Annotated in this window: 43 protein-coding genes (1 of these 43 only partly in view); 27 read left to right on the forward strand and 16 right to left on the reverse strand. The window is 72.5% G+C overall.

Annotated features, from left to right (window positions below; all coding sequences use genetic code 11):
• The 3 genes from NFX44_RS09540 to NFX44_RS09550 all read left to right on the forward strand — a co-directional run.
• On the forward strand, positions 1-450 hold the 3' portion of the coding sequence (locus tag NFX44_RS09540) for a GuaB3 family IMP dehydrogenase-related protein (protein ID WP_262283115.1). 669 nt of this gene lie to the left of the window's left edge; 450 of the gene's 1,119 nt are visible here — the last part of the coding sequence; the start codon falls outside the window, past its left edge; the stop codon is at positions 448-450.
• Positions 451-522: 72 nt separating this feature from the next.
• The gene (locus NFX44_RS09545) at positions 523-1,917 is read left to right on the forward strand and encodes a M1 family metallopeptidase (protein WP_262283116.1); all 1,395 of its coding nucleotides are present in this window, start codon (positions 523-525) and stop codon (positions 1,915-1,917) included.
• An 89-nt stretch (positions 1,918-2,006) separates the two neighbouring features.
• The gene (locus NFX44_RS09550; RefSeq protein WP_262283117.1) at positions 2,007-3,464 is read left to right on the forward strand and encodes a M1 family metallopeptidase; all 1,458 of its coding nucleotides are present in this window, start codon (positions 2,007-2,009) and stop codon (positions 3,462-3,464) included.
• Position 3,465: 1 nt separating this feature from the next.
• Here the strand turns inward: NFX44_RS09550 and NFX44_RS09555 are convergent, their stop codons facing one another.
• Positions 3,466-4,578: an LCP family protein gene (locus NFX44_RS09555; RefSeq protein WP_262283118.1), complete on the reverse strand. Its 1,113-nt coding sequence runs from the start codon at positions 4,576-4,578 to the stop codon at positions 3,466-3,468.
• Between the two features lie 145 nt (positions 4,579-4,723).
• On the opposite strand from NFX44_RS09555, the gene NFX44_RS09560 reads away from it, so the two are divergent.
• Together NFX44_RS09560 and guaA are read left to right on the forward strand one after the other, a co-directional pair.
• Entirely contained in the window at positions 4,724-6,421 is a 1,698-nt protein-coding gene (locus NFX44_RS09560) for an FAD-dependent oxidoreductase (protein WP_262283119.1), read from the forward strand.
• Between the two features lie 69 nt (positions 6,422-6,490).
• On the forward strand, positions 6,491-8,044 hold the full coding sequence (guaA, locus tag NFX44_RS09565) for a glutamine-hydrolyzing GMP synthase (protein ID WP_262283120.1): 1,554 nt from the start codon (positions 6,491-6,493) through the stop codon (positions 8,042-8,044).
• A 7-nt stretch (positions 8,045-8,051) separates the two neighbouring features.
• On the opposite strand, the gene NFX44_RS09570 is transcribed toward guaA, so the two are convergent.
• Positions 8,052-8,450: a PspC domain-containing protein gene (locus NFX44_RS09570; protein ID WP_262283121.1), complete on the reverse strand. Its 399-nt coding sequence runs from the start codon at positions 8,448-8,450 to the stop codon at positions 8,052-8,054.
• Positions 8,451-8,594: 144 nt separating this feature from the next.
• On the opposite strand from NFX44_RS09570, the gene NFX44_RS09575 reads away from it, so the two are divergent.
• The 3 genes from NFX44_RS09575 to NFX44_RS09585 all read left to right on the forward strand — a co-directional run bounded on the left by NFX44_RS09575 (position 8,595) and on the right by NFX44_RS09585 (position 11,872).
• Entirely contained in the window at positions 8,595-9,542 is a 948-nt protein-coding gene (locus tag NFX44_RS09575) for an NUDIX hydrolase (RefSeq protein WP_262283122.1), read from the forward strand.
• A gap of 161 nt (positions 9,543-9,703) precedes the next feature.
• Positions 9,704-10,615, forward strand: coding sequence for an NUDIX hydrolase (locus NFX44_RS09580; protein WP_262283176.1), 912 nt, complete (start codon positions 9,704-9,706; stop codon positions 10,613-10,615).
• Positions 10,616-10,960: 345 nt separating this feature from the next.
• On the forward strand, positions 10,961-11,872 hold the full coding sequence (locus NFX44_RS09585) for a phosphatidylcholine/phosphatidylserine synthase (protein WP_262283123.1): 912 nt from the start codon (positions 10,961-10,963) through the stop codon (positions 11,870-11,872).
• Positions 11,873-11,927: 55 nt separating this feature from the next.
• Here the strand turns inward: NFX44_RS09585 and NFX44_RS09590 are convergent, their stop codons facing one another.
• The 3 genes from NFX44_RS09590 to NFX44_RS09600 all read right to left on the reverse strand — a co-directional run bounded on the left by NFX44_RS09590 (position 11,928) and on the right by NFX44_RS09600 (position 15,833).
• Entirely contained in the window at positions 11,928-13,175 is a 1,248-nt protein-coding gene (locus tag NFX44_RS09590; protein WP_262283124.1) for a phosphatidylserine decarboxylase, read from the reverse strand.
• 172 nt (positions 13,176-13,347) lie between these two features.
• Entirely contained in the window at positions 13,348-14,022 is a 675-nt protein-coding gene (locus tag NFX44_RS09595; protein ID WP_262283179.1) for a hypothetical protein, read from the reverse strand.
• A complete protein-coding gene (locus NFX44_RS09600; RefSeq protein WP_262283125.1) occupies positions 14,019-15,833 on the reverse strand; it encodes a PspC domain-containing protein in 1,815 nt (604 codons plus the stop codon). Before NFX44_RS09600 ends, NFX44_RS09595 begins: the two co-directional genes overlap by 4 nt.
• A gap of 189 nt (positions 15,834-16,022) precedes the next feature.
• On the opposite strand from NFX44_RS09600, the gene NFX44_RS09605 reads away from it, so the two are divergent.
• A complete protein-coding gene (locus NFX44_RS09605) occupies positions 16,023-17,264 on the forward strand; it encodes an ATP-binding protein (RefSeq protein ID WP_262283126.1) in 1,242 nt (413 codons plus the stop codon).
• Between the two features lie 2 nt (positions 17,265-17,266).
• Complete coding sequence (locus NFX44_RS09610) at positions 17,267-17,947, forward strand: response regulator transcription factor (protein WP_262283177.1); 681 nt, start codon at positions 17,267-17,269, stop codon at positions 17,945-17,947.
• A gap of 27 nt (positions 17,948-17,974) precedes the next feature.
• Here NFX44_RS09610 and NFX44_RS09615 read toward each other — a convergent pair whose 3' ends face one another.
• Positions 17,975-18,709, reverse strand: coding sequence for a PIG-L deacetylase family protein (locus NFX44_RS09615; RefSeq protein ID WP_262283127.1), 735 nt, complete (start codon positions 18,707-18,709; stop codon positions 17,975-17,977).
• Positions 18,710-19,141: 432 nt separating this feature from the next.
• Here NFX44_RS09615 and NFX44_RS09620 point away from each other — a divergent pair, with 432 nt between their 5' ends.
• The 5 genes from NFX44_RS09620 to NFX44_RS09640 all read left to right on the forward strand — a co-directional run bounded on the left by NFX44_RS09620 (position 19,142) and on the right by NFX44_RS09640 (position 24,901).
• Positions 19,142-20,785, forward strand: a complete 1,644-nt coding sequence (locus tag NFX44_RS09620; RefSeq protein ID WP_262283128.1) for an ABC transporter substrate-binding protein — start codon at positions 19,142-19,144, stop codon at positions 20,783-20,785.
• Between the two features lie 147 nt (positions 20,786-20,932).
• Positions 20,933-21,859, forward strand: coding sequence for an ABC transporter permease (locus NFX44_RS09625; protein ID WP_262283129.1), 927 nt, complete (start codon positions 20,933-20,935; stop codon positions 21,857-21,859).
• Entirely contained in the window at positions 21,852-22,838 is a 987-nt protein-coding gene (locus NFX44_RS09630) for an ABC transporter permease (protein WP_262283130.1), read from the forward strand. Before NFX44_RS09625 ends, NFX44_RS09630 begins: the two co-directional genes overlap by 8 nt.
• A 25-nt stretch (positions 22,839-22,863) precedes the next feature.
• Entirely contained in the window at positions 22,864-23,892 is a 1,029-nt protein-coding gene (locus NFX44_RS09635; protein ID WP_262283178.1) for an ABC transporter ATP-binding protein, read from the forward strand.
• Entirely contained in the window at positions 23,885-24,901 is a 1,017-nt protein-coding gene (locus tag NFX44_RS09640) for an ABC transporter ATP-binding protein (RefSeq protein ID WP_262283131.1), read from the forward strand. The genes NFX44_RS09635 and NFX44_RS09640 overlap by 8 nt, the downstream gene beginning before the upstream one ends.
• Before the next feature lie 82 nt (positions 24,902-24,983).
• Here NFX44_RS09640 and NFX44_RS09645 read toward each other — a convergent pair whose 3' ends face one another.
• Positions 24,984-25,337 (reverse strand): chorismate mutase, encoded by a 354-nt coding sequence (locus NFX44_RS09645; protein WP_262283132.1) that lies wholly within the window; start codon positions 25,335-25,337, stop codon positions 24,984-24,986.
• A gap of 290 nt (positions 25,338-25,627) precedes the next feature.
• Between NFX44_RS09645 and pcrA the strand changes: the two genes are divergently transcribed.
• Positions 25,628-28,075, forward strand: a complete 2,448-nt coding sequence (gene pcrA / locus NFX44_RS09650) for a DNA helicase PcrA (RefSeq protein ID WP_262283133.1) — start codon at positions 25,628-25,630, stop codon at positions 28,073-28,075.
• Between the two features lie 60 nt (positions 28,076-28,135).
• Here pcrA and NFX44_RS09655 read toward each other — a convergent pair whose 3' ends face one another.
• The gene (locus NFX44_RS09655; RefSeq protein ID WP_262283134.1) at positions 28,136-28,906 is read right to left on the reverse strand and encodes a M23 family metallopeptidase; all 771 of its coding nucleotides are present in this window, start codon (positions 28,904-28,906) and stop codon (positions 28,136-28,138) included.
• Between the two features lie 262 nt (positions 28,907-29,168).
• Positions 29,169-29,882: a M23 family metallopeptidase gene (locus NFX44_RS09660; protein ID WP_262283135.1), complete on the reverse strand. Its 714-nt coding sequence runs from the start codon at positions 29,880-29,882 to the stop codon at positions 29,169-29,171.
• A 386-nt stretch (positions 29,883-30,268) separates the two neighbouring features.
• On the opposite strand from NFX44_RS09660, the gene NFX44_RS09665 reads away from it, so the two are divergent.
• The 4 genes from NFX44_RS09665 (at position 30,269) to sucD (ending at position 34,233) form a co-directional block, all read left to right on the forward strand.
• Positions 30,269-30,673, forward strand: a complete 405-nt coding sequence (locus tag NFX44_RS09665; RefSeq protein ID WP_262283136.1) for a cobalamin B12-binding domain-containing protein — start codon at positions 30,269-30,271, stop codon at positions 30,671-30,673.
• A 462-nt stretch (positions 30,674-31,135) separates the two neighbouring features.
• A complete protein-coding gene (locus NFX44_RS09670) occupies positions 31,136-31,978 on the forward strand; it encodes a hypothetical protein (protein ID WP_262283137.1) in 843 nt (280 codons plus the stop codon).
• A gap of 186 nt (positions 31,979-32,164) precedes the next feature.
• On the forward strand, positions 32,165-33,343 hold the full coding sequence (gene sucC / locus NFX44_RS09675; protein ID WP_262283138.1) for an ADP-forming succinate--CoA ligase subunit beta: 1,179 nt from the start codon (positions 32,165-32,167) through the stop codon (positions 33,341-33,343).
• Between the two features lie 2 nt (positions 33,344-33,345).
• The gene (gene sucD, locus NFX44_RS09680; RefSeq protein ID WP_262283139.1) at positions 33,346-34,233 is read left to right on the forward strand and encodes a succinate--CoA ligase subunit alpha; all 888 of its coding nucleotides are present in this window, start codon (positions 33,346-33,348) and stop codon (positions 34,231-34,233) included.
• Positions 34,234-34,290: 57 nt separating this feature from the next.
• Here sucD and NFX44_RS09685 read toward each other — a convergent pair whose 3' ends face one another.
• Positions 34,291-34,560 (reverse strand): DUF4190 domain-containing protein, encoded by a 270-nt coding sequence (locus tag NFX44_RS09685; protein ID WP_262283140.1) that lies wholly within the window; start codon positions 34,558-34,560, stop codon positions 34,291-34,293.
• Positions 34,561-34,719: 159 nt separating this feature from the next.
• Here NFX44_RS09685 and NFX44_RS09690 point away from each other — a divergent pair, with 159 nt between their 5' ends.
• Complete coding sequence (locus tag NFX44_RS09690; protein WP_262283141.1) at positions 34,720-36,012, forward strand: DUF6350 family protein; 1,293 nt, start codon at positions 34,720-34,722, stop codon at positions 36,010-36,012.
• Between the two features lie 74 nt (positions 36,013-36,086).
• Here the strand turns inward: NFX44_RS09690 and NFX44_RS09695 are convergent, their stop codons facing one another.
• Positions 36,087-36,698, reverse strand: coding sequence for a DUF4190 domain-containing protein (locus NFX44_RS09695; protein ID WP_262283142.1), 612 nt, complete (start codon positions 36,696-36,698; stop codon positions 36,087-36,089).
• Positions 36,699-36,949: 251 nt separating this feature from the next.
• On the opposite strand from NFX44_RS09695, the gene purN reads away from it, so the two are divergent.
• The 4 genes from purN (at position 36,950) to NFX44_RS09715 (ending at position 42,626) form a co-directional block, all read left to right on the forward strand.
• Positions 36,950-37,570, forward strand: a complete 621-nt coding sequence (gene purN / locus NFX44_RS09700; RefSeq protein ID WP_262283143.1) for a phosphoribosylglycinamide formyltransferase — start codon at positions 36,950-36,952, stop codon at positions 37,568-37,570.
• The gene (gene purH / locus NFX44_RS09705) at positions 37,567-39,138 is read left to right on the forward strand and encodes a bifunctional phosphoribosylaminoimidazolecarboxamide formyltransferase/IMP cyclohydrolase (protein ID WP_262283144.1); all 1,572 of its coding nucleotides are present in this window, start codon (positions 37,567-37,569) and stop codon (positions 39,136-39,138) included. Before purN ends, purH begins: the two co-directional genes overlap by 4 nt.
• A 259-nt stretch (positions 39,139-39,397) precedes the next feature.
• Positions 39,398-39,817 (forward strand): hypothetical protein, encoded by a 420-nt coding sequence (locus NFX44_RS09710; protein WP_262283145.1) that lies wholly within the window; start codon positions 39,398-39,400, stop codon positions 39,815-39,817.
• Between the two features lie 175 nt (positions 39,818-39,992).
• A complete protein-coding gene (locus tag NFX44_RS09715; RefSeq protein ID WP_262283146.1) occupies positions 39,993-42,626 on the forward strand; it encodes a glycosyl hydrolase in 2,634 nt (877 codons plus the stop codon).
• 68 nt (positions 42,627-42,694) lie between these two features.
• Here NFX44_RS09715 and NFX44_RS09720 read toward each other — a convergent pair whose 3' ends face one another.
• From NFX44_RS09720 to NFX44_RS09740, 5 genes are all read right to left on the reverse strand, one after another.
• On the reverse strand, positions 42,695-43,723 hold the full coding sequence (locus NFX44_RS09720; RefSeq protein WP_262283147.1) for an ABC transporter ATP-binding protein: 1,029 nt from the start codon (positions 43,721-43,723) through the stop codon (positions 42,695-42,697).
• Positions 43,707-44,744 carry an ABC transporter ATP-binding protein gene (locus NFX44_RS09725; RefSeq protein ID WP_262283148.1) on the reverse strand — a complete coding sequence of 346 codons (1,038 nt, stop codon included), beginning with the start codon at positions 44,742-44,744 and terminating at the stop codon, positions 43,707-43,709. The genes NFX44_RS09720 and NFX44_RS09725 overlap by 17 nt, the downstream gene beginning before the upstream one ends.
• A gap of 7 nt (positions 44,745-44,751) precedes the next feature.
• On the reverse strand, positions 44,752-45,708 hold the full coding sequence (locus NFX44_RS09730) for an ABC transporter permease (protein WP_262283149.1): 957 nt from the start codon (positions 45,706-45,708) through the stop codon (positions 44,752-44,754).
• Positions 45,709-45,780: 72 nt separating this feature from the next.
• Positions 45,781-46,719, reverse strand: coding sequence for an ABC transporter permease (locus NFX44_RS09735; protein ID WP_262283150.1), 939 nt, complete (start codon positions 46,717-46,719; stop codon positions 45,781-45,783).
• Between the two features lie 149 nt (positions 46,720-46,868).
• Positions 46,869-48,476, reverse strand: a complete 1,608-nt coding sequence (locus tag NFX44_RS09740; RefSeq protein WP_262283151.1) for an ABC transporter substrate-binding protein — start codon at positions 48,474-48,476, stop codon at positions 46,869-46,871.
• 411 nt (positions 48,477-48,887) lie between these two features.
• Between NFX44_RS09740 and NFX44_RS09745 the strand changes: the two genes are divergently transcribed.
• Positions 48,888-49,751, forward strand: coding sequence for a bifunctional methylenetetrahydrofolate dehydrogenase/methenyltetrahydrofolate cyclohydrolase (locus NFX44_RS09745; protein WP_262283152.1), 864 nt, complete (start codon positions 48,888-48,890; stop codon positions 49,749-49,751).
• Between the two features lie 99 nt (positions 49,752-49,850).
• Positions 49,851-50,801 carry a malate dehydrogenase gene (mdh, locus tag NFX44_RS09750; RefSeq protein WP_262283153.1) on the forward strand — a complete coding sequence of 317 codons (951 nt, stop codon included), beginning with the start codon at positions 49,851-49,853 and terminating at the stop codon, positions 50,799-50,801.
• Positions 50,802-50,877 lie beyond the last annotated feature (76 nt).

Raw genomic sequence — 50,877 nt, forward strand, 5'->3', positions numbered from 1 at the left:
TCCACCACCGAGTCGGTGCTCGGCATCCGGGTGCCGATGGCCACCGCGATCGCCGACGCCGCCGCGGCCCGCCGCGACTACCTCGACGAGACCGGCGGCCGGTACGTGCACCTCATCGCCGACGGCGACATGCAGACCTCCGGCGACATCGCCAAGGCGCTGGGCTGCGGCGCGGACGCCGTGATGCTCGGTGAGCCGCTGTCGCTCTGCGAGGAGGCCCCGGCCGGCGGCGCCTGGTGGCACTCGGCCGCCAGCCACCCGTCCCTGCCGCGCGGCGCGTTCGAGGTGGCCGGTGAGCCGCTCGGCTCGATGGAGAAGCTGCTGTTCGGCCCGGCCGACGAGCCGGACGGCCAGCTCAACCTCTTCGGCGGGCTGCGCCGCGCGATGGCCAAGTGCGGCTACCGCGACCTCAAGGAGTTCCAGAAGGTCGGCCTGGTCCTCGACCGCTGACCGTGTGAGCGACCGGCGGCGCGGGTGGGCGATCCGGTCCCACCCGCGCCGTCGCGCGTCTAGGCTCGGCGGATGACGCGGGGCCGGCGGTGGGGCGCGGCGGTGCTCGCCGTCGCGGTGCTGGCCGGCGGCTGCACCGGGGACAACGACGGGCGGTTCCGCCCGGGCGCGGCGGACGCGGGCGACCCGTACGTGCCGGGGTCCGGCAACGGCGGCTACGACGTCGGGCACTACGCGCTGAAGGTCCGCTACGACCCGGCCGACGACCGCCTCGCCGGCGAGGCGGTCCTGACCGCCACCGCCACGATGGCGCTGTCCCGGTTCCAGCTCGACCTGGCCGGCCTGACCGTCGACCGGGTACGCGTCGACGGCGCCCCGGCGAAGCACCGGCGCGACGGGGCCGAACTGATCGTCACCCCGCCGCACGGCCTGCCGGCCGGGCAGCGGTTCACCGTCGAGGTGACGTACGGCGGGGTGCCGGAGCCACTGCCCAGCACCGAGCTGGGCGACGGCGGCTTCCAGGCCACCGGGGACGGGGCGATCGCGCTGGGCCAGCCGGAGTCGGCGAGCACCTGGTACCCGGTCAACGACCACCCCTCCGACAAGGCCACCTACGAGATCGAGGTGACCGTCCCGGCCGGGCTCGCCGCGCTGAGCAACGGGGTGCCGAAGGGGTCGGAGAGCAGCGGCGGCTGGACCACCTGGCGCTGGTCCGAGGGCGCGCCGATGGCCAGTTACCTGTCCACCCTGGTGATCGGCGACTACCGGGTCCGGACCGGCACGCACGCCGGCAAGCCGATCGTCACCGCCGTCGCCGGCAAGCTGCCCGCCGACGGGCCGGCCGCCGCCTCGGTGGCCCGCACCGGCGAGATCGCCGACTTCCTGGCCGGCCGCTTCGGGCCGTACCCGTTCGACGCGTACGGCGGGATCGTGGTGGCCGACGACCGGATCCGGTACGCGCTGGAGACCCAGTCCCGGCCGGTCTACGGGCCCGGCTTCTTCCGGGGTGCCGGCCCGAACACCGAGGTCGTCGCGCACGAGCTGGCCCACCAGTGGTTCGGCGACAGCGTCTCGGTGGCCCGGTGGAGCGACCTCTGGCTCAACGAGGGCTTCGCCACGTACGCGGAATGGCTCTGGGCGGAGCACGACGGCGGGCGCACCGTCGAGCGGGCCTTCGCCGACCGCTACGCGGTCACCGACTGGAGCAGGCCCTCGGTGGACCCGGGCCGCGCCGCGATGTTCGGCGACGCGGTCTACCAGCGCGGCGCGCTGGCCGTGCACGCGCTGCGCCGCGCCGTCGGCGACGCGACGTTCTTCCGCGTCCTGCGCGGCTGGCTGGCCGAACGCCGGAACGGCACCGCCACCACCGCCGACTTCATCGGGTACGCCGAGCGGACCGCCGGGAAGCCCCTGCGGCCCCTCTTCGACGCCTGGCTGATCGGGGCGAGCCGGCCGGCCCTGCCGTGACGCGGACGTGATCGATCCTGGGTAGGCTGCCGCGGGCGGAGCGGCCCGGGCAGGGCCGCGACGGTTCTGTTCCGGGAGGGATCGAGGCGATGGCGCGGCGCGGCGGACGACGACGGCTCGGGCTGCTGCTCTGTGGAGGGTTGCTGCTCGCCGGCTGCGGTGCGACCGAACCGGACCGGGCGACGCCGGACCCCACCTCGCCCAGCCCGACGGCCGAGCGCAGCTTCGCCCCCGGCGCGCCGGGCGCCGGCGACCCCTACTTCCCGAGCTACGGCAACGGCGGCTACGACGTGGCCCACTACACGGTGCAGGTGCGCTACGACCCGGCGACCGACAGGCTCACCGGCACCACCACGCTGCGGGCCACGGCGACCGCCAACCTGTCGGCGTTCAACCTGGACCTGGCCGGGCTGACGGTGCGGTCGGTCAGCGTGGACGGGGCGAAGGCCGGCCACAGCCGCACCGGCGACGAGCTGGTCGTCACCCCGGCCACCGGCCTCACCTCGGGCAACGGCTTCGTCGCCGAGGTCCGGTACGACGGCCAGCCGGCCGCGCTGGAGAACGACGTGCTCGGCGAGGGCGGCTGGCTGCACACCGCCGACGGGGCGATCGCACTCGGCCAGCCGGAGTCGGCGAGCACCTGGTACCCGGTCAACGACCACCCCTCCGACAAGGCCACCTACGACTTCGAGATCACCGTGCCGAAGGGGCTCACCGCGGTCAGCAACGGGGTCCCGAAGGGGCGGAGCACCAAGGGCGACTGGACCACCTGGCGCTGGTCCGAGGGCGCCCCGATGGCCAGCTACCTGACCACGGTGGCGATCGGGAAGTTCCGGATCACCACCGGCGAGCACAAGGGACGGCCGGTGTACAGCGCGGTCACCAAGCAGGTGGCCGAGGGCGCGCCCGACCGGTCGATCGCGCGGACCGTCGAGGTGGCCGACTACCTGGAGAGCATCTTCGGGCCGTACCCGTTCGAGGCGTACGGCGGCGTGGTGGTCGCCGACGACCGGATCCGGTACGCGCTGGAGACGCAGGGCCGGCCGGTCTACTCGGCCGGGTTCTTCCGGCAGGGCGACAACACCGGCGTGGTCGCGCACGAGCTGGCCCACCAGTGGTACGGCGACAGCGTCTCCGTCCAGCGCTGGCAGGACATCTGGCTCAACGAGGGCATGGCCACGTACGCCGAGTGGCTGTGGGCCGAGCACGCCGGGGAGTCCACCGTCCAGCACACCTTCGAGCAGAAGTACGCGACCGCGTCGAGCCAGGTCTGGCGTACGCCGCCGGGCCGGCCGGGGGTGGCGAACCTGTTCGGCCGGTCGGTCTACGAGCGGGGCGGGATGGCCGTGCACGCGCTGCGGGTGGCGATCGGCGACAGTGCTTTCTTCACCGTCCTGCGCACCTGGGCGGCGGAGAAGAAGCACGGCAACGCCACCACCGAGGAGTTCGTGGCGCTCGCCGAGCGGGTCTCTGGCAAGAAGCTCGGCAAGCTCTTCGACGCCTGGCTCTACGGCACCGAACGCCCGCCGGCCCCGAAGCCGCTGTGAATCAGCTCTTCACCCGCAGCGAGGGGTGCGCGGCCAGGTAGGCGTCGGCGCTGCCGCCGCGCAGGGCGACGAGGAACTGGCGGCCCGTCGGGCGCAGCTGCTCGCCCCGGTAGGACGCGCCGCTGCCCACGCCTTCGCCGGGGAGGCCGACCAGGACGAACTTCTCCGCCGGCAGGCCACCCAGGGCGTACGCGAAGTCGACCAGCCGGCGGCCGCCGCCGACGTACACCAGGGTCTTGCCCAGCGCGCCGGCCACCTGCTCGACCCGGTCCGGGTCGCGGGCCACCCCCTGGTCGAGGATCTTCCGGGCCAGCGCCCGGATGAGCTGCTGCTGGTGCCGCTGCCGGGTGTAGTCGCCGCCGGCCGTGTAGCGCTGGCGGGCGTAGTCGAGGGCCTGCCAGCCGGTCAGGTGCCGGTTGCCCGGCTGGTAGACCATCTGCGGCCCGGTGTAGGTGCTGCCGGTCCGGTCCCGGTAGCGCCCGTCGGGCCGGCGGTGGATCGAGGCGACCCGCTGGTCGACGTAGAGGTCCACGCCGCCGAGGGTGTCGACCAGCTTGTCGAACCCGCCGAAGGTGATCACCGCGCCGGCGTCGATGCGCAGCCCGGTGTACCGGCTGACCGTCGTGCGCAGCAGCTCGTACCCCTGGGCCGTGCTGGGGTGCTTCTTGTCGGCGGGGACCCGGCTGCCGTAGCTCATCGCGTGGGTGAGCTTGGTCCGGCCGCCCGGGTAGCCGGCCTTCGGGTAGGCCGGGATGTCGACCACCAGGTCGCGGGGGAGCGAGAAGAGGTACGCGCGGCCCAGCCCGGCCGGCACGTGCAGCACCAGCACGGCGTCGGCGTGCGGTTCCCAGCCCGGCACGCTGACCCGGGTGTCCACGCCGACCAGCAGGAGGTTGAGTGGCCCCTTGAGGTCGGCGCCGGGCGGCGGGGTGGGGCTGGAGGTCACCGGGGCCGGGGTGGTCGGGGCGGCGGTGGACGGGCTCGGCGTGCCCGGCCCGGCGACCGGGCCCGGCGACGGGCGGGAGACCAGCCGGGTGGTCACCACCGCGCCGGCGGCGACCAGCATCACGGCCACCAGGGCGGCCAGCCCCAGCAGCAACCGTCGACGCGTCATCGTGGTCTCCTTCCCCGTCTTCCATTCGACGCGCGACGGAGGGCCGTCGGTTGCCCGGGCGGGAATCCCGTGTGATCGAGCGCTCTGCATGATCTGCGAAAAACTCTCGCTGGCGCTATAGCTACCGGTCGGTAATGATGCGTGCATGCGGTACGACGTGGTCGTCATCGGGTCGGGTTTCGGCGGCAGCGTCACCGCGCTGCGGCTGGCCGAGAAGGGTTACACCGTCGGGGTCCTGGAGGCCGGCCGGCGCTTCGCCGACGACGAGTTCCCCCGCACCTCCTGGCAGGCGAGCCGCTTCCTGTGGGCCCCGAAGCTCGGCTGCTACGGCCTCCAGCGGATCACCCTGCTCCGCTCCGCCGACCGGAAGGCCGGCGGCGGGGTGCTGGTGCTCGCCGGCGCCGGCGTGGGTGGCGGCTCGCTGGTCTACGCGAACACGCTCTACGAGCCGCTCGACGCCTTCTACGCCGACCCGCAGTGGCGGGACATCACCGACTGGCGCGACGAACTGGCCCGCCACTACGACCAGGCGAAGCGGATGCTCGGCGTCACCACGTACCCGCTGCACACCGGGGCGGACCGGGCCATGCGGGCGGTGGCCGAGCGGATGGGGGTGGGGCACACGTTCCACTCGACGCCGGTGGGCGTGCACATCGGCCGCCCCGGCGAGCGCGTGCCCGACCCGTACTTCGGCGGGGTGGGGCCGGACCGGACGGGGTGCAGCCACTGCGGCTCGTGCATGACCGGCTGCCGGCACGGCGCGAAGAACACCCTGGTCAAGAACTACCTCTGGCTGGCCGAGCGGCTCGGCGCGCAGGTCCACCCGCTGACCACCGTGACGGCGGTACGCCCCGCCGCGGGGGGCGGCTACGCCGTGCACACCGAGCGCACCGGCGCCTGGGTGCGCAAGCGCCGCCAGGTGATCCACGCCGACCAGGTGGTCTTCGCCGCCGGCGCGCTGGGCACCCAGCGGCTGCTGCACGAGATGAAGGCGACCGGGGCGCTGCCCCACCTGTCACCCCGGCTCGGCGAGCTGACCCGCACCAACTCGGAGGCCATCCTCGGGGCGTCGGTCGGGCCCGGCCAGGCCCGGCGGCGCGGCCTGGACTTCACCGAGGGGGTGGCGATCACCAGCTCGTTCCACCCCGACCCGCAGACCCACATCGAGCCGGTCCGCTACGGCAAGGGCTCCAACGCCATGGGGCTGCTCCAGTCGCTGCTGGTCGACGGGGGCCCGCACCGGATCCGGCGCTGGCTGGGCAGCATCGTCCGGCAGCCCGGCCTGGCCGCCCGGATGCTCTCGGTGCGCGGCTGGTCCGAGCGCACCGTCATCGCGCTGGTCATGCAGTCGGTCGACAACTCGCTCACCACCCGCTACCGGCGCGGCCGGTTCGGCCGCCGGCTGGTCTCCGGCCCGGGGCACGGCGCGCCCAACCCGACCTGGATCCCGGCCGGCAACGAGGCGGTCCGGCTGCTGGCCGAGGAGATCGACGGGACGCCGGGCGGGGCGGTCACCGAGCCGTTCAACATCCCGATGACCGCGCACATCCTGGGCGGCGCGGTGATCGGCGACAGCCCGGAGCGCGGGGTGATCGACCCGTACCACCGGGTGCACGGCCACCCGGGGCTGCACGTGGTGGACGGCGCGGCGGTCTCGGCGAACCTCGGCGTGAACCCGTCGCTGACCATCACGGCGCAGGCCGAGCGGGCCATGTCGTTCTGGCCCAACAAGGGGGACGAGGACCCCCGACCGCCGCTCGGCGCGCCCTACCGCCGGCTCGCCCCGGTGGCCCCGGAGCAGCCCGCTGTCCCGGCGCACGCGCCCGCCGCGCTGCGTCCCTGAGCGGACGCGGCGCGCGACACACCGGGGCGCGGCTCGCTCCGGCGGTGACTGTCGGTAGGGTTGCTGCACATGAGCACGCCTCGCCCCGTCCTCGTGGTGGACTTCGGAGCCCAGTACGCCCAGCTCATCGCGCGCCGCGTCCGCGAGGCGAAGGTCTACTCGGAAATCGTCCCGCACTCCATGCCGGTGTCCGAGATGCTGGCGAAGGATCCGGCCGCGATCATCCTGTCCGGCGGCCCGTCCAGCGTCTACGCGCCGGAAGCCCCGCAGATCGACGCCGGGATGTTCGACGCCGGCGTCCCGGTGTTCGGCATCTGCTACGGCTTCCAGGCCATGGCGCAGGCGCTCGGCGGCACCGTGGCGCACACCGGCAACCGCGAGTACGGCGGCACCCCGCTGCACGCCCGCCCGGAGGCCGGTGTGCTGCTCCGCGACCTCCCCGACGACCTGCCGGTGTGGATGAGCCACGGCGACTGCGTCACCGAGGCGCCGGCCGGCTTCACGGTCACCGCCGAGTCGGCGGGCGCGCCGGTCGCCGCGTTCGAGGACCTGGCCGGCCGCCGGGCCGGGGTGCAGTTCCACCCGGAGGTCGGGCACACCGCGCACGGCCAGGAGATGCTGGCCCGCTTCCTGCACGACATCGCCGGCATCGCGCCGACCTGGACGCCCGAGAACATCATCGACGAGCAGGTGGCCCGGATCCGGGCGCAGGTCGGCGACAAGGAGGTCATCTGCGGCCTGTCCGGCGGCGTCGACTCGGCGGTCGCCGCGGCGCTGGTGCACAAGGCCGTCGGCGACCAGCTCACCTGCGTCTTCGTCGACCACGGCCTGCTCCGCGCCGGCGAGGCCGAGCAGGTGGAGAAGGACTACGTGGCGGCCACCGGCATCAAGCTCAAGGTGGTCGACGCCCGCGAGCGGTTCCTCGGCGCCCTCGCCGGGGTGACCGACCCCGAGCAGAAGCGCAAGATCATCGGCCGGGAGTTCATCCGGGTCTTCGAGGCCGCCGCCCGGGAGATCGCCGCACATGGCGACGTCGAGTTCCTGGTGCAGGGCACCCTCTACCCCGACGTGGTGGAGTCCGGCGGCGGCACCGGCACCGCCAACATCAAGAGCCACCACAACGTCGGCGGGCTGCCGGAGGACCTGAAGTTCGCCCTGGTCGAGCCGCTGCGCACGCTGTTCAAGGACGAGGTGCGGGCGCTCGGCCTGGAGCTGGGGCTGCCCGAGGCGATGGTCTGGCGGCACCCGTTCCCCGGCCCGGGCCTCGCCATCCGGATCATCGGCGCGGTCGACGAGGAGCGCCTCGCCGTGCTCCGCAAGGCCGACCTGATCGCCCGGCAGGAGCTCACCGCGGCCGGCCTGGACCGGGGCGTCTGGCAGTTCCCGGTGGTGCTGCTGGCCGACGTGCGCAGCGTCGGCGTGCAGGGCGACGGGCGCAGCTACGGGCATCCCGTGGTGCTGCGCCCGGTCTCCAGCGAGGACGCGATGACCGCCGACTGGTCCCGGCTGCCCTACGAGGTGGTGGCCCGGATCTCCACCCGGATCACGAACGAGGTCGCCGAGGTCAACCGGGTGGTCCTGGACGTGACCAGCAAGCCGCCGGGCACCATCGAGTGGGAGTGACGCCGGCTCAGGCCGCGGGCGGCGCCGGCGGCTGAGGCGCCGGCCGGGGCGACGGCTCGGGCGTGCCCGGCGCCGCGTACGGGTCCGGGGTCGTCGGCGGGGCCGGCGCCGCGTACGGGCCCGGGGTCGTCGGCGGGACCGGCGGCCAGCCGGGCGCGGTGCCCGGGGGATGCGGCCACGCGGGCGCGCCCGCCGGCTCCTCGGGCATCAGGAACCACATGATCGGGTACGCCAGCGCGGCGATCCCGCCGGTGAGCAGGGTGGCGACCGCGAAGGCCACCCGCACGAGGGTGGGGTCGACGGCGAAGTAGCGGCCGAGGCCGCTGGCCACGCCGGCGAGCATCCGGTCGGTGACCGGCCGGCGGAGCTGCTTGTACGGGGCCTGGGAGGGGTTCGTGGAGGTCATGTCTCCACGGTCCCCCGCGGTCCGGCGGGCGACCTCGGTGACCGCCCGGACTCCTACCCTGACGCGTCCCTGAGGCACCAGCGAAGAGTCAGGAATCTGACTCTTTTCGATGCGGGTAACCGCAGCCGGGGAGAATTTGCTCCCGTGACCACCTTGCTGGAGCCGCTCCGCAGGATCGCGGCATACGCAGTTTGTGCAGATTCAGACGGCCGAGTGTTGCTGGTCCGCGCATCGGAGCGCTCCGGCACCCCCGGCACGTGGTCGCTGCCCGGCGGGGCGGTCGACCACGGTGAGGACCCCAAGCACACCGTCGTCCGGGAGACCGCCGCCGAGACCGGCCTCTCGGTCGCCGTCGCCGCCCTCCAGGACGTCCTCGCCGACATGCGGGCGCTCCCCGAGCGCGGCATCACGATCCACACCGACCGGCTGCTCTACACGGTCTCGCTGCGGGGCGGGACGCTCGCCGACCGGGTCGACCGCCCCACCGACCTGGCCCGCTGGTTCACCCTCGACGAGGCCCGGGAGCTGCCGCTGCGCTCGTTCGCGGCGCGCGCCCTGGGCCTGCCCACCTCCACCGACGACATCGTGCCGGAGGAGGTGCCCGAGTTCCCCTCGTTCTACGCCGTCCCCGGTCCCGACGGGCTGCACCGGGCGCAGCGCTTCGCCGCGTACGCCGTGGTGACCGACCCGGAGGAGCGGGTGCTGCTCACCCGGGTCTCCGACGGCTACCCGGGCGCCGGCTGCTGGCACCTGCCCGGCGGCGGCACCGACTACGGCGAGCAGCCGGGCGCCGCGCTGATCCGGGAGCTGGTGGAGGAGACCGGGCAGACCGGCCGCCTGGTCGAGCTGCTCGGGGTGGCCAGCCACCGGGACGCCGCCTCGCTCGGCCCGGAGGGCTACCCGATCGACTGGCACGGCGTGCGCGCCTTCTACCGGGTGGTCGTCGACCAGCCCGCCCCGCCCACCGTGGCCGACGTCGGCGGCTCCACCTGCGAGGCCCGCTGGTTCCGCCGCGAGGAACTGGGCGCCCTCCCCACCGACCGCCTCACCGAGGTGACGGCCGAAGCGGTCCACGCCGCCCACCTCATCTGACCACCCCCTACCCCCACCCCGCACCGCACCGCACCGCACCGCCCGCCCGCACCGCCCGCCTCGCGCCGTTGATCATGAGGTTAACGGTGTGAAATGTCCGTCCCGGTGCCGCTAACCTCATGATCGACGGCGTTGGCGGGTGGGGAGTGGGTGCGGGAGCGGTGGAGGAGCGGCGGCGGATCGGGGCGTACGGGGTGCTGCGGGACCGGGGCGGGCGGGTGCTGCTGGCGCGGAGGTCGGAGGCCGGTCCGTTTCCGGGGGTGTGGCAGCTGCCGGGGGGCGGGATCGAGCACGCCGAGCATCCGGCGCGGGCCGTCGAGCGCGAGTTCGCCGAGGAGACCGGGCTGATCGTCGCGGCGGGCGCGATCCGGGCCGCGGTCGCCGACGTGGCCGCCTTCCCGTCCGACGGCGTCGCCGTGCACACCGACCGGCTGATCTTCGACGTCGAGGCGCGTGGCGGTGAGCTCCGCCCGGAGCCGGCCGGCGGCAGCGACGAGCTGGGCTGGTTCACCCCGGACGAGGCGGCGGCCATGCCGCTCATGCCGTTCACCGCCGAGCTGCTCGGAGTGCCGGTGTCGCCCCTGTCGGCGGGCCTGTCCCGGGCGCTGCCGCCCGCGCCGGCCGCCCCGGCCGCCGACCGGCGGCAGCGCTTCGCCGCGTACGGGCTGGTCACCGACCCGGCCGGGCGCGTGCTGCTCACCATGATCGCCGACGGCTACCCGGGTGCCGGGAAATGGCACCTTCCCGGCGGCGGCACCGACCACGGCGAGCAGCCCGCCGCCGGCCTGCTCCGCGAGCTGGTCGAGGAGGCCGGCCAGCTCGGCCGGGTGGTCGATCTGCTGGCCGTGGACAACATGCACAACCCGGCCGCGCTCGGCCCGGAGGGGCGGCCGTTGGACTGGCACGGCGTACGGGTCATCTATCGGGTCCGGGTGGACGCCCCGACCGAGGCCGTGGTGACCGAGCTCGCGGGAGGGTCCACCGCGCGCGCTGCCTGGTTCGCGCCGGACCAGGTCAGGGGCCTGCGGATGACCGAGGTGGCGGCCCGGGCAACCGGACAACGGGGTAGCTGACGCCCGCTCACCGAGCCCGCATGGGCCTCCTCCGGTACAGTCGGTGGCAGGGATTGGCCGACGAAAACGGGCGATGAGGCCCGAGATGGGAATGACTGAGCGGTTCGTGCGGTTAAGAGAGTTATAAGTACCGCCGGCAGCTATCGCCAACCCCCTATCCCCTGTGCAATGGTGTACTCCGCAAATGGGCTGCCGGGCCCGAAAGGTCCGGCACGAGACAGCCGGACACCCGCCCGCGTGGCGGTCACCCGATCCGGTGATGGAGGAAACGTGCCGAGAGCCCCATGGCGCCGGCGTCGTACGACTGACAGTCCGCGCCCCGCAGGGCGTCGCTGGGCGGGCCGGTTGCGCCGCAGCAGTACGTTCGCCCGCCAGGTGCTGCTGGTCCGGGTGGGCCGCCGGGACGGCGCCGCCGTCACCGGGACCGACCTGGTCACCCCCGACCACCGCTGGTCCGACCGCCAGCGCCGCCGCTACGGGCGGTACGAAGCCGAGGTCGAAGCCGTGATGCCGGTCAGCCCGGCGCTCGGCCCGGCCACGCCGGTCGACGAGTCGCCGGCCATGTCGATCCCGCTGCTGCCGGGCGAGCGCACCGCCGCCCGGCGGGCGAAGTTCGCGCTGGTCAACGCCTGCACACTGAGCAGCCTCGTGCTCGGCATGCTGGCGATCTTCCTGGCCATGCAGGGCGAGGTCCGGATCGCGGCGCTCTGCCTGATCGCCTGCGTCGCGTTCGACGGCCTCGACGGGGCGCTGGCCCGCAAGCTCAACGTGGCCAGCCCGTTCGGCGCGCAGATGGACTCACTGGCCGACATGTGCTCCTTCGGCCTCGCGGCGCCGGTCGTGGTCTACGCCTCGCTGGCCGGCTCGGTGCCACCGGCGGCCGCCGCGGTCGCCTGCGCCCTGGTGGCGGCCTGCGCCGCCATCCGGCTCGCCCGGTTCAACGTCTCGCCCAAGGACGGCCGGTTCTTCTGCGGCGTGCCGACCACCATGGCGGCTGCCGTGCTGGCCCTGACCGTGGCGATCGGGGTGCCGGTCTCCGGGCTGGTCATGGTCGCCGGCGTGGCGCTGCTCGCCTTCGCCATGGTCTCCAGCTTCCCCTACGCGAAGCTCGCCCGGCTGGTGAAGCTGCCGCCGTGGCTCTGGCTGGCCCCGGTGGTCGGCGCGCTTGTCGACATCCGGCTCACCTTCGCCCTCGTGGTGGTGGGCTACCTGGTCAGCGGCCCGGTGCTCTGGCTGCGCCAGCGCCACACCGCCTGACCCGCAGCACGCAAAGGGGCGCCGCTACCGCGGCGCCCCTTTTCGCGTTCCCGGATCAGCTCCAGCGGGCGATGACCGTCGACCCGCCGACCACCTTGTCGCCCGGGCCGACCAGCGGCTCGGCGGCCTCGGCCGGCAGGTAGACGTCGGTGCGCGAGCCGAACCGGATCAGGCCGAAGCGCTCGCCCCGGGCCAGCAGCGCGCCGACCGGCGCCCGCTGCACGATCCGGCGGGCGATCAGCCCGGTCCGCTGCGCCACCACCACCGTGCCGTGGTCGGTGTCCAGCACCGTGTACGCGGCCACGTTGTGCTCGGCGTCCGGCTTCATGGCGTTGACGAAGCCGCCGTCGGCGACGAAGTAGTCCACCACCTTGCCGGCCACCGGCGAGCGGTTGACGTGCACGTCCAGCACGGACAGGAAGACCGCGATCCGCAGCCACTCGCCCTCGCCGAAGCGCTCGTCGTGCAGCCGCTGCACCGACAGCACCTGACCGTCCGCCGAGGCGACCACGGCCGACGGGTCCTCCGGCACGTCCCGCTCCGGGTCGCGGAAGAACGCGGCCACCGGGGCGGCGGCCAGCGCCGGCAGCAGCCAGAGCTTCGACTTCGGCCGGGCGGCCCGGGCCAGCGCGGCCAGCCCGAGGGTGATGCCGGCCGCAGCCACGCCGTTGGAGTCGATGTGCATGCTCCGGGTCAGCGGCACGCTCGACGGCCGGTACGCCGGGGACAGCGACGCGGCCAGCGCGGCCGGCGCCGGGGTGGAGCGCAGGTGGTGCACGCGTACCGGCGAGGAGTTGCGCAGCACCAGGTCGGTGCGGACGCCGTGCAGCACCCCCTGCCGGTCCAGCTCGGCCCCGGCGCCCTCGGTGCGGAACAGGGGCGCGGCCACGCTCAGCACGGCCCCCTCGGCGAGGTACTTCGTCAGCCCGTCGACGGCGGTGCGGGCCTCCTCGGCGGTGCCGGTGAACGCCTCGGCCGCGATCACCACCGCGGCGGCGTCCGCCTCGGCGAGGGTGTCGACCACGCGTACCCGGTCGGCCACCCAGCGGCCCTGGGCCGTCACGTGCGCGCGGAGCGCCGCCGCGGAGGCGCCCTCCGCCGGCACGACCGTGAGCCGGTCGCCGGGGAGCAGCGCCTCGATCGCCGCGGCCAGCACCGCGGACTCCGGGGTGGCGCCGACCAGCAGGCCGGCCTTCGCGTCGTTACGCCGGGCGAACTCACTGACGAGGGTGCGGGCGGCGCGCTCGCCGACGCGGACCGCACCGGCGGGACCGGTGACGCGCACGGCGGGGGACTGGGTCATCTCGGACGGGCTCCTGACGAGGTAGAGACGGAAGGCGGCGGTGCCGACCCGGGCGACCCGGCCGACCGGGCGCCCCGGCCGCGACCGGGGCGCCACGGGTGGGCCGGCCGGCGGAGGCGAGATCTCCACCAGCCAGCATAGGCGGCGCCGCCGGCCACCCGCACCGTCGCGGTCAGCCCGGCCCGTCCCCGCCGGTACGCGGGCCGCCCCCCGGCCGGTCCGCCGCGTCGTCGACGGCCGGCAGTTCACGGGTGGCCGGTCCGGCCGTGCCGTCCGGGCCCTCCGTCGCGGCCGGCAGCTCGCGGGTCGCCGGCTCGACCGTGCCGTCCCGGCCGTCGGTCGCGTCCGGCAGCTCGCGGGTTGCCGGCTCGGTGCTGCCGTCCCGCTCCCCGGTCGCGGCGGGCAGTTCGCGGGTCACGGGATCCACCCGTCTCTCCGGCGCCGGCTCGACCGGGGACAGCTCGCGGGTCGCCGGCTCGCCCGGCGACCAGCGGGGCTCGGCGTCGAAGGGACGGTCCTCCCGGGCCGCGAGCGGCGCGTCGGTCACGGCGTCCGTGGCCCACTCGTCCGCCTCCTCGGTCGTTGGTGCGCCGGCCCCGCCGGCCGGCGTGCCGGTCTCGTAGGGGGCGGACACCGTCGTCTCCGCCGCTGGCGGCTCGGTGTGCCGGCCCGAGCGCAACGCGCCGACCAGGCCGAGCAGTCCGATCAGGATCAGCGCGCCGGCCAGGAACCAGCCCACCGGGGGCAGCGCCAGCCCGAGGATCCGGGCCAGCAGCCACCAGGCGGACAGCCCGAGAAAGGCCAGCCCGAAGGCGAACGACACGATGTCGGTGCGGTGAGCCTTCACCGGGTCACCTCCAGGTTTCCGGCGTTCACATGGACCAGCAGACGCAGCGTGCCTCCGCCGCGGCCGTCCGGCCCGAGGTCGGTGTTCTCCCACTGGCGGCCGTTCAGCCCGCCGGTCCGCCGGCCGAAGACGGTGGCGTCACCTGCGTTCACGTCGGCCACCGTGGTGACGTCGACGTTCGGCGGCACGACCACCGTCGCCTTGCCGAAGTTGACCTCGACGGTCACCTGGGTGTCCTTCTTGTCGAAGTCGACCGCCCGCAGGTCGAGGACGGCGTCGCCGAAGTTGTTCTCGTACCGGTCGGCCAGGTCCCGGTAGTCGGCCGGGGCCCAGGTGACGTTCCCGTCGATCCCGCGGACCCGGTCGTAGGAGTCGGCGACGGTGGCGATGCCCAGCGCCGCCGCGGTCACCAGACCGAGTGCGATCAGCCAGCGGGCCCGGCCGAACCAGGTGCCCACGAGCAGCCCGAGCCCGATGGTGGCCAGCACCGCGGCGAAGTAGCCGGCCGCGCCGACCGGGAACACGTCGAGCAGGTCGAACATCGCCACCACGCCCAGCGCCAGGAAGATCAGCGAGAACGTGACCGCGCCGAGCGCGGAGCGCTCCTTCGGCCGCTTCGGCGGCCGGGCCGGGCGGGCCGGCGCGGGCGGGGCGGGCGGGGTCGACCCGGCGTACGGGCCGTGCGGGGCGAACGGCGGCCGGTAGCCGCCCGGCGGCAGTGGCGCGCCCACCGGGGCGGGCGGCGGCACGGCGACGGGCTCGGCGTAGGGACGGCCGCTCGTCGGCGCGGCCGACCACGCCGCCGCCTCCGTGCCGGGCCACGCCTCGCCGGCCCGGCTGTCCGGGACGGCCGGCGGCCGCGCCACGGTGGGCTCCGGCTCGGACCAGGCGGGCCGGGCGACGCTCGTCGCCGGCCAGCCGGCGGCGGACACCGGCGCGGGCGGGTATCCCGGCTCGGGCCGGGCGGCCGGCGGGGCGGTGACCGGCTGTTCGCCGGACCACGGCGCTGCCGCGGCCTCGGCCGGCTCGTTCGGCCACGGCGGCGCGGCCGGCGTGCCGGGCCAGGGCGCCGACGCGGTGGCGGGCGCGACCGGCCCGGCGGCGGCCGGGACGTCGGGAGCGGGCGCGGCGGCCGGCGGCGCCGGCCAGGCCACCGGCGGGACCGGACCCGGCGGCGGGCCGGGGGGCGCGCCGGGTGCCGCCGCCCGGGTGGCCGGGCCGCGCTGGTCGCGGTTGAGCAGCAGCGCGCCGCCGATCAGGATCACCGCGCCGAGCAGGATCGCCCGGAAACCGTTGGTGACGACGTAGCCGAAGCCGACCGCGACCACGATGCTGAGCACGATCACGGTGATCGGGGACATGCTGGACCGGCCGCGGCCGAGCATCGACTCCACCGGCGAGGCGGTGTCTCCCTCGCCGGGGATGATCAGCCACGCGGTGACGTAGACCAGGAGGCCGATGCCGCCGAAGAAGCCCAGCACGGCCAGGAGCACCCGCCACAGCACCGGGTCGGTGTTGGTGGCCCGGCCGATCGCCGCGCAGACGCCGGCCAGGTAGCGGCCCTCCCGGGGGCGGACCAGCCCGTACCGGGAGGTGAAACCGGCGGCGCCGGGCGGTGGGGCGTACCCGGTGGGTGGCGGGTCGGCGAACGGCGTGCCGCCGGCGGGCGGCGGGCCCGGTGGCGGGGTGGATCCGAACGGCGGGGGCGCCGTGGCGTCGGCGGCGGTGGGCGCCGGCCCCGGCGGGGGTGGCGGTGGCCCGTCCTGTGCTGCCGCCCCGGGGCGGGGCGGACGGGCAGCGTCCTCGGTCATGACTCCGATCCTGCTGCCCGGGCCGCCCGAGCGTCCTCAGGACCCGACCCTGACCCCACCCTGAGATCCCGGGGCCGAGGATGTCCGGGGCGTCCCCGTGGTCCGGGGCGGTCCGGACGTGTGACGATCGGTTCGTCGGCCGCCGCCGGCACACCGTCCGCGACCCGGGAGCCTCCGATCAGCAGCACCGTGACCCCGCACCCCCCGCGCCTCTACCGGGCCACCGAGCACCGGCTGGCCGCGGGGGTGGCCGCCGGTCTCGCCGAACACCTGGGCATCTCGGTGCTCCGGGTCCGGGTGGCGTTCATGGTGCTGCTCGGGCTGAGCGGGCTCGGGCTGCTGCTCTACGCGGCCTTCTGGGCGGTCGTCCCGCCCCGGCCCGGCGACACCGCCGTCCCGCCCCGCCGCGACCTCGCCCAGCTGCTGCCCTTCGTGGCGATCGGGCTGGGCGTGCTGCTGCTCCAGGTCGTCGCCTTCGACTCGGTCGGTGCGGCCGGCACCGCCGGCTGGCTGGTCGCCATCATCGCGGTCGGCGCCGGCGTGATCTGGCACCAGTCCGCGCCCGAGCGCCGCCGGCAGTGGGGCGGCTCGATGGCGGTGCCCTGGCTGGGCGCGGTGGTGGAGGAGAGCGACCGGCGCGCGTTCGTGCTGCGCTTCATCGGCGGCGGGGTGCTCGTCGCGGTCGGCATCATCGGCGTGGCGGCGGTCTACTCGCCGGCGCAGAACTTCGACGCGGTGCTCAACGGCATCATCTTCGCGCTCGTCGGGCTGGCCGGCGTGGGCGTGGTGACCGGCCCGGTGCTCTGGCGCACCTGGAACCAGCTCCGCTCCGAGCGCGAGGCGCGCATCCGGGAGCAGGAGCGGGCCGAGCTGGCCGCCATGGTGCACGACCAGGTGCTGCACACCCTCGCCCTGATCCAGCGCAACGCCGCCGACGTCAAGACGGTGCAGCGGCTGGCCCGGGGCCAGGAGCGGTCGCTGCGGAACTGGCTCTACAAGCCGGCCGCCTCGCCGACCGAACGCTTCGCGGCCGCCCTGGAGCAGGCCGCCGCCGAGGTGGAGGACACCTTCGCGATCACGGTGGAGACCGTGGTGGTCGGTGACCGGGAGACCGACGAACGGGTCGGGGCGCTGGTCGCCGCGGCCCGGGAGGCGCTGGTCAACGCGGCCCGGCATGCCGAGGTACGCACCGTCTCGCTCTATGCCGAGGTGGAGCCGGAACAGGTGAGCGCCTTCATCCGGGACCGGGGCAAGGGCTTCGACCCGGATACCGTGGAGGATCACCGGCACGGGGTCCGGGGTTCGATCATCGGACGGATGAAGCGGCACGGCGGCCGGGCGGAGATCAGGTCCGAGCCGGGAGAGGGGACCGAGGTGCGGCTGATCCTGCCGATCAGCGGCTCGGGCTCCACGGCGGAAAGGGACAGATGACCATGGTCGAGCAGGGACCGGTCGAGGGCGCGGCGCCCCGTGACGGGCGGCTGCGGGTGTTCCTCGTGGACGACCACGCGATGTTCCGGGCCGGCGTCCGCGCCGAACTCGGCGCGCGCGTCGAGGTGGTCGGCGAGGCCAGCACGGTGGCGGAGGCGGTCAGCCGGATCGCGGCGATGCAGCCGGACGTGGTGCTGCTCGACGTGCACATGCCCGACGGCGGCGGCCGGGCGGTGCTGGAGGCGATGCGGCGTACGCACCCGCAGGTGCGGTTCCTCGCGCTGAGCGTGTCCGACGCCGCCGAGGACGTGATCGGGCTGATCCGGGCGGGCGCCCGGGGCTACGTCACGAAGACCATCTCGCCGGAGGAGCTGACCGACGCCATCCGACGGGTGGCCGACGGGGACGCGGTGTTCAGCCCGCGGTTGGCCGGGTTCGTGCTGGACGCCTTCGCGGCCCGGCCGGACGCGCCGGTGGCCGACCCCGAGCTGGACCAGCTGACCAACCGGGAGCGCGAGGTGCTCCGGCTGCTCGCCCGGGGGTACGCGTACAAGGAGATCGCCCGGGAGCTCTACATCTCGATCAAGACGGTCGAGACGCACGTCTCCAACGTGCTGCGCAAGCTGCAGATGTCCAACCGGTACGAGCTGTCGCGCTGGGCCGCCGACCGCCGCCTGGTCTGACCGCTCCGCCGGCGCCGGCCCGGGGCGTCACTCCGTGCGCAGCACGGTGAACGCCTCGGCCAGCCGCCCGGACGGGAGGCCGGCGTTGTCGGCCACGGTGGTGAGCCGGTCGCGGATCCAGGTCGGCACGTCCAGGTGGGCGGTCTGCGACCGGTGCGCCTCCATCGCGGCGATCTTGCGGTCGATCCGGTCGGTCACGTCGACCGCGTGGTCCGGGCCGGGCCCGCCGGCGTACCAGATCTCCCGGACCACCCACGGTTCCAGCCCCTCGTCGAGCAGTTCGGGGAAGGCGAAGGGGTTGCGCGAGTCGGGGTAGACGGCGCAGGTGGTCGCCTCGCCGACGGCCAGGTGGTCGGGGTGGCTCGGGCCGGTCAGGTGCTCCCAGCGCCGCAGCGGCGAGCTGGTCAGCACGCGGTCCGGCCGGAACCGGCGGATCGCGGCGCTGATCTGCCGGCGCAGCGCCAGGCTGGCGGTGAGGATGCCGTCGGTGTGGCCGTCGAGGAAGTCGACCCGGTGCACGCCGACCGCGGCGGCCGCGGCCCGCTGCTCCGCCTCCCGCCGGGCCGGCATCTCCGCGCGTGGCGTGTCGTCGAAGCCGCCGGAGTCTCCCCGGGTGGCGATGAGGTACGCCACCTCGATACCCTCATCCACCCAGCGGGCTATGGTGCCCGCACAGCCGAAGTCGACATCATCCGGATGGGCAAAAACTGCGAGGGCTCGACGGACGTCGGGCAGGGCTGGAGCGGACGCAGGGAAGCTCACAGCGCCGAGCCTACGCGGGTGACCTCGCCCCATCTGGCCGTGTCGTACCTGTTCAGAGCGGTCCGATCCACGCCTTTCATGATCTTTTCTCAAGTATCGGCAACGTGGCGACCAACTAACGGCTTGATAACGGCACCTTCACGCAAAGGGCCGGTGGGTGTCACAGTGGCAACACCTCACCCCCCGGTGTGAGGCACCTCGTCGGGCACGCCGACCACGTGACGCCGCCTCCAGGCGCCGGTGCGTGGCTGACGACCCTGCGCGGTGTCCTCGTCGAAGGGTGTGGCGCCCGGCGGATCGGTACCCCTGGGGGTGTCCCGAATTCCTCTGCGGTAAACCGGCGACCTGTGGTTCGGGTCGGCGGCGGTGTCACCCCCCACACGTGCGTGAAACTCACGACGGAACCAGGTTAGAAAGAGGAGGCCCCTCGGAATGAGAGTCTCGAAGCGGGCGAGCGGCGCGCTCGCGGTGGGCGCGGCATTCGCGCTCATCGCGTCCGGCTGCTCCAGCGGCAACGACGACGGTGGCGACGCCGGCGCCAGCAAGGACGGCGCGATCGTCATCGACGGCACCCAGCCGGAGAACCCCCTGGTTCCGGCGAACACCACCGAGACCGGCGGCGGCAAGGTCGTCGACTGGCTGTGGAGCGGTCTGGTCGAGTACCCCAACAACGGTGGGGCGCCGCAGAACCTGCTGGCGGAGTCGATCGAGACGAGCGACTCCAAGGTCTTCAAGATCAAGATCAAGCAGAACACCAAGTTCCACGACGGCACCACCGTCAAGGCCGAGAGCTTCGTCAAGGCCTGGAACTGGGCGGCGTACGGCCCGAACGGCGCGCAGAACGCCTCGTTCTTCTCCGACATCCAGGGCTTCGCCGACACCTACACCGAGGACCCGGACGGCCCGGACGGCCCGAAGAAGGCCGCGGAGCCGAAGGCCAAGGAGCTCTCCGGCCTCAAGGTCATCGACGACTGGAACTTCGAGGTCACGCTCTCCGCGCCGACCGCCGTGTTCCCGACCAAGCTGGGCTACAGCGCCTTCATGCCGCTGCCGGACGCCTTCTTCGCCACCACCCCGGCGGAGTTCGGCAAGAAGCCGATCGGTAACGGCCCGGTCAAGCTCGTCTCCTGGCAGGACGACGTCGAGCTGAAGCTCACCCGCTTCGACGACTACAGCCTGCGCGACAAGATGAAGATCAAGGACGTCACCGTCAAGATCTACCAGGACGACACGGCGGCCTACAACGACCTGCTCGCCGGCAACCTGGACTTCCAGCAGCAGGTTCCGGTCTCGTCGCTGGCCGGTGACAAGTGGAAGACCGACCTGGGCGATCGGGCGATCCAGACGACGATCCCGTCGTCCGGCATCATCGCCTTCCCGATCTACGACAAGCGGTTCCAGAACAAGGACCTGCGTCGCGCCATCTCCCTGTCGATCAACCGGCAGGAGGTCACCGACAAGATCTTCTTCGGTAACCGCAAGCCGGCCGACAGCTGGGCCAACCCGCTGACCCCGGGCGCCGAGCCGGGCAACTGCACCGCCTGCAAGTTCGACCCGGTCGAGGCCAAGCGGCTGCTCCAGCAGGCCGGTGGCTTCCAGGGCAAGCTGACCCTGTCGTACAACGCGGACGCCAGCCACAAGGAGTGGATGGAGGCCGTCGCCCAGCAGATCAAGACCAACCTGAACATCGACGCGGTCGCCGTCGGTGTGCCGACCTTCGCGGTCTTCCGGGCCAACATCAACGCCTACAAGATGACCGGCATGTACCGCGCCGGCTGGCAGCAGGACTACCCGGACGTGGAGAACTGGATCAACCCGCTCTACGTCACCGGTGGTTCCTCGAACGACGGCAAGTACAGCAACCCGCAGGTGGACGCCCTCGCCAAGGAGGCCTCCGCGGCCCCCAGCCTCGAGGAGGCCCACAAGAAGTTCGCCGAGGCCGTCAAGCTGATCGACCAGGACGTGCCCACGGTTCCGGTCTACTTCAGTGGCGAGCAGTCCGGCCACTCGGAGAAGATCAAGAAGCTGGAGCTGAGCAACGTCGGCGAGCTCGACATCACCTCGGTCGAGCTCTGATCCGAACGGTCTGACCCCGGGTCGGGCTCGCCTACCGGTGAGCCCGACCCGGGGCCGTTCCGCGAGGGGGTGTAAAACGAATCCCTCGCACGTTTGTCACGACGCGTGTCGGCCGCCCGGCGCGCCCCCTGTCAGGAGGACCACCCCATGGGCCGTTATCTTTTGAGACGGCTGCTGCAACTCGTGCCGGTGTTCATCGGCACGACGTTCCTGATCTACTGGCTCGTCTGGTCGGTGCCCGGCGACCCCTTCGCCGGCAAGTGCGGTGACCGTGGTTGCCCTCCGAACTACCGGGCCATGATGACCGAGAAGTACCATCTCGACGATTCGATCTGGGTGCAGTACGCCAGCTACATGAAGAACCTTTTCCAGGGCGACTTCGGTATCACGTTCGGCGGTCGCGAGATCAGCGACATCATCGCCACCTCGTACCCGAACACCCTGAAGCTGGCGGTGGTCGCGCTCGCCATCGAGGCCATCATCGGTCTCGGCGCGGGCGTGCTGACCGGTCTCCGGCGTAACGGCTTCCTGGACAACCTGGTCCTCGTCTCGTCGCTGTTCCTGATCGCGCTGCCGGTCTTCGTCATCGGCTTCGTGCTCCAGTGGTTCCTCGGCGTCAAGTGGGGCATCATCACCCCGACCGTCTCCAACGAGATGCGGTTCAGCGAGCTGCTCGTGCCGGGCTTCGTGCTGGGCAGCGCCTCGACGGCGTACATCGCGCGGGTGGCGCGGACCAGCATCGCGGAGAACCGGCGCGCCGACTACGTCCGTACCGCCATCGCCAAGGGCCTCCCCATGCGCCGGGTCGTCGGCGTGCACCTCCTGCGCAACTCGCTCATCCCGGTGGTCACCCTGCTGGGCACCGACCTCGGCGCCCTGATGGGTGGCGCCATCATCACCGAGGGCATCTTCGGCATCAACGGCATCGGCCGCCAGGTGCTCCGGGCGATCGTCACCAAGGAGAGCGCTACCGTTGTCGGCATCGTGGTGGTGCTGGTGGTCGTCTATCTCGTGATGAACCTGCTGGTGGACCTGCTCTACGCCGCCCTGGACCCGAGGATCCGCTATGAGTGACCCGAGTACCGCGTCGATCGTCTCGACGCCGCCCGCGACCATGCCGACCGAGGCCGGTTCCGGCGCGCCCGCCAACGCCGGTCTCCCGGAGAGCGCGCAGAAGCAGCAGAAGCCCCGCGGCCTGCTCGGTGACGCCTGGCGGGACCTGCGCCGCAAGCCGCTGTTCTGGATCTCGGCGGCCTTCATCCTGCTGTTCGTCGTGATGGCCGCGTTCCCGCAGCTGTTCACCTCCGACGACCCGGTCAACGGCGCGCTGTCGCGCAGCCGGGTCGATCCGTCGGCCGACGCCTGGTTCGGCTACGACGTGCAGGGCCGGGACGTCTACGCCCGGACCATCTACGGTGCCCGCGCCTCCATCGTGGTGGCACTGCTCTCCGTGATCGGCACTCTGCTGATCGGCGGCACCATGGGCATCATCGCCGGCTACCGCGGTGGCTGGGTGGACGCGCTGCTCTCCCGGATCGCGGACATCTTCTTCGGCCTGCCGTTCGTGCTCGGTGCGATCGTCATCCTGACCACGTTCAACGGGTCGGGCACCGACAACGGTGAGTGGACGATCATGGGCCTGGTGATCATGTCGCTGACCGTGCTGAGCTGGCCGGTCGTGATGCGGCTGATGCGCTCCTCGGTGCTCGCCACCAAGGAGGCGGACTACATCGTGGCCGCCCGGGCGCTGGGTGCCGGCACCGGCCGGATCATCCTCAAGCACCTGCTGCCGAACTGCCTGGCTCCGCTGCTGGTCTACGGCACGATCATGGTCGGCTCGTTCATCGGCGCGGAGGCCACGCTGTCCTTCCTGGGCATCGGCCTGAAGAGCCCGGTGGTCTCCTGGGGCATCATGATCAGCGAGGCGCAGAACTACATCCGGGTCTCGCCGTTCCTGCTGTTCTTCCCCTCCGCGTTCCTCGTCGCCGCCGTGCTGAGCTTCGTCATGCTCGGCGAGGCGGTCCGCGAGGCCCTCGACCCGAAGCTCCGATAGGGGAACTGAGTTGTCCGACATTCTCGTGTCCGAGCAGTCAGCGCCGGGCGCCGACGGATCCGGCCGCCCCTCAGGCCGCCTGCTCGAGGTCGACGGCCTGCGGGTGGAGTTCCGCACCCGGGACGGTGTCGCCAAGGTCATCAACGGGGTGACGTACCACGTCGACGCGGGGGAGACCCTCGCCGTGCTCGGCGAGTCCGGCTCCGGCAAGAGCGTCACCGCGCAGACCATCATGGGCATCCTCGACACCCCGCCCGGCTTCGTCACCGGGGGCCAGGTCCGCTTCCACGGCAAGGACATGCTCAAGATGTCCGCCGAGCAGCGGCGCCGGATCCGGGGTGAAGGCATTGCGATGATCTTCCAGGACTCGCTCTCCGCCCTCAACCCGGTTTTCACCGTCGGCTTCCAGATCGCCGAGCAGTTCCGCATCCGGCGCGGCATGAGCCGCTCGGACGCCAAGAAGCGCGCGATCGAGATGCTCGACCAGGTCAAGATCCCGAACGCCAAGGGCCGGTACAGCAACTACCCGCACCAGTTCTCCGGTGGTATGCGGCAGCGCGCCATGATCGCCATGTCGCTGGCGCTGGACCCCGAGGTGCTGATCGCCGACGAGCCCACCACCGCGCTGGACGTGACCGTGCAGGCCCAGATCATGGACCTGCTCGGCGAGCTCCAGCGGGAGCGGCAGATGGGCATGATCCTGATCACCCACGACCTCGGCGTGGTCGCCGACGTCGCGGACCGGATCGCGGTCATGTACGCCGGCCGGATCGTCGAGGAAGCCGACGTGTACGACCTGTACGCCAAGCCGGCGCACCCGTACACCCTCGGCCTGCTCAACTCGATCCCGCGGATGGACGAGAAGGGGCAGGAGCTCCGGACCATCAAGGGCCTCCCGCCGAACCTGATGAACATCCCGCCGGGCTGCGCCTTCAACCCGCGTTGCCCCATGGCGCAGCCGGTGTGCCGGGAGACGGTGCCCCCGCTGCTTCAGTTGGGTCGAGGCCGGGCCAGCGCCTGCCACTTCGCCGAGGAGCTCGTGAACCGTGACTGAGAACATCATCGAGGTCCGTGACCTGGTCAAGCACTACCCGGTGACCCGGGGCATCGTGTTCAAGAAGACCATCGGTCAGGTCAAGGCGGTCGACGGAGTCTCCTTCGAGCTGAAGGCCGGCGAGACGCTCGGCGTGGTCGGCGAGTCCGGCTGCGGCAAGTCGACGCTGGCCCGGGTGCTGATGAACCTGGAGAAGCCGACCGCCGGCCAGGTGCTCTACAAGGGCCAGGACATCTCCAAGCTCTCCGGCGGCGCGCTGCGGCGCCTGCGCCGGCAGATCCAGCTGGTGATGCAGGACCCGTACACCTCGCTGAACCCGCGCATGACGGTCGGCGACCTGATCGGCGAGCCCTTCGAGATCCACCCCGAGGTGGCTCCGCGGCGGTCCCGCCGGGACAAGGTCAAGGAACTGCTCGACCTGGTCGGCCTCAACCCGGAGCACATCAACCGCTACCCGCACCAGTTCTCCGGCGGTCAGCGGCAGCGCATCGGCATCGCCCGGGCGCTCGCCCTGCGGCCCGAGGTCATCGTCTGCGACGAGCCGGTGTCGGCCCTGGACGTGTCGATCCAGGCGCAGGTGATGAACCTGCTGGAGAAGCTCCAGGCCGAGTTCGGCCTCTCGTACGTCTTCATCGCCCACGACCTGTCGGTCGTGCGCCACCTCTCCGACCGGGTCGCGGTGATGTACCTGGGCAAGATGGTGGAGGTCGGCACCGAGGACGAGATCTACGAGCGGCCCACCCACCCGTACACCCAGGCGCTGCTGTCGGCGGTGCCGGTGCCCGACCCGACCGTGCGGGAGAGCAAGGCGATCATCCGGCTCCAGGGTGACGTCCCCTCGCCGGTCAGCCCGCCCTCGGGCTGCCGGTTCCGCACCCGGTGCTGGAAGGCGCAGGACGTCTGCGCCCAGGACGTGCCGCTGCTCCAGATCCGGCCGGGCTCGGACCACCCGAGCGCCTGCCACTTCGCGGAGAAGCGGGAGATCGTCGTCACCCACGACGCGGCCTGACCGACCACGGACCGCCTGCCGGCGTCAGCTCGACGCCGGCAGGCGGTTCGTCGTATCCGGGGACTTCGCGCCCCCGGGACCCTCACAGCGGTCCGCGGCCGGCGCGCAGCAGCAGGAGCGCGAGCTGGGTGCCGTCGGCGCCGAGCGCCTCGCGGAACCGCTCCAGGATCTCCCGCTCCCGGGAGAGCACGAGCCGGGTGCCGCCGGAGGCCATCCGGGTGGCCCCGACCTCCTGGGAGAGCGCGGCCCGCTCCTGCCAGAGCGCGATGATGGTGCGGTCGATCTCGTCGATCCGCTCCCGGATCTCGCTGATCCGCTCGGCCGCCGCCGAGTCGTCGGTGCCGGTCCGGGCCGCCGCGGCCCCGGTCGGGTCACCGCCGGCGGGCCGGCCCTGCGGCGCCAGGCTGCCGCTGGACTCCACCACGTCAGTCATCATCGTCGTACCCCTCGGGGTCTCGGGCCCGGTACCCGGATCCCGGGACGGAAAAGCCCCGGGCTCCAGGAGCCCGGGGCTTTTCGTAGGTCTGTGATCAGGCGCGACCTACGGCTGCCGGACTCCCGGTGCCGTAGTAAAAGTAGAAGCGCTGACCGAACACGCCGTCGAGTATGCCGACCCGCGGGCCGCACGCGCAAGGAAACCCGCCAACAGGTGGGACGTGACGCCGCCGTCCCGTCGGCGGCGCGCGGGCGGGAAGTGTCCGGCGGTCGGCATAGACTTCCGGTGCGATGCATCCTCTCTTCGACATCCCCGTGTCCCCGCCCGCGCCGGAGCCCGGTGCGACCCCGCCGCACCCCGGGCCCGACGACTCCAGCCCGGCGCGCCGGTCGCCGCGCCGCGACCTGAAGCCGTCGGTCCGGCCGGACCCGCAGGCCCTCCTCGCCGGCCTGAACGGGCCCCAGCGGGACGCGGTCACCCACGCGGGATCCCCGCTGCTCATCGTGGCCGGCGCCGGTTCGGGCAAGACCCGGGTGCTGACCAACCGGATCGCGTACCTGCTCGCCGCGCGGGACGTGCACCCCGGCGAGATCATCGCGATCACCTTCACCAACAAGGCCGCCGGTGAGATGAAGGAGCGGGTGGCCGCGCTGGTCGGCCCGCGCGCCCGGTTGATGTGGGTGTCGACCTTCCACTCGGCCTGCGTCCGGATTCTCCGCGCCGAGCACGAGCACGCCGGCCTCAAGTCCACGTTCTCGATCTACGACGCCGACGACTCCCGTCGGCTCATGCAGCTGGTCGCCCGCGAGCTGGACCTGGACCCGAAGCGCCACCCGGCGCGCGGCCTGGCCGCCCAGGTCTCCAACCTGAAGAACGAGCTGGTCGACCCGGAGGAGTTCGCCGGCCGGGCCAAGGGCCCCAACGAGCGGGCGCTGGCCGAGGCCTACACGCTCTACCAGCGGCGGCTGCGCGAGGCGCACGCGCTGGACTTCGACGACCTGATCATGACGACGGTGCACCTGCTCCAGTCGCACCCGCACGTCGCGGAGAGCTACCGGCGCCGGTTCCGGCACGTGCTGGTCGACGAGTACCAGGACACCAACCACGCCCAGTACGTGCTGATCAAGGAGCTGGTCTCCGGCACCGAGGGCATCCCGCCGGCCGAGCTCTGCGTGGTCGGTGACGCCGACCAGTCGATCTACGCGTTCCGCGGCGCCACCATCCGCAATATCCTGGAGTTCGAGCGCGACTTCACCGACGCCCGCACGATCCTGTTGGAGCAGAACTACCGCTCCACCCAGACCATCCTCAACGCCGCCAACGCCGTGATCGACCGGAACACGTCCCGCAAGCCCAAGCGGCTGTGGAGCGACGCCGGGGCCGGCGAGCAGATCGTCGGCTACGTGGCCGACACCGAGCACGCCGAGGCCGACTGGGTGGCCCGGGAGATCGACCGGCTGGTCGACGCCGGCGACACCCGCCCGGGCGACGTGGCCGTCTTCTACCGCACCAACGCCATGTCCCGCGTCTTCGAGGAGGTGTTCATCCGGGTCGGCCTGCCCTACAAGGTGGTCGGTGGGGTGCGCTTCTACGAGCGCAAGGAGGTCCGCGACGCGCTGGCCTACCTGCGCGCGGTGGTCAACGACGACGACACGGTCAGCCTGCGCCGGATCCTCAACACCCCGCGTCGCGGCATCGGTGAGCGCGCCGAGGCGTGCGTGGAGGCGCTGGCCAGCCGGGACCGGATCTCCTTCGGCGCCGCGCTGCGCCGGGCCAAGGACGCGCCGGGGATCTCCACCCGGGCCGCCAACGGCATCGCCGAGTTCGTCGCGCTGCTCGACGAGGCACGTGAGCTGGCCGCCACCGGCACCCCGGAGGAGGTGCTGGAGGCCCTGCTGACCCGCTCGGGCTACCTGGCCGAGCTGGAGGAGAGCCTCGACCCGCAGGACGCCGGCCGGGTGGACAACCTCCAGGAACTGGTCAGCGTCGCCCGGGAGTACACCGAGCGGATCGAGGCGCTGGGCGGGGAGGACGAGCGGGCCACCCTGGCCGGTTTCCTGGAGCAGGTGGCGCTCGTCGCCGACGCCGACCAGATCCCCTCCGACGACCCGGACCACCAGGGCGTGGTGACCCTGATGACGCTGCACACCGCCAAGGGGCTGGAGTTCCCGGTGGTGTTCCTGAGCGGCCTGGAGGACGGCGTCTTCCCGCACCTGCGCTCGCTGGGCGACACCCGCGAGCTGGAGGAGGAGCGGCGGCTGGCCTACGTGGGCATCACCCGCGCCCGGCAGCGCCTCTACCTGTCCCGGGCGGTCACCCGCTCGGCCTGGGGCGCGCCCGCCTACAACCCGCCGTCGCGCTTCCTGGAGGAGCTGCCGACCGAGCTGGTCCGCTGGGAGCGCACCGAGGGGTCGTACACCTCGTGGGGCGGTGGGGGCGGCGGCGTCGGCGGCCGGGCGGATCGTGTGCCCGGCGGGCGGGGCGGCTTCACCGGCGGGACGCCCAAGGCCACCGAGCTGGCCAAGCGGCTCGGGGTGGACGCCACCCGGCTGGCCACGGCGAGCGAGCTGAAGCAGGCGCCCAAGGTCTCGGTGGGCGACCGGGTCAACCACCAGCGCTACGGCCTCGGCCGGGTGCTGGCGGTGGAGGGACACGGTCCGGGCGCACGGGCGCAGATCGACTTCGGCGACCAGACCATGTGGCTGGTCCTCCGGCACGCCCCCATCGACAAGCTCTGAGCCGAGTGGGGACCGGCCCGGCGACGCGCCGGACCGGGCCCCTCCCTCGTGCCGCGGCCGTCAGCAGGCCACGTCGATGCCCCGGGCACGCAGGAACGGCGCCGGGTCGATCTGGTTCCACATGGCGCCCTTGTGCACCTCGAAGTGCAGGTGCGGGCCGGTGGCGTCACCGGTGGCGCCCTCGTAGCCGATGACCTGGCCGGCCTTCACCTTGTCGCCGACGCCGACGATCAGCCGGCTCTGGTGCGCGTAGTGGGTGAGGTAGCCGTTGGCGTGGTCGATGAAGACCGAGTTGCCGTAGCCGTCCCCGACGTCGCCGGCCTTGACCACGGTGCCCGCCGCGGCGGCGTGGATCGGTGTGCCCGACGGCATGGCGAAGTCGATGCCGGCGTGCAGGGTGCCCCACCGCTGCCCGTAGCAGGAGGTGATCTCGGCGCCCTTCATGGGGATGACCCAGGCCGGCGTCGGCTTGGTGGTCTTCTTCGGCTTCGGCTTCGGCTTGGCCGGGGCGGGCTTCGTCGGCTTCGGGCTGGCCGCGCTCGGGCTGGGCGACGCGGTGGCCGAGGGGGTGACCGGGGCGGTCGACTCGCGGGTCGAGCGATCGGCACGGGCGGCAGCCTCAGTGCGCGCCTGGGCGTCGAAGTCGACCGCCGCGGGGGTGGGGGCGCCGTGGTCGGCGGTGGCGACGGAGACGCCCCCGACGCCGAGGCCCAGCAGGGCCACCGCGCCGACGACGACATATGCGGTACGCCGGACCGGGCGCTGGCGCCGGTGCCGGGCGGGAGCGTTGTCCGGGGTGTTCTCGTTCTGGATAAAGCTGTCTTCCTGCACGGAAACCTTCATCAGTCGAGGGGCACGTGACCTCGAAATACTGGTGTCGGCCGGGATGGCGGCGGGTACGGGGTTCCGGAGGGCCGGTGAGGCGCGTGAGACCACCTGCCCGGGTTTGCGCCGGCCTGGGCGGTTTCCTGCTGAAAAGGATCATGCGCGGCTGTGGTGCCGGCCACATCTGCTGGTGTGATCCAGCAGACTTTGCCGCAGACGAAACCGCCCGGATCGACTGATCCGGGCGGTCAACGGGCGATACGGAGCGTCAGGAAGCGGCTACCTCGGCGTAGATTGCCTCGGTTTCGAGCTGGATGCTCACACCACGCTCATCGAGCCACGGCACCGGGTCCAGCGGCTGGCCGTTGACATGGATCTCCAGGTGCAGGTGGGAACCGTAGGAGTGGCCGGTGTTGCCGACCAGACCGAGCTGGTCGCCCGCCTTCACCTGCTGGCCCTCCTTGACGGTCACCGCCGAGGAGTGGCCGTAGATGGCCTCGCTGCCGTCCGCGTGCTGAACGATCACCGCGTAGCCGTAGCCGCCGAACCAGCCGGCCTTGGTGACCTGGCCGTCGTGGATCGCCCGGTAGGGCGTGCCCTCCGGGGCGACCAGGTCGATGCCGGTGTGCAGCTTGCCCCAGCGCATGCCGTAGGGCGACTGGAAGTCGTAGCCGTGCAGGGGAAGCAGCCAGGTGTCCTGCTCGGTGGCGGTCTTGCCGCCGGCGCGGTCGTCACGGGTGGCGCGGTTCGCGCTGTCGGTCCGGGCCGCGGCATCCTGGCTGGTGACCGACGCCTGCTTGAGCTCGTCGAGGACCGACGGGCTGACGCTCTTGGCGTCGGGAAGGGCGTTCGCGCCGAGGGCGACGATGCCGGCGCCCACGAAGGCGGTGGTGACGACCGCGGCGTAGCGGCTCCGCGGGGGGGTGGGTACGCGGCGGCGGCCGCGATATCTATCGGGCTCAGACGACAGGCGCTGGCGCACGCACACCCTCCGTTGTCGGGGATCCGATGCGACCTCGGACTGTTCGGTGAAGCTCGGTCGAACCTCCGGTGTCGCGTCGTCACCCGTCCGTGGACTTGATGACAACCGTGGACACGTTAGCCAACTGCCACTCCTGTCACAAGCTGAAGCGCCGAACTGGCGTTTCGTTCTGTCCGTTTCCATCCCCTCTTGTCACAGCTCGTGCCGCCGGTCGGGTGGCCCGGCAACCGCCCGTTCGTCGCGGACAGTGACCGTTCGGCGGAGGTGTCCGGCTTCCCGCGCGCGTGCCCGGGCGGTAAGGCGCAGCCCGGGTTTCCGGCCCCGGGCAGGGCGGGTTACCGTTCGTTCAGGTCAGGAGTGCCGGAGCCGGTGAAAGGTGTGCGCTGATGAGCTCTCGTATCCGGGTCGTCGTCGCGAAGCCCGGCCTGGACGGCCACGACCGGGGCGCGAAGGTGGTCGCCCGTGCCCTGCGGGACGCGGGCATGGAGGTCATCTACACCGGCCTGCACCAGACCCCGGAGCAGATCGTCGAGACCGCGATCCAGGAGGACGCCGACGCGGTCGGCCTCTCGGTGCTCTCCGGCGCGCACATGACCCTCTTCAAGCGTGTCCTCGAGCTGCTCGGCGAGCGCGACGCGGCCGACATCGTCGTCTTCGGCGGCGGCATCATCCCGGACGCCGACATCCCGGAGCTCCAGCGGCTCGGCGTCGCCAAGATCTTCACCCCCGGCGCCACCACCCAGTCGATCGTGGAGTGGGTCCGGGAGAACGTCGCCCAGCCGGTCGCCTGACCCTGTCACGTGACGAGCGGGTCGGTGCTTGCCTGATCGACTCGGCGCGGTCGGCAGGCTGAGCCAGCCGCGGGTCGTTCACGACATAACGTCGGCTGCGGGGCCAGGAGCTGATTCGGAGCCGCCAGGGCGGGCCGCCGATGTGCGGGCAGGGGGAGGGGCCGGACGCACCCCTCACACGCCCGGCCCCTCTATGCACGATGCCCCGCCGCCACCCCTCGACCGACAGGGCATCGGCCGCTCCCGCCGTCGCGCCTTACCAGCGCTCCGACATCAGACTCAACGACGCCCCCAACAGGGGGTTACGCCCCTTCCCGAACATCCCCCGGACGGCTGACGGCCCGCGTCCCGGGCCCTCCGGAGGGCGGGTTTCGAGGGGTCCTCGCGGCGGGGAAGACGGCCGTATGGTGTGCCTGCCGGACCGCGCCCCCCGCGGTCGACGACCCCTGCCGGGAGCCCGCCGTGACCCAGCCGCCGTACCCGCAGCCCGACCCCGCCGGCGGCCAGCCCTCGTCGCCCCCGCCTCCCGGCGGGTGGCCGGCGCCGCACCAGCCCGGCCAGCCCGGACCGGGAGCGCCGGCGCCGCAGCAACCGGGTCCGGGCGGCTGGGGTACGCCGCACCAGCAGCCCGCGCCCGGCTGGCCCGCCCCGCAGCAGCAGTACGGCGCGCCGTACCAGCCCGCGGCGGGCTGGCCGGGTGCGCAGCAGGCGTATCACCCGGGTGGTGTCGGGCCGGGGCAGCCGCCGGCCGTGCCGACCGCGAAGCGGATCCCGGAGGACCAGCCGTTCGTGGTCCGGCCGAGCCTGCGCAAGCGGGCGCTGACCCTCGGCCTGGTGACCCTCGTGATCGGCCTCGTGATGGCCTGCCCGATCGGCCTCGCCGCGTCGTCGGAGGGCGGCGGCGTCGGGCTGCTCGCCATCATTCCGGTGGTCATGCTCGTCTTCGCCGTGCCGGTCGGCCTCCAGCTCTGGCTGGTCTCCTCCGGCGGCCCGGTGCTGGCGCTCGGGACGGCCGGGCTGTGGATCAAGACGCGGCCGACCCGGGGGCAGGCGATCTGGCTGCCGTGGGAGCTGGTCGAGCGGATCTACGTGCGGCGCTGGGGCCTGGAGAAGATGGTGTGCGTGAAGCCCCGGGACCCGCGGGTCGGCAGCGGCCTGGGCGCCTTCACCGCGATCGACTCCGGGATGCAGCAGGCCTTCTTCGGCACCGGCTTCACCGCCACCGTCAACCACGCCGACCGCAGCGAGGACGAGATCATGCGAGCCGTGGTCGGGTACGCGGCCGGCCGCTGTCGGGTGGGGTGACCCCGGCGCGACGCAGAGGCGGCTGTGCATTACCGCACACCGTGCACCCGCTCGGTTGCCGCCGGTTCCCATCTCGTTAGGCTGCGGCAAATGGCCTGTCTCATCTGATGACAGGCGTCAAACTGATTTTCCAACGCTGGTGGCGGCGCGACGGCGCGCCGCGGAGACGGGACGGGACGCGCAATCGTGGACCTGTACGAGTACCAGGGGCGGGACCTGTTCGAGCGGCACGGGTTGCCCGTGCTCGCCGGCGGCGTCGCCACTACCCCGGAGGAGGCCCGCGCGATCGCCGAGCGCCTCGGCGGCCGGGTTGTCGTCAAGGCGCAGGTTAAGGTCGGCGGCCGCGGCAAGGCCGGCGGCGTGAAGCTGGCCGAGGGCGCGGAGGAGACGGTGGCCCGCGCCACCGACATCCTCGGCATGGACATCAAGGGTCACACGGTCCACAAGGTCATGATCACGGTGACCGCGGACGTGGCCGAGGAGTACTACTTCTCGTACCTGCTCGACCGGGCGAACCGCACCTTCCTCTGCATCGCCAGCGTGGCCGGCGGCATGGACATCGAGCAGGTCGCCGCCGAGACTCCGGAGAAGGTCGTCAAGGCCCCGATCGACGCCAACACCGGCGTGGACGAGGCCAAGGCGCGGGAGATCGTCAGCGCGGCCGGCTTCCCGGCCGAGATCGCCGACCAGGTGGTCGAGGTCGCGGTCAAGCTGTGGCAGGCGTTCGTCGCCGAGGACGCCACGCTTGTCGAGGTGAACCCGCTGGCCACGACCAAGGACGGCAAGCTGCTGCTGCTGGATGCCAAGGTCACCCTCGACGAGAACGCCGCGTTCCGGCACCCGGACCACGAGGCCCTGGTCGACCAGGCGTCGGTGGACCCGCTGGAGCAGGCCGCCAAGGAGAAGGACCTCAACTACGTCAAGCTCGACGGCGAGGTCGGCATCATCGGCAACGGCGCGGGCCTGGTCATGTCCACCCTGGACGTGGTGGCGTACGCCGGTGAGCGGCACGGCGGCGTCAAGCCGGCCAACTTCCTCGACATCGGCGGCGGCGCGAGCGCCGAGGTGATGGCGAACGGCCTGGAGATCGTCCTCTCCGACCCGTCGGTGAAGAGCGTCTTCGTCAACGTCTTCGGCGGCATCACCGCCTGCGACGCGGTCGCCAACGGCATCGTGCAGGCGCTGGCGCTGCTCGAGCAGCGCGGCGAGAAGGCCACCAAGCCGCTCGTCGTCCGCCTCGACGGCAACAACGCCGAGGCCGGTCGGGCGATTCTCGACGACGCGAACAACCCGCTGATCCAGCGGGTCGACACCATGGACGGCGCGGCCGAGCGGGCCGCCGAGCTGGCAGCTGCGGGGGTCTGACAATGGCTATCTGGCTGACCAAGGACTCCAAGGTCATCGTGCAGGGGATGACCGGTTCCGAGGGTTCCAAGCACACCCGGCGGATGCTCGCCGCCGGCACCAACGTCGTCGGCGGCGTCAACCCGCGCAAGGCGGGCCAGAAGGTCGACTTCGACGGCACCGAGCTGCCGGTGTTCGCATCCGTCGCGGACGCCATGAAGGAGACCGGGGCGGACGTCACCGTCATCTTCGTGCCGCCGCAGTTCACCAAGGCCGCGGTGGTCGAGGCGATCGACGCCGGCATCGACCTGGCCGTGGTGATCACCGAGGGCGTGCCGGTGCACGACACCGCCGCGTTCTGGGCGTACAACGTGGCGCAGGGCGAGCGGACCCGGATCATCGGGCCGAACTGCCCGGGCATCGCCTCGCCGGGCGCGTCCAACGCCGGCATCATCCCGGCCGACATCACCGGCTCCGGCCGGATCGGCCTGGTCAGCAAGAGCGGCACGCTGACCTACCAGATGATGTACGAGCTGCGGGACATCGGCTTCTCCACCTGCGTCGGCATCGGCGGTGACCCGATCATCGGCACCACCCACATCGACGCCCTGGCCGCCTTCGAGGCGGACCCGGAGACCGACGCGATCGTCATGATCGGTGAGATCGGCGGCGACGCCGAGGAGCGGGCGGCCGAGTTCATCAAGGCCAACGTGACCAAGCCGGTGGTCGGCTACATCGCCGGCTTCACCGCCCCGCCCGGCAAGACCATGGGCCACGCCGGCGCCATCATCTCCGGCTCGGCGGGCACCGCCGACGCCAAGAAGGCGGCGCTGGAGGCGGTCGGCGTGAAGGTCGGCAAGACCCCGACCGAGACCGCCAAGCTGATGCGGGAGATCATGTCCGGCCGCTGAGCGGTCCCGTGACGTACCGAGGGGGTCGACCCGGTCGGGTCGGCCCCCTCGTGCTTCCTATCGGTACCAGTAGGGGTTGTAGTAGTGGCCCCGGGACCGGACGACCGCGCTGGCGATGATGTTGATGACGCCGAACGCGATGGCCAGCCAGCCGAGCACCGGGGACTTGCCGAAGCGCTTCGCGTCCCGGATCGACAGGTAGCCGAAGACGATGCCCAGGATGCCGCAGCAGAGCAGGCCGGTGATGATCCCCAGGACGCCCCAGAGGGTGGTCCGGTCCCGGCCGGCGGCCGGTGGCGGCGGGGGCGGCGGATACGGAGCGTTCACGGCTTCCTCCGAGCGGTCGGTGCCGCGACAGGAAAGGTCGCGTCCTGGGCCGAGGCTAAACCGGATCCGCCCCGCCGAGCCGATGGATCAGGGAACTCGCCGCGGTCCCGGGGCGGTATCGGACTGCCGTCGCCCGCGCGGCATGCCAGAGTAGAGCCGATGTCACGCGTCACCCCTGACCAGCCCCGCCACCCCGCGGCCGAGGCCGCCGCCGACGCCCGGCCGAGCGGCCGTGCCCGGCCGGCGCCGCGGGTGCCCGCGCCCCGGTCGGGGGAGCCGCCGCGCGGTCGGGCCCCGCTGCCCGTCGCCGCCGGGGTGGCGGCGCTCTGGGCCGCCGTGACGTCGTGGCTGCCGGTCACCCTGGTGCTCGGCCTGGCCCAGCTCAGCGAGGACGCCGGCTCGCTGCCCGGCGCACTGCGTGCCGGCCTGGTCGGCTGGCTGCTCGGGCACGGCGTGCCGGTGGAGACCTCCGCCGGGCCGCTCGGCCTGGCGCCGCTCGCCCTGACCGCGCTCGCCGTCTGGCGGCTCACCCGCGCCGGCGTGCACGTCAGCCGGGCCATCGGCGCCCGGGGCAACCGCTCGCCCGGGCGCGCGCTCACCGCCGCGGTCGCGGTGGCCATCGCGTACGCGTTGCTCGGCGCCCTCGCGGCCCTCACGGTCGACGGTGGCGGGTTGCGGGTGTCCCCGCTCCGGGCCGGGCTGACCTTCGCGGTCCTCGGTGGGCTCGCCGCCCTGGTCGGCGCGCTGCGGACCACCGGCGTGTGGGTCCTGCTGGCCCGCCGTGCCCCGGCGGCGCTGCGCGACGGTGTGCGCACCGGGCTGGTCGCCGGCCTGCTGCTGTTCGGCGCGGGCGCCGGGGCGGCCGGGCTGGCCGTGGCCACCGGGGGCGGCGACGCGGCCGACATGATCGGGGCGTACCGGACCGGGGTGGCCGGTCAGGCGGGCATCACGCTGGTCAGCCTCGCCTATGCGCCCAACGCCACCGTCTGGTCCGTCAGCTACCTGCTCGGTCCCGGGTTCGCCGTCGGCACCGACACCGCGGTGCGCACCAGCGAGGTCTCCGTCGGCGCGCTGCCGGCCGTACCGTTGCTGGCCGGCCTGCCGCGGGGCCCGGTGGACGGGCTGGGCGCCGCGCTGCTCGCGGTGCCCGTGCTGGCCGCGATGGCGGCCGGCTGGCTGCTGGCCCGGCGGCTGCTGCGGCTCGCGGCCGACGACCGCGCCCCGGTCGGGTGGTCCACCCTGCTCGTCCCGGCGGCGCTCGCCGGCCCGGTCGCGGGGCTGCTGCTCGGTCTGGCCGCGGCGGCCTCCGGCGGCCCGCTCGGTGGCGGCCGGCTGGCCGACGTCGGCCCGGCTGCCTGGCCGGTGGCGGGCGTGGCCACCCTGGTGGTCGCCGTCGGCGCGCTCCTCGGCGCCGCGGCCGGCCGCAGCCTCACCCGCACCCCGACCCGCTGACTCCGCACCGGACCGCAGACGGTGAAGGGGCGCCCCGCCGATCGCGGGACGCCCCCTTTCCGCAACCGGAGCGATCAGGGCTCGGTCGGCAGGTTCACGTTGGCGACGACGGCCAGGATGAACACCAGGATGCCCAGACCGGCGCCGACCGCGCCGCAGATGAGACCGGCCTTGGCCTGGCCGGCGTTGCTGGCCTCGCCGCGGTCCGCCTTCTGCTTGGCCAGGTAGCCGGTGACCACACCGGCGATGCCGATCGGGATACCCAGGTAGAGGCAGCAGACCATCGGGATCGACACGATGCCGAGGATCATCGACACCAGGCCCAGCGTGTTGTTCTGGCCGCCCTGGCCGGTGGGGTAGCCGGCCTGCGGGTACTGGGGCGCGGCGCCGTACGGCTGCTGCTGCGCGTACGGGTCCTGGCCGTAGGGCTGGCCGGAGGTGGGCTGCTGGCCGTAGGGCTGGCCCGAGGTGGGCTGCTGGCCGTACTGCGGCGCCTGCGGCGGCTGGGCGTACGGGTCCTGCCCGTACGGCTGCCCCGAGGTGGGCTGCTGCCCGTACTGGGGGGCCTGCGGCGGCTGCCCGTACTGCGGGGCCTGCGGCTGGCCGTACGGGTCGTACTGGGGGGAGGTCGGGTCCTGGTTCGGCTGCTGGCCGTGGGGGTCCTGACCGGGGTAACCGGGCTGCATGTGCGGGGCGCTCCTCAAACTGGGGGTCAACGGTCCATGGTCGGGTTGTCGCCGCTCATCATTCCGCCCGGACACGGGACGCCGCGGCACACGGGCCCGGGACCGAGGTCAGTCACGATGCCGACGCCGGGGCCGGGCGTACGCATCGCCCCGGGCGACGGCAGCGTATCGTGCCGGCGCCACGAGGGAGATCACCAGCGGCGGCGCGGCCCGAGCGTCGGACGCCCCCGCAGGCCCGATAGGGTTGCCGCGTGACCGAGCCCGCGTCCGTCGCCCGCCTCGTCGTCCTCGTCTCCGGCTCCGGCAGCAACCTCCAGGCCCTGTTGGACGCCGCCGCTGACCCCGCGTACGGGGCCCGGGTGGTGGCCGTGGGCGCCGACCGCGACGGGATCGCGGGCCTGGACCGGGCCGCCGCGGCCGGCGTGCCGACCTTCGTGGAGCGGGTGAAGGACCACCCGACCCGGGCGGACTGGGACAAGGCGCTGACCGCCCGGGTCGCCGAGCACCGGCCGGACCTGGTCATCAGCGCCGGTTTCCTCAAGCTTGTCGGCCCGCAGTTCCTGGCCGCGTTCGGGGACCGCTACCTGAACACGCACAACACCCTGCTGCCGGCGTTCCCCGGCATCCACGGCCCGCGGGACGCGCTCGCGTACGGGGTGAAGGTCACCGGGGCCACCCTGTTCTTCGTCGACGCCGGAATGGACACCGGGCCGATCGTCGCCCAGGTCGCCGTGCCGGTGCGGGACGACGACGACGAGGAGACGCTCACCGAGCGCATCAAGTCCGCCGAGCGGCGCCAGCTCGTCGAGCAGGTCGGTCGGCTGGTTCGTGAAGGTTGGACGATCACCGGCAGAAAGGTCACCGTTCCATGAGTGCCACTGGGGACGTCCGTCGCCCGATCAAGCGGGCGCTGGTCAGCGTCTACGACAAGACCGGGCTGGTCGAGCTCGCCCGGGCCCTGCACGAGGCGGGGGTGGAGATCGTCTCGACCGGCAGCACCGCGTCGACGATCTCCGGCGCGGGCGTGCCGGTGACCCCGGTCGAGCAGGTGACCGGTTTCCCGGAGATCCTCGACGGCCGGGTGAAGACGCTGCACCCGAAGATCCACGGCGGCCTCCTGGCCGACCTGCGCAAGGACGCGCACGCCGCCCAGCTCGACGAGCACGGCATCGCCGGCATCGACCTGCTGGTCTCCAACCTCTACCCGTTCCAGGCCACGGTCGCCTCCGGGGCGAGCCAGGACGAGTGCGTCGAGCAGATCGACATCGGCGGTCCGGCGATGGTCCGGGCCGCGGCCAAGAACCACGACTCGGTGGCCGTGGTGACCGACCCGGCGGCGTACCCGGCGCTGCGGGACGCGCTCGCCGAGGGCGGCTTCACCCTGGCGCAGCGCCGGGCCCTCGCGGCCCGCGCGTTCGCGGACATCGCCGACTACGACGTGGCCGTCGCCGAGTGGTTCGCCCGGGAGCTGGCGCCGGCCGCCGACGGCTGGCCGGCGTTCGCCGGGCTGGCGTTGCGCCGCCAGGCGGTGCTGCGCTACGGCGAGAACCCGCACCAGGCGGCCGCCCTCTACGCCGACCCGGCCAGCCCGGCCGGCCTCGCGCAGGCCGAGCAGCTGCACGGCAAGGAGATGTCCTACAACAACTACGTCGACGCAGACGCCGCCTGGCGGGCCGCGAACGACTTCCCGGAGCAGCCGGCGGTGGCGATCATCAAGCACGCCAACCCGTGCGGCATCGCGGTGGGGGCGGACGTGGCCGAGGCGCACCGCCGGGCGCACGCCTGCGACCCGGTGTCCGCGTACGGCGGGGTGATCGCGGTCAACCGGCCGGTCTCGGTGGAGCTGGCCCGGCAGGTCGCGGAGATCTTCACCGAGGTGCTGGTGGCGCCCGGCTTCGACGAGGGCGCCCTGGAGGTCCTCCGGGCGAAGAAGAACATCCGCCTGCTGCGGGCCCCCGGGTTCGACCCGCTGCCGGCCGAGTGGCGGCAGGTCACCGGCGGCGTGCTGGTGCAGCTGCGGGACCGGATCGACGCCGCCGGCGACGACCCGGCGAACTGGACGCTGGCCACCGGCGAGGCGGCCGACGAGGCCACCCTCCGCGACCTGGCGTTCGCGTGGCGGGCGGTCCGGGCGGTGAAGAGCAACGCGATCCTGCTGGCCCGGGAGGGCGCCACCGTCGGCGTCGGGATGGGCCAGGTCAACCGGGTCGACTCGGCGCAGCTCGCGGTGAGCCGGGCCGGCGCCGAGCGCGCCCGCGGCTCGGTCTGCGCCTCGGATGCGTTCTTCCCGTTCGCCGATGGCCCGAAGATCCTCATCGAGGCCGGCGTCCGGGCGATCGTCCAGCCCGGCGGCTCGATCCGTGACGAGGAGACCATCGCCGCCTGCAAGGAGGCCGGGGTGACCATGTACCTCACCGGCACCCGGCACTTCTTCCACTGATCTCCACGAACCCGACGGGGGCGCGGCCGACCGGCCGCGCCCCTGTTTCATGTGTTGCCCGCCGCGGTCCGAGCGATGTCACGAGTGGACGGCTGACCAGCCGAAAGGACGACTGTCCACCATTGCCGGGTTGTGAAAGTTGTTGCTAGCGTTGTCCGGCAGCAAGCGATCGACCCTCCCCGTTCTCTGCTCGATCCGCTCCCGTCCCGCGGCCGTCGCGCCGCCCGCTCGAGCGCCACCCCCTCGGACAGGTTTGCCCATGCGCGCAGTCGACCGGTTGAGCACCGTCGTCGCCGCGGTGGCGTTCGTCCTGGCCGGCCTGGGCGCGCCCGCCTGCGCGGAGAACCATCAGCCGGGCGCGGTGGTCACCGCCGCGCACCGGTCGATCGACCACGGCGGGCACGCCGTCCTCCCACCGGACGGACGGGCCGCCGCCGCGTCCCGCGCGCCCGGCGACGCTCCGTCGGAGCTGCGGACGGAGTTCTCCGGCGGACCCTGCGGTGACCACCGCGCCGGCGTCATCGCCGGCGACGGACCGGACGACGTCCTGCCGGCCGCGCAGCAACGGGTCGGCGGCACGCCCGAGTGGGTGGCCGCCGCCATCGCCTGCCCGCAGCCGGCCCTCCCGTTGCCGCCACGCGGCACCCTGGCCACCCGCGGCCCACCGGCCTCCGCCTGACCCCGCCCGCCTCCGCCGGACGTGACCCGAGGTCCGTCCGGGCGTCCCGCCGGGCCAGGGTCCCTTGCGGACGGTGACCGTCCGACAGCGGCGGGCGCGCCACCGCGCGCCATCCGTTCATCGCCTTCCATCCCGGGCCGCGGGCCCGGTACCCCACGAATCCGGGAGGATTCACATGTCCCAGTCACGCTGGCGCAGGCCGGCGACAATAGCGGGCGCGCTGGTACTCACCGCCGCGCTCGGTGGCGTGGTCGCCACCAACCACGAGGTGCAGGAGAAACTGGGCCTGGCCGACGAGCCGGGCGCCAACATGCCGTGGCACCCCAGAGAGTTCATGGAGATGGCCGCCGGCGAGTCGTCGGAGGAGGCCGGCGAGGAGGCCTTCGAGGCGCGCACCATCGCCGAGCAGTTCGCGCAGGCCCGCTACGCGCCGGGCATCGTCGCGCCGGGGGCGTATTCCAACGCGTTGAGCCAGCTCAACGCGCTGCCGGCGACAAAGGGCACCTGGCGTGACGTCACGAAGATCAAGTACGACGGCGACGACCCGCGCTACCGCGACTACGCGTCCAACTCGTCCGGGGGTGCCGGCCTGGTCACCGGCCGGATCACGGGTCTCGCGTCGGACAACAGCGGCCACGTGTACGCGGCCGGCGCGGACGGCGGCGTGTGGCGTTCCTCGATCGGCGGCGGGAGCTGGACGCCGATCACGGATGCGCTGCCCACCCTGTCCAGCGGCGACGTCGTGCTGGCCGGCGACGGTTCGCTCTGGTACGCGACCGGCGAAGGCAACACGGGCGGCACCTCGTACGTCGGCGCCGGCGTCTACCGGCTGGCCAACCCGAAGTCCGGCGCGTTCAAGACGACCGACCGGGTCGGCGGGACCGAGCTGGAGAGCACGGTCATCAACAAGCTGCGCTTCTTCGACGGCAAGGTCTGGGTCGCCACCAACCGGGGCCTGTTCTCGCACGCGATGGGCAGCACCTCGGGCGCCTGGAAGCTGGAGTTCACGCCGAACCCGAGCTACCTGCCGGGCGGGGCGAACGCCGGTGACGCGAACGCCGCGTACAAGAACATCGTCAACGACGTGGCCCAGGACCCGCGCAACCCGAAGCACGTGGTGGTCGCCTCGGCCTGGCGGTCCGGCGACACCTACAACGGCTTCTACGAGACGGTCGACTACACGGCCGGCGGCTGGACGAAGGTCAACCCGACCGGCGCCATGCCGGCCGACGACATCGGCTACGTGACGTTCGCCTTCTCCGCCGACGGCGGCAAGCTGTACGCGATCAACCAGTCGCCGCGGCTGCTCAACAAGCCGGCCGGCAACGTGAACAGCTACCTGGACGGCATCTACGTCTCCAACACCGGCAACCCGGCCGGCCCCTGGAACAAGATCGCCGACTCGTCGAAGCTGGGCAACTCCGGCTCGGCGCTCAAGCAGACCGTGATGGGCAAGGGCTACGGTCCGGGCATCCAGGCCTGGTACAACCAGTTCCTGGCGGTGGACCCGGCCAACCCGAACCACGTCTGGGCGGGCCTGGAGGAGGTCTACGAGTCGACCGACGCCGGTGCCAACTGGAAGACGGTCGGCCCGTACTGGAACTTCAACTTCTCCTGCTGGAACATCCACGACGCCCAGAACACCTGCAACAAGACCACCCACTCCGACCAGCACTCGGTGGCCGTGGGCAACGGCTTCGTCTACGTCGGCAACGACGGCGGCGTCTACCGGCGGCCGATCAACGGAAAGACCGACAGGGACGGGCACGCCACCGACTGGCAGAGCCTCAACGACGGGACCATCGACGCGCTCCAGTACTACTCGGTGGCGCTGGGCAGGGACCCGGCCAGGGCCGGCACTGTCGTCTCCGGCGGTCTGCAGGACAACGGCGCCTCGATCCTGCGCCCCGGCGACACCCAGATGGGCTCGCACTTCGGCGGTGACGGCGGCGACTCCCAGGCCGATCCGGCGAACGGCTGCCGGCAGGTCCAGGAGTACACCAACCTGGCCATGCGGGTGACCGAGAACTGCAACGCCAACACCGGCTCGGGCACCCAGGCGGACTCCACCTCGCGGGACATCCAGCCGTACACGGGCGCGCCCGGCGACGAGCTGGCCCGGTTCATCGCGCCGTTCGCGCCCGACGACCACGACGCGAACGTCTGGGTCGCCGGTGGCCAGCACGTCTGGGTCAACACCAAGGGCTACTCGATCCAGAACGGCAAGGGCTGGACCAACGTGTTCGACCTGGGCGCCGGCCACACCGCCACCTCGGTGGCGGTGTCCGGCGGCACGGCGTACGTCGGCTGGTGCGGCCCATGCAACAACGCGGGCTTCGCCCGGGGCCTCGCGGTCGGCAAGGTCACCGACCCGTCGAGCTGGCACCAGGTCGCCCTGCCGGGTGACTTCCCCAACCGGTTCCTCCAGGGCGTCGGGATCGACCCGGCGAACCCGTCGCACGCCTACCTCGCGGTGAACGGCTTCTCCCGCCGGTTCACCGAGGGGCCGGGCGCCGGCTTCGGTCACGTCTTCGAGACCAGCGACGCGGGCGCGACCTGGAAGGACGTCTCGGCGAACCTGCCGGACGTCCCGGCCAGCTCGATCAAGGAGCTGTCCAACGGCGGTCTGGTGCTCGCCACCGACCTGGCCACGTTCTACCGCGCACCCGGCGCCACCGACTGGCAGCGGCTCGGCGCCGGCCTGCCGCTGACCGTCGGCATGGACGTCGAGTACAACGCGGCCGACAACTCGGTCTACGTCGCGACCCACGGCCGCGGCATCTGGGCGTTCGACCTCGCCCAGCTCTGACCGGGCACCCCGTGCGGAGGCCCCGTCCCCCCTTCCTCCGGGGGACGGGGCCTCCGTCGTGCTCGGGGTCAGGCGCCGGGGCGTACCTCGGCGAAGTGGCAGGCCGAGGGGTGCGGGTCGGCCGCGCGGCGCACCGTGAGCGGCTCCTGGGTGGCGCAGACCTCCTGCGCCTTCCAGCAGCGGGTGCGGAACCGGCAGCCCGAGGGCGGGTCGGCCGGGCTGGGCACGTCACCGGTGAGCCGGATGATGGTCCGGTCCTCGCGGGCGTCCGGGTCGGGCACCGGCACCGCGGAGAGCAGCGCCTGGGTGTACGGGTGGGTGGCCCGCTCGTAGATCTCCTCCTCGGTGCCGATCTCCACGATCTTGCCGAGGTACATGACCGCCACGCGGTCCGAGATGTGCCGGACCACCGACAGGTCGTGCGCGATGAAGATGTACGACAGCCCGAACTCGTCCTGGAGCTGCTCCAGCAGGTTGATCACCTGGGCCTGGATGGAGACGTCCAGGGCGGACACCGGCTCGTCGCAGACGATGATCTCGGGGCGCAGGGCCAGCGCCCGGGCGATCCCGATGCGCTGCCGCTGGCCGCCGGAGAACTGGTGCGGGTAGCGGTTGATGTGCTCGGGGTTGAGCCCGACCACGTCCAGCAGCTCCTGCACGCGCCGCTGCCGGCTGCCCTTCGGGGCCGCCTCCGGGTGGATCTGGAACGGCTCACCGATGATGTCGCCGACCGTCATCCGCGGGTTCAGCGAGGTGTACGGGTCCTGCATCACCATCTGCATGTTGCGGCGCAGCCGGCGCAGCTCCGAGCCGGACGCCTTGAACAGGTCCCGGCCCTCCAGGGTGGCCCGGCCGGAGGTCGGCGTCTCCAGGCGCATGAGCAGCCGGGCCAGCGTCGACTTGCCGCAGCCGGACTCGCCGACCACGCCGAGGGTCTCGCCCCGGCGCAGCTCGAAGCTCACCCCGTCGACGGCCTTGACCGCGCCGATCTGCTTCTTGAACAGCACCCCCTGGCTGATCGGGAAGTGCTTGACCACGTTGTCGACGGAGAGGATGGTCTCGCCGCGGACCTTGGTCGGGCTAGCGGGCGCTGTCATCACGGACCTCCTGCGCGAAGTGGCACGCGCTGGTCCGGCCGTCGCCGAGGACCAGGTCGTGCGGCACCACGTCCACGCAGACCTGCTGCACGTACGGGCACCGGGGGTGGAACGGGCAGCCGGAGGGGATCCGCATGAGGTTCGGCGGCAACCCCTTGATCGTCGACAGGGCCTGGCCGCGGACGTCCAGGCGCGGGATCGACTCCAGCAACCCCTTGGTGTACGGGTGGGCCGGCGCCCGGTACAGCGAGCGCACGTCGGCGTGCTCGACGATCCGGCCGGCGTACATGACGGCGATGCGGTCCGCGACGCCGGCGACCACGCCGAGGTCGTGGGTGATCAGGATCATCGCCATGTTCAGGTCGCGGCGCAGGTCGGCCAGCAGGTCCATGATCTGGGCCTGCACGGTGACGTCGAGCGCCGTGGTCGGCTCGTCGGCGATGAGCACCTTCGGGTCCAGGGCGAGCGCCATGGCGATCATGACGCGCTGCCGCATGCCCCCGGAGAACTGGTGCGGGTAGTCGCCGAGCCGCTTCGCCGCGGCCGGGATCTTCACGAGGTCCATCAGCTCGACGGCCCGCCGGCGGGCGTCGGCCCGGGACATCCCCTCCCGCTGGCGCAGCGTCTCGCCGATCTGCCAGCCGACCGGGAAGACCGGGTTCAACGCGGAGAGCGCGTCCTGGAAGATCATCGCGATCTCCTTGCCGCGCACCTGCCGGCGCTGCTCCTCCGACTGGGTCAGCAGGTCCCGGCCCTGGTAGAGGATCTGGCCGGAGCGGACGTGCGCCGGGGGCGTGTCCAGGATGCCCATGATCGCCTGGGCGGTGACCGACTTGCCGGAGCCGGACTCGCCGAGCACGGCCAGGGTCTCGCCCGCGTCGAGGTGGTAGCTCACCCCGTTGATCACCTTGGCCACGCCCTCGGTCGTGCGGAACTCGACGTGCAGGTCCCGTACCTCGAGCAGGTGGCCACCGGGCGGGGTGGGGGAGGCCGGCGTGGGCCGGACCGCGGACTGGGTCATGAGGTTCTCACCGCAGCTTCGGGTCGAAGGCGTCGCGGATCGCGTCGCCCAGCATGATGAAGGCGAGGACGGTCAGCGCCAGGAAGGCGGAGGGCGCGATCAGCGGGGTCGCCGCCTCACGCATGTGGATCCGGCCCGTGTCGATGTCCTGGCCCCACGAGATGGTCGGGGCCTTCAGGCCGATGCCGAGGAAGCTCAGCGTCGCCTCGGCGGCGATGAACGAGCCGAGCGCGATGGTGAGCACCACGATCGCCGGGGCGAGCGCGTTCGGCAGGATGTGCCGCCACATGATCCGGCCGTTGCGGGCGCCGAGCATCCGGGCGGCGGCGACGTAGTCCTGCTCCTTGGCGGTGATCACCGACGAGCGGACCACCCGTGCCGCGGTGGTCCAGCCGAGGACCGCCAGCACGAAGATCACCGCGAACAGCCGGACGTTGTCGCTGCTGGTGCTCAGCCGCTTGAGCAGCACGATCGCGGCGAGCAGCAGCGGGATGCCGAGCACGATGTCGATCACGCGGGAGAGCACCGCGTCCACCCAGCCGCCGAAGTAGCCGGCGAGCATGCCGACGATCAGCGCGATCACGCCGGTGGCCAGCGCGGCGAGGGCACCCACCAGCAGCGAGGCCCGGGTGCCGTAGACCGCCCGGGCGTAGACGTCACAGCCCTGGAAGTCGTACCCGAAGATGGCCCCGCCGGACGGCCCGGCGTGCTGCCGGGAGAGCAGGCAGTCACGCGGATCGTTGGCGGTGAACACGGACGGCACCGCGGCCATCGCGGTGATGAGCACGACCAGGCCCAGGCTGACCCAGAAGATCGGGTTGCCGCGCAGGTCCCGCCAGGCGTCGCCGGCCAGGCTGCGCGGCTTCTGCGCCTCCCCGACCTGGTTGGGTGCGCCCGGCTCGCCGGAGACACCCCGCCGCGCGGCCTGGTTCTCCGTCGCCGCGACGGTCTCGAAGTCGCTCATGCCCGCACCTCGCTCCGCTCGGCGCGGTCACGAGCGACCCGGCACGCTGCGTTGATGATTCGTTCGCTGCGCTCACTCATAGCGGATCCTCGGGTCGAGTACGGCGTACAGGACGTCCACCACCAGGTTGGAGATCAGGTAGACCACGACGAGCACGCTGACGATGCCCACCACCAGTGGGCCGTCCTCCGTGCGGATGCCGCGGAACAGGTTGAAGCCGACACCGGGGATGTTGAACACGCCCTCGGTGATGATCGCGCCGCTCATCAGGTTGCCCAGCTCGACGCCGAGGAAGGTGACCACCGGGATGAGCGAGTTGCGCAGCACGTGCACGCTGACGATCCGGCGCTTGACCAGGCCCTTCGACCGGGCGGTCCGGACGTAGTCGGCGCGCAGGTTCTCCGCCACCGAGGTACGGGTCAGCCGCAGGGCGGTGGCCAGCGACAACGAGCCGAGCACGATGCCGGGCAGCAGCAGCGCGTAGAAGCTCGGTTGGGTCCCGGCGGTGGGCGGGAAGAGCTGCCACTTGACGCCGAGGAAGTACTGCGCGAGCGGTGCCAGGACGATGGTCGGGATGCCCAGCACCAGCAGGGTGAGCACCAGCGTCGAGTTGTCGAAGATGCCGGCCCGCCGGATGCCGGCGATCACGCCGGCGGTGACGCCGAAGACGATGGCGACGGCGAGCGCGATGAGCGCGAGCCGCACCGTGACCGGCCAGGCCTGCTGGAGGATGTCGCCGATCTGCCGGCCGGTGAGCGACTGGCCGAGGTCGCCCTGAAGCAGGTTCTTGACGTAGTCGAGGTAGCGGTAGAAGAAGCCACCCACGCCGGTCTGGTCGAGGTGGTACTTCTGCGTCAGGTATGCCCGCTGGGCCGCCGTCACCGGCCGCTCCCCGGCGAGGGCCTGGATCGGGTCGCCCTGCCCGGCGAACATCAGCGCGTAGACGATCAGCGTGGTCCCGAAGAACGCGAGGACCATCTGCAGGAGGCGCCGCAGGATGAAGCGGAACATGCTTGCCAGTCTCTCCGGAAAAGCGCGAAAGGGGCGCGGGATGACATCTCTGGCGTACCGGAAATTGCCGGCCGGTGCTGCCCCCGGCCTGGACCGACACGTGGTCCGGGCCACCCGGGTCGCCCCGGGTGGCCCGTGCCGCGGTCAGGTCAGCTGGCCGCCTCGATCTTGACGAGGTTGACCCGCTGGAACAGGTCCATCTGGACGTTCTTCACCTTGCTGGAGTGCCCGTACACGTTCTCGCCGAAGCGGAGCGGGATCACCGGCATGTCCTTGGCCAGGATGTCCTCGGCCTGCTGGTACTTCTTGATCGCCTCTTCCTCGGTGGGCGCGGCAGCGCCCTCCTTGACCAGGCGGTCGAACTCCGGGTTGCTGTAGCCGTAGTAGTTCGACGAACCGTTGGTGCTGTACAGCGGGCCGAGGTAGTCCTCCATGGACGGGTAGTCCATGACCCAGCCCATGCGGAACAGACCCACCGGCTGCTTCTTCTCGACCTTGGTCAGCAGGTCGGCGAACTTCGGCTCGGCCGAGCCGACGCAGTCGACGCCCAGGTTGGCCTTGAGCTGGTTGCAGGTCGCGTCGACCCAGTCCTTGTGACCGCCGTCCCCGTTGTAGGAGATGGTGATCTTCGACGGGCCGCCGGCGGCCTGGTAGAGCTTCTTGGCCTCGGCCGGGTTGAACTGACCCGCGGCGCCCGTCGTGTTGTCCCGGTAGCCCGGCAGGACCGGCGAGACGAACGAGCGGGCCGACTGCTGCGAACCCTTGAAGATCGACTTGGTGATCTCGTCACGGTCGATCGCCATCGAGATCGCCTTGCGCACGTCCGGGTTGCTGTAGTCCTTCTCGAAGGTGGGGAAGGCCAGGAACTGGAACGACGACATCGGGCTGGTCTGGTAGTTGTCGCCCAGGTCGGTCGGCGCGGTGCTCAGGTTCTCGGTCGGGATCGTCGGCAGCACGTCGAGGTTGTCCGACTGCAGGTCCGAGTACGCCGCCGTGAGCTGCTGGTAGACGCGGAACTCGACGTCCTTCACCTTGGGCTTCTCGCCCGGGTAGGCGTCGTAGCGCTCGACGTCGAGCTTGCTGTCGTGCTGCCAGGAGCCCTTCATCTTGAACGGGCCCTGGCCGATCGGCGCCTGCTCGTACGAGTCGTTGAGCACGCCCGGCGCGGAGAACGCGGCCTTCGGCAGCGGGTAGAACGCGGTGTAGCCGAGCATCGACTTGAAGTCGATGTACGGGTCGGAGAGCGTCACCTGGAAGGTCAGGTCGTCGACCTTCTTCAGGCCGGACATCGTCTTGGCCTTCGGCTTCTCGCCCTGCAGGTCCTGGTAGCCCGCGATCTTCTCGAAGAAGTAGCTGCCGCCCTGGCCGTTGGGCGCGTACGCGCCGTAGTTCCAGGCGTTGATGTAGTCGTCGGACGTGACCTTCTCACCGTTGTGGAAGGTGAACCCGTCCTTGAGCTGGATCGTCCAGACCTTGTTGCCGTCGGACGGCGTCACCGACTTGGCGGCGACCTCGTACGGCTTGTTCTGCGCGTCGTAGTCGACGAGCGGGCTGAACAGGCCGGCGAGCACCTGCGAGCCGGACGTTTCGGTGGTGTTGGTGGGAACCAGATGCTGCGGCTCGGCGATCTGGATACTGACCGCCGCATCCTGGCCGCTGCCGCTCGATCCGCCGTTCCCCCCGCTGCCGCAGGCCGCCAGGCCCAGCGTCACCACGAGCGGGAGGGCGGTCCAGGCGGCGAGTCTACGAACGCGCATGAACTCTCCTCATCTCCTCACGCTGCGCAGTCGGGCCCGGCGTTGGGTGACACTGCGCAACGAGCGGCAACGGTAGGTCGCGCTCGACCCCATCGACAACGGAGGCGTTGCGAACCGGTAACGGATCGTGGTGCACCGGGTTGTCGTTGCCGGACCGGCGTGCTAACGAGATGCCACGTCAAGCCAGCAGCCAGGGCCTCTCCGCCGCCCCGCCGCGCCGTCCGGTGGGATGGCCAACCGCTCGGGCGGATGCGCCGGTGCTGTCCCGCCCGTCCCGTGCGGGCCCGGCTGTCCGTATCCCGGTGTGGCCGAATGCACATTCTGTGACTCTCCGTGACTTAACCCACGCCACGGATCGTCACCCTTCGCCGTCGTCGGCCGGCCGGGCGCGGGGCGTGAGACGATCCAGTCGTGACGGCGACGATCCTGGACGGCAAGGCGACCGCGGCGGAGATCAAGGACGAACTGCGGACACGGGTCAAGGCGCTGGCGGAGCGCGGCATCACCCCGGGGCTCGGCACCGTCCTGGTGGGCGAGGACCCCGGCTCCCAGGCGTACGTCAACGGCAAGCACCGCGACTGCGCCGAGGTGGGCATCGCCTCGATCCGTCGCGAGCTGCCCGCCGACGCCACCCAGGAGCAGCTCGACGCGGTGCTGACCGAGCTGAACGCCGACCCGGGCTGCCACGGCTACATCGTCCAGCTGCCGCTCCCGGCCCACCTGGACACCCAGCGGGCGCTGGAGATGATCGACCCGGACAAGGACGCGGACGGCCTGCACCCGGTCAACCTGGGCCGGCTCGTGCTCGGCTACGACGCCCCGCTGCCCTGCACCCCGCGCGGCATCGTCGAGCTGCTCCGCCGGCACGACGTGCCGCTGCGCGGCGCGAAGGTCGCGCTGGTCGGCCGGGGCAACACCGTGGGCCGGCCGCTCGGCCTGCTGCTCACCAGGCGCAGCGAGAACGCCACCGTGACCCTCTGCCACACCGGCACCCTGGACCTCGCGGCGCAGACCCGTGAGGCCGACATCGTCATCGTCGCGGCCGGCGTGCCGGGGCTGCTCACGGTCGACATGGTCAACCCGGGCGCGACAGTGGTCGACGTGGGCATCACCCGGGTGATCGGGGCCGACGGCAAGGGCCGCTACACCGGCGACGTCGACCCGGAGGTGGTGGAGGTGGCCGGCAAGCTGGTGCCGATGCCCGGCGGGGTCGGTCCGATGACCCGGGCCATGCTGCTGACCAACGTCGTGGAGCGGGCGGAGCGGCAGGACTGACCGCCCAGGCATGTCATAACCGTCCGCCCCTGGCCCGATCGGTGCCAGGATGGCTGATACGGTCCGGAAAACCGACTGGTATCAGGGAGTGGGACGACCATGGGTAAGAAGGTCACTGTCGTCGGGGCCGGCTTCTACGGCTCCACCACCGCACAGCGCCTGGCCGAGTACGACGTCTTCGACACCGTCGTGATCACCGACATCGTGGAGGGCAAGCCGGCGGGTCTCGCGCTGGACCTCAACCAGTCCCGCGCCGTCGAGGGCTTCGAGACCAAGGTCGTCGGCGTCACCACCGGGCCGAACGGCGAGGGCTACGAGGCCATCGAGGGCTCCGACGTCGTCGTCATCACCGCCGGCCTGCCCCGCAAGCCGGGCATGAGCCGGATGGACCTGCTGGAGACCAACGCCAAGATCGTCCGGCAGGTCGCCGAGAACGTGGCCAAGTACGCCCCGAACGCCGTCGTCATCGTCGTCTCCAACCCGCTCGACGAGATGACCGCGCTGGCCCAGCTCGCCACCCAGTTCCCGAAGAACCGGGTGCTCGGCCAGGCCGGCATGCTGGACACCGCCCGGTTCACCAACTTCGTGGCCGAGGCGCTGAACGTACCGGTGAAGTCGGTGAAGACCCTGACCCTCGGTTCGCACGGCGACACCATGGTGCCGGTCCCGTCGAAGAGCACCGTGAACGGCAAGCCGCTGCGTGAGGCCATGCCGGCCGAGCAGATCGAGGAGCTGGTCGTCAAGACCCGCAACGGTGGCGCCGAGGTCGTCGCGCTGCTGAAGACCGGCTCGGCGTACTACGCCCCGTCGGCCGCCGCCGCCCGGATGGCCAAGGCCGTCGCCGAGGACTCCGGCGAGGTCATGCCGGTCTGCGCCTGGGTCGACGGGCAGTACGGCATCTCCGGCGTCTACCTGGGCGTCGAGGCCGAGATCGGCGCCGAGGGCGTCAAGCGGGTCGTCGAGACCGACCTGGACGCCGACGAGCTGGCCGCCCTCAAGGCGGCCGCCGAGGCCGTCCGCGCCAAGCAGGCCGACGTAGCCAACATGTGACCCCGAGAACGAACCACCCCGGAGGGGCGGGCCGGCTGACGCCGACCCGCCCCTCCGCACATCCCGACCCTTTCCC

Source organism: Micromonospora sp. MA102, assembly GCF_025460765.1.
GTDB lineage: Bacteria > Actinomycetota > Actinomycetes > Mycobacteriales > Micromonosporaceae > Micromonospora > Micromonospora halotolerans.

Excerpts from the sequence above, each read along its gene's own strand:
- NFX44_RS09645 (WP_262283132.1), bottom strand. The coding sequence starts at position 25,337 with ATGATGACTGACGTGGTGGAGTCCAGCGGCAGCCTGGCGCCGCAGGGC.
- sucD (WP_262283139.1), top strand. The coding sequence starts at position 33,346 with ATGGCTATCTGGCTGACCAAGGACTCCAAGGTCATCGTGCAGGGGATG.
- NFX44_RS09695 (WP_262283142.1), bottom strand. The coding sequence starts at position 36,698 with ATGCAGCCCGGTTACCCCGGTCAGGACCCCCACGGCCAGCAGCCGAAC.
- NFX44_RS09600 (WP_262283125.1), bottom strand. The coding sequence starts at position 15,833 with ATGACCGAGGACGCTGCCCGTCCGCCCCGCCCCGGGGCGGCAGCACAG.
- NFX44_RS09625 (WP_262283129.1), top strand. The coding sequence starts at position 20,933 with ATGGGCCGTTATCTTTTGAGACGGCTGCTGCAACTCGTGCCGGTGTTC.
- NFX44_RS09560 (WP_262283119.1), top strand. The coding sequence starts at position 4,724 with ATGCGGTACGACGTGGTCGTCATCGGGTCGGGTTTCGGCGGCAGCGTC.
- NFX44_RS09545 (WP_262283116.1), top strand. The coding sequence starts at position 523 with ATGACGCGGGGCCGGCGGTGGGGCGCGGCGGTGCTCGCCGTCGCGGTG.
- NFX44_RS09690 (WP_262283141.1), top strand. The coding sequence starts at position 34,720 with ATGTCACGCGTCACCCCTGACCAGCCCCGCCACCCCGCGGCCGAGGCC.
- NFX44_RS09630 (WP_262283130.1), top strand. The coding sequence starts at position 21,852 with ATGAGTGACCCGAGTACCGCGTCGATCGTCTCGACGCCGCCCGCGACC.
- pcrA (WP_262283133.1), top strand. The coding sequence starts at position 25,628 with ATGCATCCTCTCTTCGACATCCCCGTGTCCCCGCCCGCGCCGGAGCCC.
- NFX44_RS09725 (WP_262283148.1), bottom strand. The coding sequence starts at position 44,744 with ATGACCCAGTCCGCGGTCCGGCCCACGCCGGCCTCCCCCACCCCGCCC.
- NFX44_RS09620 (WP_262283128.1), top strand. The coding sequence starts at position 19,142 with ATGAGAGTCTCGAAGCGGGCGAGCGGCGCGCTCGCGGTGGGCGCGGCA.
- NFX44_RS09720 (WP_262283147.1), bottom strand. The coding sequence starts at position 43,723 with ATGACAGCGCCCGCTAGCCCGACCAAGGTCCGCGGCGAGACCATCCTC.
- guaA (WP_262283120.1), top strand. The coding sequence starts at position 6,491 with ATGAGCACGCCTCGCCCCGTCCTCGTGGTGGACTTCGGAGCCCAGTAC.
- NFX44_RS09590 (WP_262283124.1), bottom strand. The coding sequence starts at position 13,175 with ATGACCCAGTCCCCCGCCGTGCGCGTCACCGGTCCCGCCGGTGCGGTC.
- NFX44_RS09570 (WP_262283121.1), bottom strand. The coding sequence starts at position 8,450 with ATGACCTCCACGAACCCCTCCCAGGCCCCGTACAAGCAGCTCCGCCGG.
- NFX44_RS09730 (WP_262283149.1), bottom strand. The coding sequence starts at position 45,708 with ATGAGCGACTTCGAGACCGTCGCGGCGACGGAGAACCAGGCCGCGCGG.
- mdh (WP_262283153.1), top strand. The coding sequence starts at position 49,851 with ATGGGTAAGAAGGTCACTGTCGTCGGGGCCGGCTTCTACGGCTCCACC.
- NFX44_RS09665 (WP_262283136.1), top strand. The coding sequence starts at position 30,269 with ATGAGCTCTCGTATCCGGGTCGTCGTCGCGAAGCCCGGCCTGGACGGC.
- purH (WP_262283144.1), top strand. The coding sequence starts at position 37,567 with ATGAGTGCCACTGGGGACGTCCGTCGCCCGATCAAGCGGGCGCTGGTC.
- NFX44_RS09610 (WP_262283177.1), top strand. The coding sequence starts at position 17,267 with ATGGTCGAGCAGGGACCGGTCGAGGGCGCGGCGCCCCGTGACGGGCGG.
- NFX44_RS09740 (WP_262283151.1), bottom strand. The coding sequence starts at position 48,476 with ATGCGCGTTCGTAGACTCGCCGCCTGGACCGCCCTCCCGCTCGTGGTG.
- NFX44_RS09710 (WP_262283145.1), top strand. The coding sequence starts at position 39,398 with ATGCGCGCAGTCGACCGGTTGAGCACCGTCGTCGCCGCGGTGGCGTTC.
- NFX44_RS09735 (WP_262283150.1), bottom strand. The coding sequence starts at position 46,719 with ATGTTCCGCTTCATCCTGCGGCGCCTCCTGCAGATGGTCCTCGCGTTC.
- NFX44_RS09550 (WP_262283117.1), top strand. The coding sequence starts at position 2,007 with ATGGCGCGGCGCGGCGGACGACGACGGCTCGGGCTGCTGCTCTGTGGA.
- NFX44_RS09715 (WP_262283146.1), top strand. The coding sequence starts at position 39,993 with ATGTCCCAGTCACGCTGGCGCAGGCCGGCGACAATAGCGGGCGCGCTG.
- NFX44_RS09555 (WP_262283118.1), bottom strand. The coding sequence starts at position 4,578 with ATGACGCGTCGACGGTTGCTGCTGGGGCTGGCCGCCCTGGTGGCCGTG.